The 57671-nt window shown below is 36.1% G+C and carries 54 protein-coding genes and 1 pseudogene (2 of these 55 cut by a window edge); 38 read left to right on the top strand and 17 right to left on the bottom strand.

What is annotated here, in order from left to right:
- The 7 genes in view from MHH85_RS15840 to MHH85_RS15810 are tightly spaced (at most 12 nt apart) and all read left to right on the top strand, a layout consistent with a single transcriptional unit that may run on beyond the window.
- Window positions 1-671, top strand: partial view of an ABC transporter ATP-binding protein gene (locus MHH85_RS15840; protein WP_193738595.1) — the 3' portion only. It extends 259 nt beyond the left edge of the window; only the last 671 of its 930 coding nucleotides appear in the window; the start codon falls outside the window, past its left edge; it ends in the stop codon at window positions 669-671.
- Window positions 668-1516 carry an ABC transporter permease gene (locus MHH85_RS15835; protein ID WP_193738596.1) on the top strand — a complete coding sequence of 283 codons (849 nt, stop codon included), beginning with the start codon at window positions 668-670 and terminating at the stop codon, window positions 1514-1516. The genes MHH85_RS15840 and MHH85_RS15835 overlap by 4 nt, the downstream gene beginning before the upstream one ends.
- A 12-nt stretch (window positions 1517-1528) precedes the next feature.
- Window positions 1529-2989, top strand: coding sequence for a hypothetical protein (locus tag MHH85_RS15830; protein WP_340707694.1), 1461 nt, complete (start codon window positions 1529-1531; stop codon window positions 2987-2989).
- A 12-nt stretch (window positions 2990-3001) separates the two neighbouring features.
- Entirely contained in the window at window positions 3002-3997 is a 996-nt protein-coding gene (locus MHH85_RS15825) for an AAA family ATPase (protein ID WP_340707693.1), read from the top strand.
- Complete coding sequence (locus MHH85_RS15820) at window positions 3994-4872, top strand: DUF58 domain-containing protein (RefSeq protein ID WP_340707692.1); 879 nt, start codon at window positions 3994-3996, stop codon at window positions 4870-4872. Before MHH85_RS15825 ends, MHH85_RS15820 begins: the two co-directional genes overlap by 4 nt.
- A gap of 10 nt (window positions 4873-4882) precedes the next feature.
- A complete protein-coding gene (locus MHH85_RS15815) occupies window positions 4883-6652 on the top strand; it encodes a vWA domain-containing protein (RefSeq protein WP_340707691.1) in 1770 nt (589 codons plus the stop codon).
- The gene (locus MHH85_RS15810) at window positions 6636-9236 is read left to right on the top strand and encodes a VWA domain-containing protein (RefSeq protein WP_340707690.1); all 2601 of its coding nucleotides are present in this window, start codon (window positions 6636-6638) and stop codon (window positions 9234-9236) included. Before MHH85_RS15815 ends, MHH85_RS15810 begins: the two co-directional genes overlap by 17 nt.
- Window positions 9237-9276: 40 nt before the next feature.
- Here MHH85_RS15810 and MHH85_RS15805 read toward each other — a convergent pair whose 3' ends face one another.
- The 7 genes from MHH85_RS15805 to MHH85_RS15775 all read right to left on the bottom strand — a co-directional run bounded on the left by MHH85_RS15805 (window position 9277) and on the right by MHH85_RS15775 (window position 15962).
- Window positions 9277-10446: an MFS transporter gene (locus MHH85_RS15805; RefSeq protein ID WP_193738601.1), complete on the bottom strand. Its 1170-nt coding sequence runs from the start codon at window positions 10444-10446 to the stop codon at window positions 9277-9279.
- Window positions 10447-10575: 129 nt separating this feature from the next.
- The gene (locus MHH85_RS15800; RefSeq protein WP_193738602.1) at window positions 10576-11649 is read right to left on the bottom strand and encodes an ABC transporter substrate-binding protein; all 1074 of its coding nucleotides are present in this window, start codon (window positions 11647-11649) and stop codon (window positions 10576-10578) included.
- Entirely contained in the window at window positions 11646-12449 is an 804-nt protein-coding gene (locus tag MHH85_RS15795) for an ABC transporter permease (protein ID WP_053417609.1), read from the bottom strand. Before MHH85_RS15795 ends, MHH85_RS15800 begins: the two co-directional genes overlap by 4 nt.
- Complete coding sequence (locus tag MHH85_RS15790; RefSeq protein WP_053417608.1) at window positions 12433-13257, bottom strand: ABC transporter permease; 825 nt, start codon at window positions 13255-13257, stop codon at window positions 12433-12435. Before MHH85_RS15790 ends, MHH85_RS15795 begins: the two co-directional genes overlap by 17 nt.
- Entirely contained in the window at window positions 13247-14353 is a 1107-nt protein-coding gene (locus tag MHH85_RS15785; RefSeq protein WP_053417607.1) for an ABC transporter ATP-binding protein, read from the bottom strand. The genes MHH85_RS15790 and MHH85_RS15785 overlap by 11 nt, the downstream gene beginning before the upstream one ends.
- A 15-nt stretch (window positions 14354-14368) precedes the next feature.
- Complete coding sequence (locus MHH85_RS15780) at window positions 14369-14911, bottom strand: helix-turn-helix domain-containing protein (RefSeq protein WP_038183578.1); 543 nt, start codon at window positions 14909-14911, stop codon at window positions 14369-14371.
- Window positions 14912-15290: 379 nt separating this feature from the next.
- The gene (locus tag MHH85_RS15775; RefSeq protein ID WP_340707689.1) at window positions 15291-15962 is read right to left on the bottom strand and encodes a LytTR family DNA-binding domain-containing protein; all 672 of its coding nucleotides are present in this window, start codon (window positions 15960-15962) and stop codon (window positions 15291-15293) included.
- 183 nt (window positions 15963-16145) lie between these two features.
- Here MHH85_RS15775 and aceA point away from each other — a divergent pair, with 183 nt between their 5' ends.
- The 7 genes from aceA to MHH85_RS15740 all read left to right on the top strand — a co-directional run bounded on the left by aceA (window position 16146) and on the right by MHH85_RS15740 (window position 22019).
- Window positions 16146-17429 (top strand): isocitrate lyase, encoded by a 1284-nt coding sequence (gene aceA / locus MHH85_RS15770; protein WP_193738604.1) that lies wholly within the window; start codon window positions 16146-16148, stop codon window positions 17427-17429.
- An 18-nt stretch (window positions 17430-17447) separates the two neighbouring features.
- A complete protein-coding gene (gene aceB / locus MHH85_RS15765) occupies window positions 17448-19052 on the top strand; it encodes a malate synthase A (protein ID WP_340707688.1) in 1605 nt (534 codons plus the stop codon).
- A gap of 20 nt (window positions 19053-19072) precedes the next feature.
- Window positions 19073-19195, top strand: a complete 123-nt coding sequence (locus MHH85_RS15760; RefSeq protein ID WP_340707687.1) for a YhfH family protein — start codon at window positions 19073-19075, stop codon at window positions 19193-19195.
- 283 nt (window positions 19196-19478) lie between these two features.
- Window positions 19479-19757 carry a hypothetical protein gene (locus tag MHH85_RS15755; protein WP_193738607.1) on the top strand — a complete coding sequence of 93 codons (279 nt, stop codon included), beginning with the start codon at window positions 19479-19481 and terminating at the stop codon, window positions 19755-19757.
- Window positions 19758-20109: 352 nt separating this feature from the next.
- A complete protein-coding gene (locus tag MHH85_RS15750) occupies window positions 20110-20658 on the top strand; it encodes a peroxiredoxin (RefSeq protein ID WP_038183596.1) in 549 nt (182 codons plus the stop codon).
- Between the two features lie 98 nt (window positions 20659-20756).
- Complete coding sequence (locus MHH85_RS15745) at window positions 20757-21215, top strand: TlpA family protein disulfide reductase (RefSeq protein WP_340707686.1); 459 nt, start codon at window positions 20757-20759, stop codon at window positions 21213-21215.
- 144 nt (window positions 21216-21359) lie between these two features.
- Window positions 21360-22019, top strand: a complete 660-nt coding sequence (locus MHH85_RS15740; protein ID WP_038183611.1) for a potassium channel family protein — start codon at window positions 21360-21362, stop codon at window positions 22017-22019.
- 150 nt (window positions 22020-22169) lie between these two features.
- Here MHH85_RS15740 and rnjA read toward each other — a convergent pair whose 3' ends face one another.
- The gene (rnjA, locus tag MHH85_RS15735) at window positions 22170-23837 is read right to left on the bottom strand and encodes a ribonuclease J1 (protein ID WP_193738609.1); all 1668 of its coding nucleotides are present in this window, start codon (window positions 23835-23837) and stop codon (window positions 22170-22172) included.
- Window positions 23838-23841: 4 nt separating this feature from the next.
- Window positions 23842-24051 carry a DNA-dependent RNA polymerase subunit epsilon gene (locus tag MHH85_RS15730; protein ID WP_053417599.1) on the bottom strand — a complete coding sequence of 70 codons (210 nt, stop codon included), beginning with the start codon at window positions 24049-24051 and terminating at the stop codon, window positions 23842-23844.
- Between the two features lie 282 nt (window positions 24052-24333).
- Here MHH85_RS15730 and MHH85_RS15725 point away from each other — a divergent pair, with 282 nt between their 5' ends.
- A complete protein-coding gene (locus tag MHH85_RS15725; protein WP_340707685.1) occupies window positions 24334-25107 on the top strand; it encodes a Cof-type HAD-IIB family hydrolase in 774 nt (257 codons plus the stop codon).
- Between the two features lie 55 nt (window positions 25108-25162).
- On the opposite strand, the gene def is transcribed toward MHH85_RS15725, so the two are convergent.
- Window positions 25163-25720, bottom strand: coding sequence for a peptide deformylase (gene def, locus MHH85_RS15720; protein ID WP_340707684.1), 558 nt, complete (start codon window positions 25718-25720; stop codon window positions 25163-25165).
- A 365-nt stretch (window positions 25721-26085) separates the two neighbouring features.
- Here def and pdhA point away from each other — a divergent pair, with 365 nt between their 5' ends.
- The 9 genes from pdhA to qoxD all read left to right on the top strand — a co-directional run bounded on the left by pdhA (window position 26086) and on the right by qoxD (window position 36544).
- On the top strand, window positions 26086-27201 hold the full coding sequence (gene pdhA / locus MHH85_RS15715) for a pyruvate dehydrogenase (acetyl-transferring) E1 component subunit alpha (protein ID WP_340707683.1): 1116 nt from the start codon (window positions 26086-26088) through the stop codon (window positions 27199-27201).
- 3 nt (window positions 27202-27204) lie between these two features.
- A complete protein-coding gene (locus MHH85_RS15710) occupies window positions 27205-28182 on the top strand; it encodes an alpha-ketoacid dehydrogenase subunit beta (protein ID WP_340707682.1) in 978 nt (325 codons plus the stop codon).
- A gap of 30 nt (window positions 28183-28212) precedes the next feature.
- On the top strand, window positions 28213-29535 hold the full coding sequence (locus tag MHH85_RS15705) for a dihydrolipoamide acetyltransferase family protein (RefSeq protein ID WP_340707681.1): 1323 nt from the start codon (window positions 28213-28215) through the stop codon (window positions 29533-29535).
- 4 nt (window positions 29536-29539) lie between these two features.
- Window positions 29540-30955: a dihydrolipoyl dehydrogenase gene (lpdA, locus tag MHH85_RS15700; protein WP_053417593.1), complete on the top strand. Its 1416-nt coding sequence runs from the start codon at window positions 29540-29542 to the stop codon at window positions 30953-30955.
- 335 nt (window positions 30956-31290) lie between these two features.
- Window positions 31291-32073: an SDR family NAD(P)-dependent oxidoreductase gene (locus tag MHH85_RS15695; protein ID WP_340707680.1), complete on the top strand. Its 783-nt coding sequence runs from the start codon at window positions 31291-31293 to the stop codon at window positions 32071-32073.
- A gap of 691 nt (window positions 32074-32764) precedes the next feature.
- Complete coding sequence (gene qoxA, locus MHH85_RS15690; protein WP_340707679.1) at window positions 32765-33682, top strand: cytochrome aa3 quinol oxidase subunit II; 918 nt, start codon at window positions 32765-32767, stop codon at window positions 33680-33682.
- 35 nt (window positions 33683-33717) lie between these two features.
- Entirely contained in the window at window positions 33718-35661 is a 1944-nt protein-coding gene (gene qoxB, locus MHH85_RS15685; RefSeq protein ID WP_340707678.1) for a cytochrome aa3 quinol oxidase subunit I, read from the top strand.
- Window positions 35661-36263: a cytochrome aa3 quinol oxidase subunit III gene (qoxC, locus tag MHH85_RS15680; RefSeq protein ID WP_340707677.1), complete on the top strand. Its 603-nt coding sequence runs from the start codon at window positions 35661-35663 to the stop codon at window positions 36261-36263. Before qoxB ends, qoxC begins: the two co-directional genes overlap by 1 nt.
- Complete coding sequence (gene qoxD, locus MHH85_RS15675; protein ID WP_193741155.1) at window positions 36263-36544, top strand: cytochrome aa3 quinol oxidase subunit IV; 282 nt, start codon at window positions 36263-36265, stop codon at window positions 36542-36544. Before qoxC ends, qoxD begins: the two co-directional genes overlap by 1 nt.
- A gap of 305 nt (window positions 36545-36849) precedes the next feature.
- Here the strand turns inward: qoxD and MHH85_RS15670 are convergent, their stop codons facing one another.
- Both MHH85_RS15670 and MHH85_RS22305 read right to left on the bottom strand, forming a co-directional pair.
- Window positions 36850-37383, bottom strand: a complete 534-nt coding sequence (locus MHH85_RS15670; RefSeq protein ID WP_340707676.1) for a hypothetical protein — start codon at window positions 37381-37383, stop codon at window positions 36850-36852.
- A gap of 165 nt (window positions 37384-37548) precedes the next feature.
- Window positions 37549-37674, bottom strand: a pseudogene (locus tag MHH85_RS22305) (TetR/AcrR family transcriptional regulator); the annotation flags it as partial.
- Window positions 37675-37791: 117 nt separating this feature from the next.
- Between MHH85_RS22305 and MHH85_RS15665 the strand changes: the two are divergent.
- From MHH85_RS15665 to MHH85_RS15645, 5 genes are all read left to right on the top strand, one after another.
- Window positions 37792-40881 (top strand): efflux RND transporter permease subunit, encoded by a 3090-nt coding sequence (locus tag MHH85_RS15665; RefSeq protein ID WP_340707675.1) that lies wholly within the window; start codon window positions 37792-37794, stop codon window positions 40879-40881.
- A 164-nt stretch (window positions 40882-41045) separates the two neighbouring features.
- On the top strand, window positions 41046-41717 hold the full coding sequence (locus MHH85_RS15660) for a CidA/LrgA family protein (RefSeq protein WP_340707674.1): 672 nt from the start codon (window positions 41046-41048) through the stop codon (window positions 41715-41717).
- Window positions 41714-42391, top strand: a complete 678-nt coding sequence (locus tag MHH85_RS15655) for an LrgB family protein (RefSeq protein ID WP_340707673.1) — start codon at window positions 41714-41716, stop codon at window positions 42389-42391. Before MHH85_RS15660 ends, MHH85_RS15655 begins: the two co-directional genes overlap by 4 nt.
- A gap of 134 nt (window positions 42392-42525) precedes the next feature.
- Window positions 42526-43488: an NAD(P)H-dependent flavin oxidoreductase gene (locus MHH85_RS15650; RefSeq protein WP_340707672.1), complete on the top strand. Its 963-nt coding sequence runs from the start codon at window positions 42526-42528 to the stop codon at window positions 43486-43488.
- Between the two features lie 39 nt (window positions 43489-43527).
- Complete coding sequence (locus MHH85_RS15645) at window positions 43528-43815, top strand: UPF0223 family protein (protein ID WP_053417584.1); 288 nt, start codon at window positions 43528-43530, stop codon at window positions 43813-43815.
- Window positions 43816-43839: 24 nt separating this feature from the next.
- Here the strand turns inward: MHH85_RS15645 and MHH85_RS15640 are convergent, their stop codons facing one another.
- Window positions 43840-44472 (bottom strand): YktB family protein, encoded by a 633-nt coding sequence (locus MHH85_RS15640; protein ID WP_340707671.1) that lies wholly within the window; start codon window positions 44470-44472, stop codon window positions 43840-43842.
- Window positions 44473-44629: 157 nt separating this feature from the next.
- Between MHH85_RS15640 and MHH85_RS15635 the strand changes: the two genes are divergently transcribed.
- The gene (locus tag MHH85_RS15635; RefSeq protein WP_038183657.1) at window positions 44630-44827 is read left to right on the top strand and encodes a hypothetical protein; all 198 of its coding nucleotides are present in this window, start codon (window positions 44630-44632) and stop codon (window positions 44825-44827) included.
- A 141-nt stretch (window positions 44828-44968) separates the two neighbouring features.
- Window positions 44969-45760, top strand: a complete 792-nt coding sequence (locus tag MHH85_RS15630; protein ID WP_193738620.1) for an inositol monophosphatase family protein — start codon at window positions 44969-44971, stop codon at window positions 45758-45760.
- A gap of 66 nt (window positions 45761-45826) precedes the next feature.
- On the opposite strand, the gene MHH85_RS15625 is transcribed toward MHH85_RS15630, so the two are convergent.
- On the bottom strand, window positions 45827-46012 hold the full coding sequence (locus MHH85_RS15625; protein WP_053417581.1) for a DUF5325 family protein: 186 nt from the start codon (window positions 46010-46012) through the stop codon (window positions 45827-45829).
- 184 nt (window positions 46013-46196) lie between these two features.
- On the opposite strand from MHH85_RS15625, the gene typA reads away from it, so the two are divergent.
- Window positions 46197-48038: a translational GTPase TypA gene (gene typA, locus MHH85_RS15620; RefSeq protein WP_053417580.1), complete on the top strand. Its 1842-nt coding sequence runs from the start codon at window positions 46197-46199 to the stop codon at window positions 48036-48038.
- A gap of 29 nt (window positions 48039-48067) precedes the next feature.
- Window positions 48068-48457, top strand: coding sequence for a YlaH-like family protein (locus MHH85_RS15615; protein WP_227751998.1), 390 nt, complete (start codon window positions 48068-48070; stop codon window positions 48455-48457).
- Window positions 48458-48559: 102 nt separating this feature from the next.
- Here MHH85_RS15615 and MHH85_RS15610 read toward each other — a convergent pair whose 3' ends face one another.
- Together MHH85_RS15610 and MHH85_RS15605 are read right to left on the bottom strand one after the other, a co-directional pair.
- Window positions 48560-48763, bottom strand: a complete 204-nt coding sequence (locus tag MHH85_RS15610) for a YlaI family protein (protein WP_053417579.1) — start codon at window positions 48761-48763, stop codon at window positions 48560-48562.
- A gap of 14 nt (window positions 48764-48777) precedes the next feature.
- Window positions 48778-49278 carry a peptidyl-prolyl cis-trans isomerase gene (locus tag MHH85_RS15605; RefSeq protein ID WP_340707670.1) on the bottom strand — a complete coding sequence of 167 codons (501 nt, stop codon included), beginning with the start codon at window positions 49276-49278 and terminating at the stop codon, window positions 48778-48780.
- A 178-nt stretch (window positions 49279-49456) separates the two neighbouring features.
- Between MHH85_RS15605 and MHH85_RS15600 the strand changes: the two genes are divergently transcribed.
- The 3 genes from MHH85_RS15600 (at window position 49457) to pyc (ending at window position 54418) form a co-directional block, all read left to right on the top strand.
- Complete coding sequence (locus MHH85_RS15600; protein WP_193738622.1) at window positions 49457-49738, top strand: YlaN family protein; 282 nt, start codon at window positions 49457-49459, stop codon at window positions 49736-49738.
- 66 nt (window positions 49739-49804) lie between these two features.
- The gene (locus MHH85_RS15595; RefSeq protein ID WP_193738623.1) at window positions 49805-50974 is read left to right on the top strand and encodes an FtsW/RodA/SpoVE family cell cycle protein; all 1170 of its coding nucleotides are present in this window, start codon (window positions 49805-49807) and stop codon (window positions 50972-50974) included.
- 12 nt (window positions 50975-50986) lie between these two features.
- Complete coding sequence (gene pyc / locus MHH85_RS15590; protein ID WP_340707669.1) at window positions 50987-54418, top strand: pyruvate carboxylase; 3432 nt, start codon at window positions 50987-50989, stop codon at window positions 54416-54418.
- Window positions 54419-54480: 62 nt separating this feature from the next.
- Here pyc and MHH85_RS15585 read toward each other — a convergent pair whose 3' ends face one another.
- Window positions 54481-55401: a COX15/CtaA family protein gene (locus MHH85_RS15585; RefSeq protein WP_193738625.1), complete on the bottom strand. Its 921-nt coding sequence runs from the start codon at window positions 55399-55401 to the stop codon at window positions 54481-54483.
- Between the two features lie 324 nt (window positions 55402-55725).
- Between MHH85_RS15585 and cyoE the strand changes: the two genes are divergently transcribed.
- Both cyoE and coxB read left to right on the top strand, forming a co-directional pair.
- Window positions 55726-56643, top strand: a complete 918-nt coding sequence (gene cyoE, locus MHH85_RS15580) for a heme o synthase (RefSeq protein ID WP_340707668.1) — start codon at window positions 55726-55728, stop codon at window positions 56641-56643.
- 96 nt (window positions 56644-56739) lie between these two features.
- Window positions 56740-57671: the 5' portion of a cytochrome c oxidase subunit II gene (gene coxB, locus MHH85_RS15575; RefSeq protein WP_038183693.1), read on the top strand. Its footprint extends 154 nt past the window's final position; 932 of the gene's 1086 nt are visible here — the first part of the coding sequence; its start codon is at window positions 56740-56742; its stop codon lies off the right edge, out of view.

Below are 57671 nucleotides of genomic sequence, written 5' to 3'. Positions count from 1 at the left end.
ACCAATTGAAGGCAGATGAATATTTAGATTTCTTTGGTTCAAGTTATGGTATTCCAGCAGCTGAAAGAGAGAAGTTAATTCCACAACTTTTAGAACTAGTCAATTTAACACATAAGCGCTATGAATATGTTGATGTATTATCACGTGGTATGAAGCAGCGTCTTTGTTTAGCTAGAACGCTTATTCATGATCCAAAAGTTCTTATTTTGGATGAACCGGCATCGGGTCTAGACCCCCGTGCTCGAATAGAAATGCGGGATATTTTGAAACAGCTAAAATCAATGGGTAAGACAATATTAATTTCTTCGCATATCCTCCCTGAGCTTGCGGAGATGTGTGATGAAATTGGTGTTATTGATAATGGGAAATTAATAGCTCATGGATCGGTCTCAACTATTCAAACACAATTACAAGGTGAAAAAGTATTGACTGTGAAGCTGCAAGATGGTCTTGAAAAAGCTATAAGTTTCTTTGAAGAAAATCCGTTTATAACAGGAATTGAAACAGGTGAACAGCAATTAAGTTTCCGTTATCGAGGATCAGATGAAGAACAGATGGAACTATTGAAAAAAGCAGTATTAGCAAATATTCCTATATTATCATTTGCAGAAGAAGAAAAAGACTTAGAAGATGTCTTTATGGCTATTACGAAGGGAGTAGATGAAGCATGAGGTCGATGTTTACTAATCCAGTGCTTATAAAAGAACTTAAGCTAAGATTTCGTGCCTTTAAAAGCTTTTCAGGCATCATGTTTTATTTACTAGCACTCAGCATATTTGTCTTTGGTTTCATTTTTGTATCTATGGAGTTTAATTTAAGTGGTTTCATAAATTCACAAGAAAGCGTACTGTTATTTAGTTTGCTGACTTTTGTTCAACTAGCTTTAACATTGTTTATTACACCAGGTATGACAGCCGGTTCAATTAGTTCTGAACGCGAAAAACAAACGTTAAATATTCTCTTAACTACGGCGCAGTCTTCTTTTCAAATCATTTTTGGGAAAATGAGCTCATCTATCGTTTTTTTATTACTATTATTAATTGCAGGTTTGCCAATTTATAGTTTAGTGTTTTTATTTGGTGGTGTTTCACCTACACAATTACTTGTTATCTTTGCATTTTTGATTTTGACAATGCTTGCTATAGGAAGTATCGGAGTCATGTTTTCGACAATACTTAGGAAGACTATTCTTTCTATGATTGTGACGTATGGATCGATGCTATTTTTAACAGGTGTGACGGCGTTTTTCTTTTTGATCTCAGTGCAGATGAATGTATCGAGCACAACAGGTGTGACAAGTAACCCATCAATTTTTGCTTATTTCTGGGGTACCATTAATCCAATTGCTTTAATGATGACACTCATTAGCCCTGAAATGTTGGAGAGTTTCTATGAAGTGACAAAAATTCATTTTCCAATTTGGGCAGGATATTTAATATTCTATTCCATTGTGACCGTTGTCTGCTTGTTTATTGCTATAAAAAGACTACGTGTTAACATGAAAAAAGCGAGATGAGGAGGGTAATCGATGAACGAACAAAGTCGTTTAGCACACGCAGTAAAAAAGGCAAAAACGAGTCTTGTTCTTGAGCATTTATTTACTAAAATTCAGTTGGCACTACTAGTCGCATTGAGTGTTAGTTTTATATTAATGATTGTCTCTCGATTCTTTGTTTTTCCTTACTATTCTCAAATTGCACTCATAGCATTTATCATGACTTTTGTTTCTTGGGTACTTTATATTTTGTGGACGAAGCCATCAAAAGAGCAGTCAATATATGCACTTGATGGCTATTTTCCACATAATCAATTGCGTACTGTTTTTTCGATAGACGATACTTCGACGCCATTGTATCAACATTTACTGAAGCAGACAGATGATCATGCTGAAATAGCGTTGCTCAAGTTTAAAGCAAGAGAGAAGAAAATCGTGCATGTACCCTACATATTAGGTAGTTTTTTTATTGCCATTGCAATTTTCGCTCTTACTTTATTTCCTGCAACAACACAATTAGCTGCAAAAGATGCCGAGCAAGAAAATAAGATCATTACAGACATGAAAAAAGAAGTGAAAAAGCTTGAGAAAAAGGCAAAGTCAGAAGAAGTAAAAAAGGAATTAGCGAAGCTACAGGAAAAGCTAAAAGAAACTAAGACATCTGAAGAAGCGTTACGTGAGTTAGTGAAAAAGCAAAAGGAATTACAATTAAAAGAGCAGCAATTATTAGAGAAAAAGGAACTAGCTAAAAGTGATGAAAAGGGCGAAGGGAAAGGATTATCAAAGGAGGAAGTGAAAGAATTAGCCGATTTGCAAAAAGCGAATGACTTATTGCTGAATAAGGCTAAAGATGCACAAACTGCGATGAGTCAACAGGGAAAGCCACTCTCCCAATCGCTGCAATCCGCGTTACAAAATCAGCAAGCAAATGTTCAAAATCAAAATCAATCGGCTACTTCAAATAGCAATGCTAGTCAGAGTTCCAATCAAAATGGAAGTAGTTCACAAAATAGTAGTACTTCTCAATCAAATACGCATAGTAATCCTAATCCGAACGGAAAGAATCCAAGCCAAGGCCAGGGTCAAGGCCAAGGCCAAGGCCAAGGTCAAGGCCAAGGCCAAGGTCAAGGTCAAGGCCAAGGCCAAGGCCAAGGTCAAGGCCAAGGTCAAGGTCAAGGTCAAGGTAGTGGTTCAGGCTCAGGCACTGGTCAGGGGGCAGGGCTCGGTCAAGGCAATCGCAATTTGCTAGCAATCCCAGAACGTATTGGCAGTAAAGGGGAAACATCAGTAGACTCCGGTAAAATGGGTGATGGTAGTGCTGCAGAAATTCATGAAACAGAAAATGGCCCAGTTCACAAAGGATCAATAAGACCTTATGACGAAGTCGTTGGAAGTTATAAAGATTCGTATTTCCAAACAACAGATCGACTGCAATTACCAAAAGAATTACAGAATATTGTTCAAAATTATTTTTCTACGATTGAAAACAAATAGAGGAGGAAATCCATGTCATACACACCGGAGCAATATTTAGCGATGAGTGAAAAATTACAAGCTGTTCGAGACGAAATTGGTCGCTTTATCGTTGGGCAAGAAGAGGCAATCGATTATACAATGTTTGCTGTTCTTGCTGATGGCCATGCTTTACTAGAAGGGCTTCCAGGGTTAGGGAAAACGATGTTGATCCGAACAATTTCTGAAGTTCTTGACTTATCGTTTTCACGTATTCAATTTACGCCAGACTTAATGCCAACGGATATAACAGGTACGAGTGTTATTGAACGTTCAGCAGATGGAAATCAGCGATTTTCTTTCCAAAAAGGGCCTATATTCAGTCAAATGGTATTAGCCGATGAAATTAATCGTGCAACGCCAAAAACTCAAAGTGCACTATTAGAGGCAATGGGTGAAAAAACAGTAACTGTTCTTGGTGATACAAAGAAAATGGCAAAACCATTCTTTGTATTAGCTACACAAAATCCAATCGAAATGGAAGGAACCTATCCTTTACCAGAAGCGCAAATGGACCGTTTCCTTTGTAAAATACTAGTCCCGACTCCATCAAAAATAGAACTGATGGAAATCATGAAAAGAACGACAGGTACAATTTCAATTGAATTACAAAAAATAATGAACGATACAGAAATTGTTGAATTGCAAGAAATGGTGAAAGGAGTAATGATAGCTGATGATATGCTTTCTTATGCGGTGGATTTAGTTGTCGCTACGCATCCAGATAGTCCTGATACGATTGATGAAGTAAAACAGTTTATCGAGTATGGTAGTGGTCCTCGAGGATTGCAAAGTATAGTAAAACTTGCAAAAGCACGTGCTCTAATTAATGGCCGCTATCATGTGTCTATTGCAGATATAAAAACTGTAGCAAAACCAGCTCTCCGCCATCGATTAATGCTTAATTATGAAGGAGAGGCTGCGGGCTTAAAAGTTGACGATGTACTAAATACTTTACTTGAAAAAATGAAACAAGGGCAAGTTGTATGATGCAATCAAATTTTTTGCTGCCAAATGAATGGGCTAGTAAAATCCGCCGGTTGTCTTTAAATACAGCTACAAAAATACGTGGCCATCATAAAGGAGCGAATCGGTCACAGCGATTTGGAGCTTCACTAGATTTCTCTGATTTTAGAGAATATCATCCAGGTGACGATGTTCGACAATTGGATTGGAATGTCTTTGCGAGAACTGAGAAATTCTTTATTAAACGCTTTTTAGATGAGCAAGAGATGCGTGTTCATATAGTACTTGATACAACGAAATCGATGGGTGAGGAGTCAAAATGGCTATTCGCACGGCAGCTAACTACCGCTTTAGGCCTTATGGTATTAAATAAGGATGATCGATTAACATTTTCATATGTATCAGACAAGCCGACACCACTATTTCGTCGCAAGGGCGCTACTTATCAAAGGGCATTTGAAAAGACGGTATCAGATTTATCGGAACCAATTTTCACCGAATCTTTTGCTGAACATGCTTTACAAACTTTGCCTAAGGATGCAACAATATTGATAATTATTTCAGATGTACTTGAACCACTTGAAAAATGGAGCGCTTTTTTGAGTAAAACGCCGAGATTTGCAAAGGATGTTCGACTTCTCCAAGTACAATCACCTGACGAAAAATTACCAACTTACACTGGGGATGTACGATTAGTTGATGTTGAGACTTCATCGAGTGTAAATGTATCTATGTCACAAAATGTACGTCGATCATATGAAGAAAAACAACAGGAACATCAATTAGAGCTTGAAACAATATGTAGAAAATATGGTGTACAACATTTAACTGTGCAAGTGGTAGATGGGCTCCAACACGTTCTATTTAATCAACTAGTCAAAGCAAAATGGTTACAGTGAGGTGAAGTAAATGGGATTTAATCAACTACCGTTTCTATTAACAGCAATCTTTCCTCTAACGGTATTAATTTATTATTTTTTCCGTAAAAAATATGTGGTGAAACAAATTTCCTCCACGCTTTTTTGGGACGAAGTAATGAAAGAAACGAAAGCTTCACCTTATTTACAACATTTACAACGAAATGCCCTATTTTATTTGCAAATGCTTGGACTTATTTTACTTGTTATCGCTTTATCACAGCCTTATTGGAAAACAAAATCTATTGCTGGAGATCAAATTATTTGGATAGTAGATACGTCAGCTACAATGCTATCGGAAAATGAAGGACAAACGATATTTGAGGCACATCAAAAAGAGATGCTAGATTTAACAAATAAGCTCGGTGGGAAGGCAGTTACAATTATAACAACTGGATCAGAACCACAAGTAGTATTGCGTAATGAAACAAATACTAAGACGATTCAAAATGCCGTAAATTCTTTAGAAGTTACATATGCTAATGAACAGTTTCCAACAATGTTAGATTTTTTACAAACATTCATTAGCAAGAAATCAACAGTTATTTATTTGTTCACGGATGCGATAGAACGTGAACAATTACCATTGGAATTACCAGACGTTAAATGGATTGTTAAAGGGGCACCAGATAACCTACAGAACATTTCATTGCAGCGCTTTGGTGCAACAAAAGTAGAAGGTCAACTGAAGGCGATTGCTCAAGTGAAAAATGATACGAGTAAAGAACAACAAGTAACAATTTTAATTACTAATGATAAAGGTAAAGAGTTAACAGAAAAGAAAATTACTATCCCTGCAAATAAAGAAGAACGTGTTCTCTTCGATAATCTTCCTAATCAAACAGCTTTAACAGCTAAGTTAAAGGTCATGGATGACTACAAAGTAGATAACGAAATGACCATTTTGATACAGCAAAATATATCTAAAATTTTAGTTGATCAAGGATTACAGCAATTAGTACAAAAAGCTTTTCAGGCGATGGATTTCCCAGTAAGCATAGTGCCATCATTACAATTAGGAGATTCGAAGGATGATGCAATTCTCGTTACAAACCAATCGAGGTTGTTAGAGCAACAAAAGCAACCAGTTCTTTTAATTGGGCGTGATGATAAAAAAGCAAAAGAAGTAAAGGGAGAACTGAAAACGAAGGATTCTAACCTCTTTGCTTATGCTCCAATAAAAGATGTATACGTCAATGAGTTGTATCCTGCGTTTACAGATTATAAAACGATTGCAACAATTGGAGATGCGCCATTTATTCAAATTTCACCTGTAGGACATATTGCTGTTTTAGCCGATATACAAATGACAGATTGGCCGCTTCACCCTTCATTCCCTTTATTCTTATGGAGTGCAAAAGAAAGCCTTGCTAGTAGTGGCAGTGATATCGGCACGTTTTCACCGAATGAAAGACGTATTATTTCTTTGGCAGGAACAGATGGTGGAGAAAAAGGGTATGAAATTTATACTCAAGACGGGGAATACATTCGTAGCTTTGAAGATGGTAACAGTTTTATCGCACCTATTAAACCAGGACTCTATATGATGAAATCGAGTAATGAGGAAAAACGCTTCGTAGTTACATTACAGCAGCAAGAGAAAGTAATTGCTAAAGGGACTTCATTTGAATATGGAGAGACTATGGATAAAAAAGCAACTAATTATATACAGCAACCTCTAGTGCCATTATTATTATTGTTGATTATCACATTATTACTAGTTGAATGGGAGGTGCAACGTCGATATGGATTTACGCATTGACCATCCTCTCTATCTTTTGTTATTCATACCAGTTCTAATGTATTTTGGATGGGCATGGCTACAAAGTAGTAAACGTTATAATAAAGAAAATAAAATTATTTTCTACATGCGTGTAGTAGCAATCAGTTTACTTATTTTTGCATTGAGCGCCCCTTATATTTTATTGCCGGTAAAGGAAGAACAAGTAGTCTTTTTAGTAGATCGTTCTGCCTCTATGAAAGGAACTGAAAAAGATATTGCAAGTTGGATTCAAGAAAGTATTGAAAGTAGTAAGTATTACCAATCTAAAGGGGTTTATAGCTTTGCTTCAGGAGTACAAACTGATCTTGGCTTAACCGCTGATAACATCAATTTGCCAGTATGGCCAGCTATAAAAGATAGTGGACAAACTAATTTAGCAAATGCCTTACAGCTAGTATCGAATGTAGTAGATCGTAATAAGGCTACTCGTATTGTATTATTTTCAGATGGAGTAGAAACAGCGGGTTCAACAATGGATCAACTTAGTCGGCTACAAAATAGTAATATTCAAATTGATACAGTAAAAGTAGATAAACCAGTAAAACAAGATGTTGCCATTACATCTTTTGAAACGCCACCAGTGGCATATAAAGGTGAACGGCAACAGTTAACAGTACAAATAGAAGCATCGACAAATACGACAGGTGAGTTACTTTTATCGGCGAATGATAAAGTAATTGAAAAACAAAAAGTCCAGTTAGATAGTGGTTCAAATACAGTTACATTCCGTCATACGGTAAAAGGTGACGGTCTCATTAAATATGATGTGCAACTTAAAATGGCAGAAGATGCCTTACTCGAAAATAATGAATTAACGAGTGTAACCACTGTACAAGGAACACCACATATATTATTAGTGCACGGAGATGATGTGAAATCGAGTAGCCTATCAAATATCATTGACCAGAGTACGATGAAGGTAGATGACATCTCGGCGATAGAATTACCGTCAATGCAGTCATCTTATATTGGCTATGATGCTATTATTTTTGACAATGTCTCAGGGCATTTAGTCGGGGAAAAGAAAATGGCGATGATTGAACAGGCAGTGAAAAACTTTGGAATGGGATTTATGATGATTGGTGGGGAAAATAGTTTTGGTCTCGGTGGTTATTTCAAAACGCCGATTGAAACCATTTTACCTGTTGAAATGGAAGTAAAGGGTAAAGAACAGATTCCTTCTCTTGGTTTAACAATTGTCTTAGACCGTTCAGGTAGTATGAGTGGTAACAAAATTAATTTAGCAAAAGAAGCAGCTGCACGATCAGTTGAATTATTACGTGAGGAGGATACGTTTGGATTTATCGCGTTTGACGATAGGCCATGGGAAATTATCCCTCCAACCCCGGTAGAAGATAAAAAGCAAGTGATTGAGCAAATTTTATCTGTCGCACCAAATGGAGGAACAGAAATTTATACTTCATTAAGCTTAGCTTATGAACGTATGCAAGATATAAAGTTACAGCGCAAGCATATTATATTATTAACAGATGGTCAGGCAGCAACAAATAATTCATATGAGCAGCTAATTGCGGAAGGTAAAAAAGCGAATATTACACTTTCTACAGTTGCGATTGGACAAGATTCTGATCGGGGATTACTTCAATATTTAGCGGAAGCAGGTGCAGGTCGATTCTATGATGTAGTAGATGAAGAAACAATTCCGTCTATACTTTCTCGTGAAACGTCGATGTTGACTCGCACATATATTGAAGACAATCCGTTTTATCCCATCATTGGTGGAGGGACAAAATGGCAAAGTCTCTTTAAAGATGGCGTGCCGAAAATGAATGCTTATATCGCTACTACAGCAAAGCAAACGGCTAATGTCATTGCTGAAAGTGAAAAGGATGATCCTATCTTTGCTGAATGGAAATACGGTCTAGGAAAGACAATGGCCTTTACATCGGATACAACAGGCAAGTGGAGTGGAGATTGGGCTCGCTTTCAAGGATGGTCGGATTTTTGGAACATGACCGTGTCAGAGCTACTCCCAGCATATAAAGAGGTACCCTATAATATCCAACAGCAGAGCGACGGTTCTTTTATTGTTTCAGACCCGACAGCACAATCGGCCTTTATGGACTTAGTTGTTGTAGATGAAAAAGGTGAAGAGTTATCAATCACAGAAGAACCTTTAGCCCCTGGTAAAACACGTGTGAAATTTGAACATGGACCTGGATTAGTATTCTTCAGAGTTTCAAATGATGAAAAAGGTATGTATCAAGCGGGACTGACTATTCCTTATAGTACAGAATATAAAATACAGCCTGACAATACAAAGTTACTAAAAGAGCTTTCAACAAAAACTAATGGTAAGGAACTAACAGATCCAGCAGAAGCCTTTCGTAAGCTTCCCACATCAAGTTCAAACGAGCAGAGTATTACACAATGGTTAGTGTTTACTGCGATGTTATTGTTCTTTATTGATATCACATTAAGACGATTCGGTTTGACTTCATTACTGAATATTCCAAAGGGATTTCGTAGAACAAAAAAAGAAACCAAACATGAAGACCATCTCAATGTTAGTGAACTATTAAAAAATAAAAAACCACGTTAAAAAGGCGGCTCGAGTTTGAGCCGCCTTTAAATATATTTAATTAAGCAAGTGCTGCTTTTTTCTTTGCCCAAACAGCAGTTAAGGAGAAGCAACTAACAAGTATAATTGTCCCGAAAACATATGGACTATTCATATTCCAATCGAATAATATTCCTGCAAGTGCAGGACCAATCATATTACCTAAACTCATGTATGCATTATTCATACCAGCAGCAAAACCTTGTTCATTGCCAGCAGTTTTTGAAATTAGTGTATTAACAGCTGGGCGAATTAAAGTTGTAGCTGTTGAGAATATAGTTGCTACAAGTAACATGATAAAGAATCCACTAACGAATAATATTCCTAGCATACTAATAGATGCAACTGCAAGACCAAATAAAATAATTTTCATTTCGCCGAATTTTTTAAATAACTTATTTAATGCAAAGCCTTGAACAATGACACCAACAAAACCACCAACAGTCATTAATATGGCGATATCAGTTGCAGTGTATGCAAACTTATATGTTAAGAACATCGATAATGTCGCTTGGAAATTTGAAATTCCAAATGAGAAGACAAAGACAACAATAAGTAGTACAAAGTATGAGGCATGGAATGAACGGGTTAATTGCTTGAATATGTTATCACCTTTTACAACATTCTGTATTATAGGCTTTGTCGCTGGTAGTAAGATGAGAGATAGCACCCCTGCGATTATAGAAGCAGACCCTGCAAAATAGAATGGGAAGTGTAGACTAACATTAGACAAAAAGCCACCAATTCCAGGTCCAATCATAAAGCCTAGTGAAATCGCTGCACCAATCAGCCCCATTGCTTTTCCACGTTCATCAATGGTTGTAATATCTGCTACATAGGCCATAATTGGCGGTACAATAAAGGCAGATCCGACTCCCGTTAAGAACCGACAAACGAATAGCATCCAAAGTTCTGTAGATAAGCCAAAAGAAACTTGTGCAATACCGTTTAAAATTAGACCAAAAACTATTAATTTTTTTCTACCTATTTTGTCAGATAGATTACCTGCAATAGGGGAGAACAGAAACTGCGCAAAAGCTATTATAGCTATTAAAAAGCCGAGTACTTGTCCTGCTGCACCAAACAGTTTTAAATATGTGGGCATTATAGGAATAATAAGACCAACAGCACTCATCGTGATAAACATATTAAACATTAATAAAATCAATGCCAATTTATTAGAAGATTTCATATATTACTCTCTTTCTTTAAGAAGTATTTCGTGTTGCTAATTAATGTCGCTGTTAGAATTATACAGCTTGTTCAGATGTTAAGCAACAAAAGAAGCTCAGAAGGTTTACACCTACCGAGCTTCTTTATTTTATCGTATGGACATTTTAAATTTCAAGAAAAACTCATTGTACTCACCGATTTTTTCTTTACCTAAATTTTTATACACATGCAAATTATTTCGAACTTCTTTAGAAGGATAGTAACGTTCGTCGTTGACTACTTCAGGATCCATTAATTTTAATGCAGCTTTATTCGGTGTAGAGTATCCTACATAATCTGCATTTTGAGCAGCCACTTCAGGATCTAACATAAAGTTAATGAATTTATGCGCACCAGTAATGTTTTTAGATGTTTTAGGAATAACCATGTTATCAAACCATAGATTCGAACCTTCTGATGGTACATTGTATGTTAAGTCCTCATTCTCATACATCATATCAGCGGCTTGACCTGACCAAGTTAAAGCAACAGAGGCATCACCATTGACCATTAATTGCGTTACTTCATCTCCGATAATGGCTTTGACATTCGGAGCCATTTTTATTAATTTGTCAGTTGCTGCCTTTAATTCATCAGTATCAGTAGAATTAAGTGATTTTCCCATACTGTTTAAGCTAACACCTAAAACTTCACGAGCACTATCAACTAATATCACTTTTCCTTTTAGAGATGGATCCCAAAGATCATCCCAGCTATTAAAATCTTGACCTTTTAACATTTTTGGATTATAAACAATTCCTACAGTTCCCCAAAAGTAAGGGACTGAGTATTCATTCTTCGGATCAAAGTCCAAATCTAAGAAATCTTCATCGATGTTCTTGATATTAGGAATTTGTTTGTAATCGATAGGAAGTAGTAATTCACGTTCTTTCATTTGCTCGATCGTGTATTCAGATGGCATAGAAATATCATAAGATGTACCACCTTGCTCAATTTTCGTCATCATCGCTTCGTTTGAATCAAATGTTTCGTAAATAACGTGAATACCAGTTTCTTTTTCAAATTGTTTCAGTAAGTCAGGGTCAATATATTCGCCCCAGTTGTAAATGGTTAAAATATCTTTTCCTGATTTCCCGGAAGTTTGGTCCATTACACTTGCAGCATACATCAGTACTGCGCAAACAAGAATTATGCCAACTGTATAGCGTACTAATGACTTCATTTAGGAACCTCCGATCCACGAGCGCCTTTACTACGGTTTGTGATGAAGTAATAACCGAGCACAAGTAACATCGTAACAAAGAATACTAAGCCTGAGATAGCATTAACAGTTAAAGACACACCAGCGCGTGCCATAGAATAGATTTCAACGGATAAAGTACTAAAGCCATTTCCGGTAACGAAAAACGTCACTGCGAAATCATCAAGGGAATAAGTTAAAGCTAAAAAGAATCCAGCGAAAATACCTGGTTTGATATAAGGTAAAATAACACGAGTTAAAATATCGCGACGTGATGCACCTAAATCAAGTGCGGCATCAATTAGAGAAGAATTCATTTCTTGTAACTTAGGTAAAACCATAATGACAACAATTGGGATACTAAAAGCAACGTGAGCTAATAATACAGAACTAAAGCCTAAATTAACTCCAACCATTGTGAATAAGATCAAGAAAGATGCCCCAATAATAACGTCTGGACTTACAATTAAAATATTATTAAGTGAAAGAACAGTGTTACGTAGTTTGTGATTACGTATCGAAACAATTCCAATCGCACCAAGAGTCCCAATCATAGTGGAAATGAGTGCGGACAATAATGCTACTACAACTGTATTAATTAAAATGTTGATCAAACGTGTATCATCAAATACAGCTTTATAATGTTCCAACGTAAATGATTCAAAATTTGTCATCGTTCCGCCACTGTTAAAAGAGTAAAATACTAAAAACAGAATAGGCGCATACAAAACGACAAATACCAAAGCTAAATACAGCTTTGAACCTTTACTTAGCTTTTCCATTTTGTGATGCCCCTTTCTCTTTTTGACCAGTGAGTAGCATGATGATGAACATAAATAGTATTAAGAAAACTGCGATTGTCGAACCCATTCCCCAGTTCTGAGTAACCAAAAACTGTTGTTCAATTGCAGTCCCAAGTGTAATAACTCGGTTACCTGCAATAAGTCGAGTTATCATAAATAGAGATAACGAAGGGATAAATACTGCTTGAATTCCTGATTTAACACCGTTCATTGTCAGTGGTAATATAACTCGACGGAATGTGGTCAGTTTTGAAGCACCTAAATCACGAGAAGCATAAATAAGTGCTGGATTTAATTTATCCAATGCATTGAAAATCGGTAAAATCATAAACGGGATGAAAATATAAACAGCCACAAAGACAAAACTAGCATCAGTAAATAAGATTTGTTGTTCTGGAATGCCAATTGTTTTCAAAACTGCATTAATAGGACCACTCATACCGAAAATCCCGATAAATGCGTACGTTTTTAAAAGTAAGTTAATCCATGATGGAATAATAATTAATATAAGCCAAAGTTGTTTTTGCTTTGTTTTAGTAATTAAATATGCCGTAGGATAAGAAACTAATAAAGAAAATACGGTAATCAGAAATGCGTACCAAAATGAACTTAGTGTCATTTTTAAATAAACGCCTGTAAAGAAGTTCTGATAGTTAGCGAATGTAAAATTACCATTTAAATCAAGAAGTGAGTAATACACAACTAATATAATAGGGGCAATTACAAAGAGAGCAATCCATAAATAATATGGAACGAGTGTAAATGGGCTGTTTTTGTTATTTCTCATCTTCTTCATCTCCATATGATTCTAAACGTTTGTCAAAGTCTTCCTCTGTCTCGTTTAGACGCATAACGTGAATGGCTTCAGGATCAAAATCTAGGCCGATTTTCGTACCAACTGTTGCTTTTTTTAAAGAGTGTACAAGCCATTCATTTCCATCTTTATCATAGGTAGATAATTCATAATGTACACCGCGGAATAATTGTGTATCTACAGTTACTTCTAGCTTACCATTTTCAAGTGACGTAATTTCTAAATCTTCAGGTCGAATTACGATGTCTATTTTTTCATTTGGATTTAAACCTTGGTCAACACATTCGAATGTTTTGCCAGCGAATTTCACGACAAAGTCTTCAATCATCGTACCAGGTACTATATTTGATTCGCCAATGAAATCAGCAACGAATCGGTTAATTGGTTCGTCATAAATATCAACTGGCGTACCACTTTGTTGAATAGTACCCTCGTTTAAAACGAAAATTTCATCCGACATTGCTAATGCTTCTTCTTGATCATGTGTGACAAATACAAATGTTTTACCTAGTCGCTGTTGTAATTCACGAAGTTCATATTGCATCTCTGTACGAAGCTTTAAATCTAATGCTGATAATGGTTCATCTAATAAGATGATTTCAGGATCATTCACGATTGCTCGAGCGATAGCAACGCGTTGGCGTTGACCACCGGACATTTCAGAAATTTCACGATTGCCATAGCCTTCTAAGTTAACGAATTTTAATGCTTCATTTACACGAGTTGTTATTTCAGCATTTTTTAGTTTTTTAATACGCAATCCAAATGCTACATTTTCAAACACATCTAAATGTGGGAATAGGGCATAGTCTTGGAATACAGTATTTACTTGTCTTTCATTTGCAGGAACATTATTGATTTTCTTCCCATTGAAATAAATCGAGCCACTCGTTGGCTCCATGAAACCAGCGATTAGGCGGAGAATTGTTGTTTTACCACAACCAGATGGACCTAGTAGCGTGTAAAACTCACCTCTTTCTAATTCAAAACTGATGTCTTTTAATACGACAGTGCCATCAGAATAAGACTTTGACACGTTTTCAAAGCGGATAATTGAGTTTTCAGTCATGTGGGGCCTCCTAAACTATAAATAAGATTCGGTTGCGACGAGTAAAAGCTCGGTTTTTCCTGCGTGAGCATTAAACAGTTGATGAGTATCTGAAGCATCGAAATAGACCGCATTTCCTGCAGTTGCGATATATTCTTCTTTACCTAATACAAGTCGAACACGCCCAGTTAAAACATAGATAAATGTTTCAGAGAGAGAAGGCTCAAATTGTTTGAATTCACCGTTTTGTTCAAATGTTAAAATGACAGGTTCAATTTCTTTTTCATTAGAAGTTGGAATAAGCCATTGAATACGATATTTTTTATCTTCGTCTGTAAAGATTGTTTGGTCCTCATCTGTGTAGACGACCTTTTGTTCTTCTTGTTCATCATCAAAAAAGTCTTTTGGTGTTGAGCCAAGAACTTCTAGTAATGTGAAGAGAGTTTCAATAGAAGGGGAGTTTAAATCTCTTTCTAATTGTGAGATGTAACCTTTGCTCAAATCTGTTCTTTCACCTAACTCTTCTTGGGTAAGTCCCTTTTTTAGGCGAAGTCGTTTAATCTTTTTGCCGATTTGCATCTACCTTGCTCCTCGATTGTTTACTATTCGTAAACTTAAAGAATCGAAAGTTTACTTTAACGAAACTTTTAGTTTACTCAAACGATATCTATTATACAAAATTGACAGCATTTTTCAACCGTTTTTAGAAAAAAATAATAGCAGTATTGAAAGTTTATGAGAAAATATTTGAAGTTTTAAGATGAAAATGGTTATTCTCTATATTTTCATACCCTAAATGGAAAGAAAGTATTCTATTTATATAGGAGATGATTTCGTCAAATTGTTCTCGTAATAAAAAAATAAGCATATTTAACAGGAAGTTCTCAATTAACCGAAGTTATTAAATATAAAAAACCGAATGCATCTTCGCATTCGGTAGACATTACTAATATTAACCTCAAAACTCCAGAGCTCTCTTCACATCATTAATATAGGTACTACTGACAGGAAGTTCAGTATTATCTTTCAAAACAATCATTAAATTTGACGAGAAATCTCTTGTTATTTTTTGGATAGAATGAATATTCACTATATAAGAACGATGAATTCTTAAAAAACAGTCAGGTAAGCGTCTATGTAACTCTTTTAATGTTAAGTTCGTTTTGTATTGTTCACTTTTAGCATAAAACCAGCTTTTTTTATTTAAGCTTTCAAAATGTGAAACTTTTTCAATTGCGATAGGCGCCCATTCATCTTGTTGTTTACCAGTAATAAAGCGGAAAGGTTCTTTTACAGCTAAATGATGATTGGGTGGTAATATGACTAATAGTGCTGCATGTTGCCCTTGTAAGTCGATCGGATAACCAATGCAGTAATAGGGTGTACCCAATATCGCTTCTTCTACAACAGCTTCGATCTTTCTTCTTTCTTGAATGACTCGTTCAGCAATGCTCCCTTTTTTTATCCCTTGGCCATTGTTTAAATGTGCATCATAATCGCCTGCCACATAATAGATGTAAGAGTCTCCGATAGCAATCGCCAGCGTTGCCTCCTGTGGAACCCAATCCGCTAACAAATTCTTGTATTGATCAACTAAACCTTTTGCAAAACCAACTTTATCCTCAACCATTTGAAGTGCCCCCTCAACTCATCTTGGAAAAACATTCTTTCATCGTAAAAAAATGGGTTTTTGTCAAAAAACAATAACAAAAATTAGAAACTGTTATATATTAATTTATAACAACGTTATCTGTTATGCAACACTTAATTCGAGCAGATTTTAACGTAAATTAATTGGAAGGTGTGGATTGTTATGTTATCAAGACAACAACAAGTGGAGCGATTAGAAAAGAATTGGGCTGAAGAAGGGCGTTGGTTAGGAATTGAACGTCCATATAGTGCAGAAGAGGTAATTAAATTACGTGGTTCTGTAATTATTGAACATACATTAGCAAAAAAAGGTGCAACACGTCTATGGAAATCTTTACATGAAGAAGATTTTATCAATGCTTTAGGTGCATTGACAGGTAATCAAGCTGTACAACAAGTTAAAGCGGGTTTACAAGCAATTTATCTAAGTGGTTGGCAAGTAGCAGCAGATGCAAACCTTTCAGGACAAATGTATCCTGATCAAAGCTTATACCCGGCTAATAGCGTTCCTGCGGTTGTTAAGCGAATTAACCAAGCATTACAAAGAGCAGATCAAATTGATCATGCAGAAGGACGCGAAGATGGCTTTGATTGGTTCGCACCGATTATAGCAGATGCTGAAGCAGGTTTTGGCGGACCTTTAAATGTTTTTGAATTAGTTAAAGGTATGATTGAATCAGGAGCATCAGGAGTTCACTTAGAAGACCAATTAGCTTCGGAGAAGAAATGTGGTCATTTAGGTGGTAAAGTTTTACTTCCAACACAAAATGCAATTCGTAATCTAATCTCTGCAAGGCTAGCAGCTGATGTTTTAGATGTACCTACAATTTTAATTGCACGTACTGATGCAGATGCAGCAGATATGGTTACAAGTGATATCGATCCAAGAGATGCAGAGTTTATAACAGGGGAACGTACTCCTGAAGGATTCTTCCGTACAAAAGCGGGTATTGATCAAGCGATTGCACGTGGCCTAGCTTATGCGCCGTATGCAGACTTAATTTGGTGCGAAACATCAACACCAGACTTAGAAGAGGCAAAGAAATTCGCTGATGCAATTCGTGCAAAATTCCCAAATAAAATGCTTGCGTATAATTGCTCACCATCCTTCAATTGGAAAGCAAACTTAGATGATGAAACAATCGCTAAATATCAAGTTGAACTAGGCAAGATGGGTTACAAATTCCAATTTGTAACGTTAGCTGGATTCCATGCGCTAAACCACAGCATGTTTGAACTAGCGCATGATTATAAAGACAATGGCATGGCTGCATACTCTAAACTTCAAGAAGCTGAATTCTCTAACGAAACAAAAGGATATACAGCTACAAAACATCAACGCGAAGTAGGAACTGGTTACTTTGATGAGGTATCACAAGTGATTTCTGGGGGAACATCATCTACAACTGCGATGAAGGGTTCTACAGAAACAGCACAATTCATTTAATCATAAGGGGGATGGGCTATGAGTACTAAACAAGTAACTTCTCAAGAAATAAAAATTTTAGGGGAACAATTGGCAGCGAGCAAAGAAATTTTAACAATTGAAGCCTTGCAATTTATAGCTTCGTTACACCGGCAGTTTGATCAAAGAAGAAAAGAATTATTAGAAGAACGTCAAAATAGACAACAGCGCATCGATGCTGGTGAGAAACTAGATTTTCTTCCAGAGACAAAAGAAATCCGTGATGGAGAGTGGACTATTGCTCCACTTCCTGCAGATCTACAAGATCGTCGAGTAGAAATTACGGGTCCTGTAAATCGTAAAATGGTCATTAACGCACTGAATTCTGGGGCAAAAATGTTCATGGCATGTTTTGAAGACGCAACATCACCAACTTGGGACAATATGATTGAAGGGCAAGTGAATATGCGTGATGCAGTTCGAAAAACAATTTTCTTTACACAATCATCAAATGGTAAAACATATCAATTAAATGACAATCCAGCTGTCTTACTTGTTCGCCCACGAGGGTTACACTTACTAGAGAAGAATATAGAAATTGCTGGTGAACAAATCGCTGGAGGTCTGTTTGATTTCGGTTTATATGTCTTCCACAATGCGAAGGAGTTAGTGGCCCGAGGATCAGGTCCTTATTTCTACTTACCAAAACTTGAAAGCCACTTAGAAGCACGACTATGGAATGATGTATTTATCTATGCCCAAGAGCAACTTGGTCTTCCTCAAGGAACAATTAAGGCAACTGTCTTAATCGAAACGATAACAGCTGCATTTGAAATGGATGAAATTTTATATGAATTGCGTGAGCATTCCGCAGGTCTAAATTGTGGACGATGGGATTACATTTTCAGCTATTTGAAACGATTACGCAATCAGACAGAAGTTATTTTACCTGATCGTGGTCAAGTGACAATGACATCGCCATTCATGCGTGCGTACACTTTGAAATGTGTGCAAACTTGTCATAAACGGAATGCACCAGCTATTGGGGGAATGGCTGCGCAAATTCCAATTAAAGATAATCCTGAGGCAAATGAAATCGCTTTTGGTAAAGTGAGAGAAGATAAGCGTCGTGAAGCATCAGATGGTCATGATGGAACGTGGGTTGCCCATCCTGGGTTAGTATCAGTAGCTATGGAGCAATTTGATGAACATATGAAAACACCAAACCAGATTAATCGTAAAAGGGAAGATGTGCATGTTACAGCAGAAGATTTGTTAGAAGTGCCTGTAGGAACGATTACGGAGGCAGGCTTACGACTCAATTGCAGTGTAGGGGTTCAATATATCGCTTCATGGCTACGAGGTAATGGAGCTGCGCCAATCAATCATATGATGGAAGATGTGGCTACAGCAGAAATTTCACGCTCACAAACTTGGCAATGGATTCGTCATCCGCGAGGGGTACTTGATGATGGTCGTAACATTAATGAGCAACTATTTATAGAAATATTACAACAAGAACTCGTAGAAATTGAGCAACAAGTTGGCCAAGAAAACTTCCAGAATGGTCGTTATGAGGAAGCGGCAGACATTTTCAAATTCTTGACGTTAAAACCGTCGTTTGAGGAATTTTTAACTTTACCAAGCTATAGTCATATTCAATAACAGAAACGGAGGAGATTACAATGAAAACAACGAAACAAGAAGTAGCAAAAAAACATTGTCGTGAATGCGGATGCGTAATTGTTGAGCGTGTTGAATCAACTCTTTATGAGTGTGAGCGCTGCATCGGCATAAACGAAGATTAAAACACATAGTAAAAGTTAAACTCATCAGTCAACAATAGGCTGATGAGTTTTTTTGTTGATATTTTAAAGCATAATCCATAATGTATTTGGATTGTAGATGTCCTGACTTTTTAAAACCGCATTCTACATTCCTCAAACTATGTTTAAATAGTACTAGTCAGCCATGAAAGTAATTTATGAACATATGCAATAGTTCACCAAAATGTTCTTGAAAAATAAAAAGTATTATAGAGAAAAATGACTATGATTTATGCTAAACTAGGTGTCTAAGGAGGCGGAAATATTGGGAAAGAAATTGTTTTTTTATCTAGATCCTAAAGAAAGACAGGGTGCGGTGAAAGTCCCAAATGATCCCGTTTTTGAAGGTACATTCCTAATGGCGAATAATCGTTTAATCGATGCGGTTGCTTTAGAAGATTATTGTCCTGAATGTTTAGGGTTATTACGTTATTCAGATGATTATGATGCACTATTTTGTGCAAATTGCAATGAATGGAGAGAAGAGGCATGTGAGGATCCCTCCTGTGAAAATTGTAAAGGCCGGCCTAATCGACCTTTGTAATTGTTTTTGTAAAATTAACAGTAATTAATCTGTGGATTACTTTTCCATATATAATACGGTTACATTGACAAAAAAGCCTATAATTTCAATCGAATTAAAACTCCATTTATGGGGTTTTTTCTTTTGGTATCATTTTTTTAATATAATTAATAAATTCTTATAAAGGATAAGTTCTTAATTTCCTTGATGCATAAAATGTCGATTATTTGTCACAAAAGGAGTTAGATTAGAATAATTATTAAGTGTAAATGATTGATTTCACAATGTTGATTTGCTATTGTAGGAATTGGATTATTGTGAAAATTTTATTTTTTCTCAATAGCATACATAACAATATTTGGAGGGATTCAAAATGGCAGAACGTTTAGTAGCAAATCAAGCACCTCGATTTGAAATGCAAGCAGTATTAGCTAATAAAGAATTCGGTAAAGTTAATTTAGAAGAAAACATGAAAAACGACAAGTGGACTGTTTTATTCTTCTATCCAATGGACTTCACATTTGTATGCCCAACAGAAATCACTGCAATGTCAGATCGTTACGATGAATTTGAAGATCTTGATGCAGAAGTAATTGGTGTATCAACTGATACTATCCACACTCACTTAGCATGGATCAACACTGATCGTACTGAAAATGGTCTTGGTCAATTAAAATTCCCATTAGCAGCTGACCACAATCAACGTGTATCTCGTGATTATGGCGTGTTAATTGAAGAAGAAGGCGTAGCACTTCGCGGATTATTCATCATTAATCCAGAAGGCGAACTTCAATATCAAGTTGTTAATCACAATAACATCGGTCGCGATGTAGATGAAACTCTTCGCGTTCTACAAGCACTACAAACTGGCGGTCTTTGCCCAGCTAACTGGCGCCCAGGTCAAAAAACTCTTGAAGTTTAATTTAGATTTCTAACATCAAAAAGGCCTAACAAACGTTAGGTCTTTTTTTGAAAGATGAGAATATACTATATACGAATTCCATTATGAGGTGATTAAACATGAAACTACGTGCTCAGATGCCTGAATTAGTAGGCGAAACAGCTTGGTTAAACGGTAAAGTATCAAAAGCAAACTTAATCGGTAACAAACCAACTCTAATCCATTTCTGGTCTGTAAGCTGTCATTTATGTAAAGAAGCTATGCCAGATGTCAATAAATTCCGTGATGAATACAGTAAAGAATTAAATGTTGTTGCAGTTCATATGCCACGTTCTGAAAGTGATTTAGATTTAGACGTTATTAAAGCAACTGCAGCTGAGCATGATATTACACAACCAATCTTTGTTGACGGTGATATGAAGTTAACTGACGCCTTCGATAACCAATATGTACCTGCATATTATGTTTTTGATAAAGAAGGTCAACTTCGTCATTTCCAAGCAGGTGGAAGCGGTATGAAAATGCTTGAAAAACGCGTTAACCGTGTATTAGACGAAGTTCGTAACGCTGAAGCGTAAGTTATTTCGAATGTCATAAGAATTGTCCTGTTTTTATAAGGATAATTCTTTTTTTATTGGAAAAAATAGTGATAGTTGTGTTTGTATGCTTAAATGTATTGTGTTACACTATGTCCATTCTTTACAGTATCGGGGGAAATTTTCATGAAAAAAGAATTTGTTGTCATTGGATTAGGTCGTTTTGGCGGCAGTATCGTTTCAGAGCTGATACAACAAGGTGCTGATGTAATGGCAATAGATAAACAACCAGAAAGGGTGGACGAGTTTGCTCCTATCGCTACGCAGGCAGTTGTAGCAGATACGACGGATGAATCTGTTTTGAAGTCACTTGGAATCCGAAACTTTGAACATGTAATCATAGCAATCGGTGACGACATCCAATCGAGTATTTTGACCACATTAATGTTAAAAGAAATTGGAGTGCAGAAAATTACTGTAAAAGCTCAAAATGATTACCATGAAAAAGTATTAAGAAAAATTGGTGCAGATCATGTTGTCCATCCAGAACGTGATATGGGGATTCGTATTGCGAATAATATGATGTCAAATAATGTACTCGATTACTTGGAATTATCTGATGAACATTCAATTATGGAGATTAAGGCAAATCATTTATTAGAAGGACATACAATCATTAACTTAGATATCAGGGTAAGATATGGTATTAATATTGTAGCGATTAAAAGAGGGCATGAAATCATCGTTTCACCGCAAGCAGATGAGGTCATTCATGAAGGTGATATTTTAATTGTTATCGGAGCAGATGTTGATATTAGCCGTTTTGAGAAGAAAATGATGAATTAAGAGTAAAATTTTTTAAGGATTATTCATTTTGAGAACTCGAGATGAATTATCCTTTGGGAAATTAATATGAACAACATATTTCGTTTTTTTATATTTTCACAATAAAATTATAAAAAGGGTAGAGATTAAAAAATCTCTACCCTTTTGTGATCAAACTTCCATGATGATCGGCAAAATCATTGGACGACGTTTTGTTTTTTCAAACAAGTAAGGTCCTAATGCATCAGTGATATCATTTTTTAATTCTGACCACTGAGGTGTTTTGTCTTGTAATGTACGTTGTAAGTGACGGTTCAACATTTGTTGAGCTTCATTAATCATCATACCTGATTCACGCATATATACGAAACCACGAGAGATAATATCTGGACCAGAAACAATTTTCTGAGTCTCCATGTTCACGCTAACCACAACGATGACTAGACCTTCTTCGGAAAGGATACGACGATCGCGTAATACGATATTACCGATATCACCAATTCCATTACCATCAATGTAAACATCACCAGAAGGAATTCGGCCTGATACAGTAGCCGTATTAGGGCTAAGTGCAAGGACGTCACCATTCTCCATGATGAAAGTATTGTCTGGTTCTACGTCACAATCAATAGCTAAATCAGCATGCATACGAAGCATGCGGTACTCACCATGAATTGGCATAAAGAATTTTGGTTTAATCAGACGAAGCATTAGTTTTTGTTCTTCTTGAGAACCGTGACCAGAAGTATGAATATTATTCAATGAGCCATGAATAACTTCTGCACCTGCACGGAATAATGAGTTAATTGTTTTATTAACGCTAATAGTATTCCCTGGGATTGGTGAAGATGAAAATACAACAGTATCTCCAGGTTGAATTTGGATTTGTCGGTGAGTCCCATTGGCAATACGAGAAAGTGCTGCCATTGGTTCACCTTGGCTTCCTGTACAAAGAATCAATACTTCGTTAGCAGGCAAACGATTTAACGTTTGTGAATCAACAAAAGTTTCTTTTGGTGCAGTGATGTAGCCCAATTCACGGCCTATTGTAATGGCGTTATCCATACTTCTACCAAATACAGCGATTTTACGTCCGTGTCTAGCAGCTGCATCTGTAACTTGTTGTAAACGGTGAATATTTGAAGCGAATGTTGCAAAAATAAGACGACCTTCTACTTTGCGTAGAATTTCATCAATACTTTCTCCAACTTTGCGTTCAGACATTGTGAAATTAGGAACTTCGGCATTTGTACTATCAGATAGTAGACATAACACGCCATCGCGTCCTATTTCAGCCATTTTTGTTAAGTTTGCTGGTTCACCAACAGGAGTGAAGTCAAATTTGAAATCTCCTGTATGAACGATATTACCAGGAGGAGTTTTAACGACAATACCGTATGCATCCGGAATACTGTGGGTTGTTCTGAAGAAGCTCACAGAAGTTTTACGGAATTTAATAATGTCCTCTTCTTGGATTTCAATCATTTTTGTTTGGCGAAGTAAACCATGCTCGTCCAATTTATTACGTAACAGACCTAGTGCAAGCTTGCCACCGTAAACAGGAATGTTAATTTGACGTAGCAAATAAGGAATACCACCAATATGATCTTCATGACCATGTGTAATAAAAAGACCTTTAATCTTGTCTACATTTCTTACTAAATAAGTGTAGTCTGGTATAACATAGTCAATACCTAATAGATCATCCTCAGGGAATTTAATTCCTGCGTCAATCAAGATAATTTCATCTTGGAATTGTACGGCATACGTATTTTTACCGATTTCGCCCAGTCCGCCGAGTGCGAAAACCGCTGTTTGGTCGTTTTTGACAAACTTCATACGTTTAGAGTTTCTCCACGTGGAAATGTTCGCTTGCTTGTTCGTACTCTAAGTAGTTTCCTTCAAGCAACTGAACAAATTCGATATTATAGTTACGGTCTTTAAGTTTTTGACGAACTTCACGCTCATCTGCCGCTTCTAAGTATAAGCTTTTAGTATTTTCGCGAACTGGTACTTCAAGCGCATTTTCTTGATAATAAACTTTGTAAATCATAATATGCTCTCCTTTAACACGTTCAAAATAATTGCATTTCCTTTATATTATCACGCTAGTAACTTAAAATAAAGAAAAGCCCTCCAAAATTATGAAGGGCAAATAAACTTAAGCGATTGTTTTTTTTCCGAGCAAGCCATTAAGCCGTTTCAACAATTGTTTTTTAAGGCGTTTAAACATGGCATATCACTCCTCGTGGACATTATACAATATTAAGTTATTACTGTAAAGTTATTTTACTTAACAAACGGAAATACAAGAAAAGAGAGGAAGTAATTTAGTATGCAGAAAAGAATATTATTTTTTGATATTGACGGAACACTTTATAATTCGAAAAAAGAAATTCCACAGACAACAATTGATGCGGTAAAAAAAGCAAAAGATAATGGTCATGAAGTGGTTATTGCTACGGGTAGAGCTCCGTTTATGATTCAGGAAGTTCTTGAAACGCTAAAATTAGACTCTTATGTTTGTTTCAATGGCCAATACGTTGTGTATAAGGGGCAGCCCGTCTCATTGAAGCCAGTGCCTCTCGATCAACTGAAGGCTCTTGTTAACTATGTGGAGAAACATGACAAACCATTAGTTTTTTTAGATAATCATGAGATGGTTACTTCTGTTCCAGAGCATCATCAGATAAAGGAAAGCTTGACTTCTTTACTCTATCCTATGCCAAGACTGGATAAAGATTTCTACTTAAATCATCCTATTTATCAAGTACTATTATACGTAAGTGTCGATGAGGAAGAAGAGTATGCAAAGGCTTTTCCTGAATTGGAGTTAGTTCGATGGCATACTTATTGTTGTGATGTATTAAATAAAGGTGTTTCTAAAGCGTATGGGATTGAACGATTACTTGAATATACAAATTTTGAAATGCAAGATGCGATTGCTTTCGGTGATGGCTTAAATGACGTTGAAATGCTAACGGCAGTTGGGACAGGTGTAGCTATGGGAAATGGTCATGTGAAAGCGAAAACTGTTGCGAGTTTTGTGACTGATCATGTAGATGAAGATGGATTAGTAAAAGCAATGGAAAAATTACAATTGGTATAAAAAACAATAAAAAAGCCTTACTATGATTTTACGATTCATAGTAAGGCTTTTTGTGTTAATTATTTTCAATTGGTTGAGAATTAGGTACATCAGCGAATGGGTTAGATTCATTAATGTGATCATAGAACATTACACCATTTAAATGGTCTAATTCATGTTGAAACGCGATTGCGGGTATTCCTTTTAAGCGCATTTTTTTTTCTTCACCATCTAGTGTATGGAATTTAACTGTAATTCGTGCATGACGTGGTACGTAACCAGCTACATTCCGATCAACTGATAAACAACCTTCACCATTTGTTAAATAAGTATTTTCTACTGAATGACTAACGATTTTCGGGTTTACAGCTACGAAACTTATTTGATTGTCATTGTCATCAGGTAGATGAAGTGCAAACATTCTTTTTGATTCATTTATTTGCGGAGCGGCAATACCTATTCCGGAACGCAAGCTATATTTTTCACTTAACACAGGGTCTTGACTATTAATAAGGAATTCAAGTAAGTCTTGACCTAACTTTTTATCCTCAGGTGATAGAGGGAAAGTTAGTTCTTTCGCGCGGGTACGTAAAGTTGGATGGCCTTCGCGAATTACATTATCCATTAAAATCATTTTTCGTTTCTTCCTTTCGATACAAAATCTATATCCATAGTATAACGAACAACGACAATCGTTCAATGGAAAAGAGAGTTCTTAAAAGATTATTTGTTTAAGTTTATGACATCTGGGAATATTTAATACGAGGTAAAAGACTGTTCTAGTAAAGGGTGAAAAAAACAATCTGTTGTATAATACAGTTGTCTAAACGTATATGGTACAGGTTTTTCTGAATAATAAGAATAAAATAATGTAAGCATTATCATAACAATGATTGACCTATTTATTTTAATTCAGTATACTGAAAACGAAGAAACGTTGTATTACTAAAAAGAAAAAAATTTATAATACAGACACAGACACAGAGGAGATGTGGTAACATGGCTTCACAAAAATCAAAGCAATTCGATCCAGTTGCAAACTTGCATGAGATTGAAGAAAAATTTGAAATGTTTCAGATTTTGAATGAGGAAGGCGAAATTGTTAACGCAGATGCAGATCCGAAACTATCGGATGCTGAATTAGTTGAATTAATGAACAGAATGGTTTTCACTCGTATTTTAGACCAACGTTCGATTTCATTGAACCGTCAAGGACGCTTAGGATTCTATGCACCAACAGCGGGTCAAGAAGCTTCTCAAATTGCTTCTCACTATGCACTTGAAAAAGAAGATTATATTTTACCGGGATATCGTGATGTGCCTCAAATTGTTTGGCACGGACTACCTCTTTATAAAGCATTCTTATTCTCACGTGGACATTTCATAGGAAATCAAATTCCTGAGGATGTTAATGTATTACCACCACAAATTATTATCGGTGCTCAGTATATTCAAACTGCTGGAGTTGCACTTGGTATGCAAAAGCGAGGTAAGAAATCTGTTGCTGTAACTTATACGGGTGATGGTGGTTCGTCTCAAGGGGACTTCTACGAAGGTATTAACTTTGCAGGAGCGTTTCGTTCACCAGCGATCTTCATCGTTCAAAATAACCAATTTGCTATTTCAACACCACGTGAATTGCAAACAGCAGCGAAAACAATCGCTCAAAAAGGTATTGCAGCAGGTATTCCTAGTATCTTAGTAGATGGAATGGATCCTCTTGCAGTTTTCGTAGCAACTCGCGATGCGCGCCAACGTGCAGTAAATGGTGAAGGTCCTTCGTTAATTGAAACAATGTGTTACCGTTATGGTCCACATACTATGGCTGGAGATGATCCAACTCGTTACCGTACTTCTGATACAGATTCACAATGGGAAAAGAAAGATCCAATTGTACGATTCCGTAAATACTTAGAAGCAAAAGGTTTGTGGAGCGAAGAAAAAGAATCAGAAGTAATTGAAAAAGCTAAAGAAGAGATTAAAGCAGCTGTCAAAGAAGCGGATGCAGCACCAAAACAAAAAGTAACAGAACTGATCCGTAATATGAATGATGGCGATTTACCATATAATTTACAAGAACAATACGAAATCTTCAAAGAGAAGGAGTCGAAGTAACCGATGGCACAACTGACGATGATTCAAGCAATTACAGACGCACTACGCTGCGAATTAAAAGACGACGAAAACGTTCTAGTGTTCGGTGAAGACGTTGGTGTCAACGGAGGAGTTTTCCGTGCAACTGAAGGTCTTCAAAAAGAATTTGGGGAAGATCGCGTTTTCGATACGCCACTAGCAGAATCAGGAATTGGTGGATTAACAATCGGTCTTGCGCTACAAGGTTTCCGTCCGGTTCCAGAAATACAATTCTTTGGTTTCATATATGAAGTAATGGACTCTGTAAGTGGTCAATTAGCGCGTATGCGTTACCGTACAGGTGGAGCACTTGGTGCACCTGTTACAATCCGTTCTCCTTTCGGCGGTGGTGTACATACACCAGAAATGCACTCGGACAGCTTAGAAGGATTAATGGCATCTCAACCAGGATTAAAGGTAGTTGTACCTTCAACACCTTATGATGCGAAAGGGTTACTAATCGCATCAATTCGCGATAATGACCCAGTAGTTTTCCTTGAGCATTTAAAATTATATCGCTCGTTCCGTGAAGAGGTTCCTGAAGAGTCTTATACTATTCCATTAGGAAAAGCTGATGTGAAGCGTGAAGGAACAGACTTGTCAATATTTGCATACGGTGCAATGGTACACGAATCACTAAAAGCTGCTGAATTATTAGAAAAAGAAGAGTACTCAGTTGAAGTTGTGGATTTACGAACTATTCAACCGTTAGATATTGAAACAATTATTGCTTCTGTTGAAAAAACAGGTCGAGCAGTTGTTGTTCAAGAAGCACAAAAACAAGCAGGTATTGCTGCTAATGTAGTAGCTGAAATCACAGAGCGTGCTATTCTTAGTCTTGAAGCACCGGTACTTCGTGTAGCAGCGCCGGATACAATCTACCCGTTCCCACAAGCAGAAGCAGTTTGGTTGCCGAATGCAAAAGATATTGTTGAAACAGCGAAAAAAGTATTAACATTCTAATTCGTTTTCGAAACAGAAAGGGTGAAACATATGGCATTTGAATTTCGATTACCAGATATTGGTGAAGGAATACATGAGGGTGAAATTGTAAAATGGTTCGTAAAAGCAGGTGACAAAATTCAAGAAGATGACGTGCTTTGTGAAGTGCAAAATGATAAAGCGGTCGTTGAAATCCCTTCTCCGGTAGAAGGTACAGTTGAAGAAGTCCTTGTTGAAGAAGGTGTTCTTACAACAGTTGGTACAGTTTTACTACGAGTAGACGCACCAGGATACGAAGATATCCAACTAAAAGGTCATCATGATGAAGAAGAAACTGCAAAAGAAGAACCGACAAAAGCTGCAGGTGAAGAAGCTCCGAAAGCAGAAACAACAACAGTAGCATCACAACCATCTGTGGAAACTGACCCGAATAAACGTGTTATTGCAATGCCATCAGTCCGTAAGTTTGCACGTGATAATGACATTGATATTAAACAACTATCGGGTTCAGGTAAAAATGGGCGTATTGTCAAAGAAGATGTGGAATCATTTATGAATGGTGGCTCAGCTCAAGCTGCAACACAGGCAGTTGAAGCACCAGTTGCAGAAGAGACTCAAGTTTCTGAAAAAACTAATGAAAAAGCTTCTGTACAACCAGTATTAGAAGGCGACTTCCCTGAAACACGTGAGAAAATGTCAGGTATCCGTCGTGCAATTGCAAAAGCAATGGTTCATTCAAAACAAACAGCTCCACACGTAACATTAATGGACGAAGTGGATGTAACAGAACTTGTAGCACATCGCAAAAAATTCAAAGAAATCGCTCTTGAAAAAGGTATCAAACTTACTTATTTACCGTATGTAGTAAAAGCTTTAGTTAGCGCATTACGTGAATTCCCTGAATTTAATCGATCACTTGATGATGCAACACAAGAAATTGTTCAAAAACACTATTATAATATCGGTATAGCTGCCGATACAGATAAAGGCTTATTAGTTCCTGTTATTAAACATGCAGATCGCAAATCGGTATTTGCAGTTTCTGACGAGATTAATGAGCTTGCTACAAAAGCTCGTGACGGTAAGTTAGCACCAAATGAAATGAAAGGTGCATCTTGTTCGATTACAAACATAGGTTCTGCAGGTGGCCAATGGTTTACTCCAGTAATTAACCATCCTGAAGTAGCTATATTAGGAATTGGTCGAATTGCAGAGAAACCTGTAATAAAAAATGGTGAAATTGTAGCGGCACCTGTGTTAGCATTATCATTGAGCTTTGATCATCGAATGATCGACGGTGCTACAGCGCAACATGCGTTAAATCATATTAAGCGTTTGTTAAGCGAGCCCGAATTATTATTAATGGAGGCGTAAGAAAATGGTAGTAGGAGATTTCCCAATCGAAACAGATACACTTGTAATTGGCGCAGGCCCTGGTGGATATGTTGCAGCAATTCGTGCAGCGCAAACTGGACAAAAAGTAACAGTTGTTGAAAAAGAACACGTAGGTGGCGTATGCTTAAACGTTGGTTGTATTCCTTCAAAAGCATTAATCTCAGTTGGTCACCGTTTAGAACATGCTAAAAACTCAGCAGACATGGGTATTGTGGCTCCTGAAGTTAGCATCGATTTTAAAAAAGCGCAAGAATTTAAAGACGGCGTAGTTAAAAAATTAACTGGCGGCGTATCAAGCTTATTAAAAGGCAACAACGTTGACGTTGTAAGTGGAGAAGCTTACTTTGTAGATGCAAACACAATCCGTGTTATTAACGAAGACTCTGCACAAACGTATACTTTCAAAAATGCGATTTTAGCAACTGGTTCACGCCCTGTTGAAATCCCAACTTTCAAATTTTCTAAACGCGTAATAAACTCTACAGGCGCACTTTCATTACAAGAAGTGCCTGGAAAACTTGTTGTTATTGGTGGAGGTTACATCGGTACTGAGCTTGGTTCAGCATTTGCTAACCTTGGTTCTGAAGTAACAATTCTAGAAGGTGGCAAAGATATTCTAGCTGGCTTCGAAAAGCAAATGACAACGATTGTTAAAAAAGGTCTTAAGAAAAAAGGCGTTACAATCGAAACAGACGCACTTGCTCAAGGCGTTGAAGAAACAGAAACAGGTGTTACTGTAAAATACGAAGTAAAAGGCGAAGCAAAATCTGTTGAAGCTGATTACGTATTAGTAACTGTTGGACGTCGTCCTAACACTGATGAAATTGGCTTAGAAGAACTAGGTCTTGAATTTGGTGAGCGTGGACTATTAAAAGTTGACAAACAATGCCGTACAAATATTCCAAACATCTATGCAATCGGTGATATCGTTGCTGGACCACAACTTGCTCACAAAGCTTCTTACGAAGGTAAAGTAGCTGCTGAAGCAATTGCTGGTGAAAAATCAGTAGTAGATTACTTAGCAATTCCTGCTGTTTGCTTCACAGATCCAGAAATGGCAACTGTAGGTCTTTCAGAAGACCAAGCAAAAGCAGAAGGTTATGAAGTAGTAGCTGGTAAATTCCCATTCGGAGCAAATGGTCGTGCATTAGCTCTAAATGAAACAGAAGGCTTCGTGAAACTTGTTTCTCGTAAAGCTGATGGCTTATTACTAGGTGGTCAAATCGTTGGTGCTGGTGCTTCTGATATGATCGCTGAAATTGGTTTAGCAATCGAAGCAGGTATGACTGTAGAAGATATTGCCATGACTATCCATGCACACCCAACATTAGGTGAAATCACTATGGAAACTGCTGAAGTATTACTTGGAAACCCAATTCACATCGTAGCTAAAAAATAATATGGCTTTGCCAATTAGTAAACCTCTTGAAGTTTTTGGACTTCAAGAGGTTTTTTAATGCAAAAATTTCTAAAGTAATACAATTGAATGGTCATTATAATTGGTTGGATCAAATAGAATATAAATAGTGAGAGAATTTAAGTTAGTTGATTTCGAAAAATTTCCTTCTATATTAATGTGCAGATTTAATAGGTATGTAATATTAATAATTAATTTACAAAGTAGCTATATGTAAATATGGTATAATAATCCTGCGTTTATATATAGTGAGTGATAAGGTACTTTTTTATCCGAATTGAATTTATTTATTCAGAACAACAAAGGAGTGCTGAAAAATGGATTTAGGTTTACTAGGAAAAGTAGCGATTGTAACAGGGAGCAGTAAAGGAATTGGTCTTGCAACAGCTTTACAGCTAGCTAATGAGGGTGCCAATGTTACAATTTGTGCACGTAATGAAGAAAATTTAATACATGCAGCGAAAGTGATATTCTTGGAAACAGGACAGAAAGTACATACAGTATGTGCAGATGTATCGATAAAAGAAGATTGCGAAAGAATTATTAATGAAACAATTGAACATTATGGACAACTAAATATTTTAGTGAATAATGCCGGTACAAGTTCTGCTAACACTTTTGAAAGCGTAGAAAATGAGCTTTGGCAAGATGATCTGGATTTAAAACTATACGGTGCTGTGAATTGTTCTAAATTTGCAATTCCTCATATGAGGGCAGTAGGTGGAGGAGCAATTGTAAATGTTACTGCTATAAAAGGAAAAGCACCTTCGGAATCCTCTTTACCAACATCTGTAAGTCGTGCAGCTGGGTTAGCGTTAACGAAAGCTATGAGTAAAGATTTAGGGGAAGATCAGATTCGAGTAAATTCTGTTTGTATCGGATTAATTCGTAGCTCACAAATCGAGCAGAAATGGCGAACGAACGCCCCGGGTCTTAGTTGGAATGCATTTTCTGAAGAAATGGGAAAAAATATTCCTCTTGGTCGGATTGGTGAAACTGAAGAAGCAGCAAATGTTATTACTTTCTTAGTGTCCGATGCAGCTTCTTATGTTAGTGGTACTGCAGTTAATATCGATGGTGGCTCAGCTCCAGTTCTTTAAATATGAAAAATATGATTTTATGAAATAAATAATGAAAAAAATAAATTTAGTAATTCACAATGAAAAACTTATGAAATAAAAAGTAACTACACCACTTGGATGTTTTGTTTAGGCAAAATTCCTGGTGGTGTTTTTATTTTGCGTAGTGATTAAGTGTGATAGTACATTCTTCCTTTAATTAAAGTTATAGTAAATATGTAATAATCCTTATTAAGGAAGAGTTGTTAAATATGAATTAAATAGACCAATGTAATTATTGCCAGTACACATTTTGTACAAAAAACGTACATAGAACGTTCATAATGATGTGAAATTCTTATGTTAGTGGAGAGGTTTTGATTTTCTTATTAAGAATAAGGAGTTATAATTTCATTTGAATCAAGCAAGAGGTTTGAAAGTTCCTCTGAAGAGTCTTAGGCGCGAAAACCTGGGTGCCTAATTTCTCCTATTGGAAACGTGAGAATGTATTTAATGCTTTAACTCAATCAAGTAGGCTATTAAAACATTGAGACTACTATGAATTGTCTCATCGTTGTTCCAAACAAAAGGAGTAACCTTCAATAATCTAGCAAATTCAAAATGTGTTTTTTGTTTTGGAATACTAATATTTTTTAGGAGGACAATTTTTTTAAGAACCGTTTAATATTCTAAAACATATTACAAGTAAGTTGTTTTTTGAAGGGAGTACAACATGAAGAAAAAAATGCTAATCTTGCCGGCGTTGATGTCAATCATGGCTTTATTCTTATCTGGCTGTGAACCATTAATGATTTTTGATCCAAAAGGTCCAAACGCGAAGACTTTATCAAATACAATCATTTTATCCATTATCGTGATGGCATTTATATTGTTAGTTGTTTATTTATTATTAGCGAATATGCTTTTGAAATATCGAGCATCTAAATTACCTAGTGATTATGAACCACCGCATGAAGAAGGTAGTACAAAACTCGAAATTATTTGGACAGTTATTCCGATTCTTATCGTAACTGCTCTATCAATAGTTACGATTAGCACAACATCAAAAGTTGAAAGTCAACAAACAGGTTATGACAATACAAAACCTCTTGTAATATACGCAGCATCTTCTAACTGGAAATGGCATTTTAGCTATCCAGAAGAAGGCGTTGAGACGGTAAACTATGTTAACATTCCAACAGATCGTCCAGTTGAATTTAGACTGTATTCATTTGGTCCAATTACAAGTTTCTGGATTCCTCAATTAGCTGGTCAAAAATATGCAATGAGTGATATGGTCAATAAACTTCATATGGCAGCAGATGTAGAAGGATCATTCTTTGGTAGAAACTCAAACTTTAATGGTAAAGGTTTTGCACAAATGGAGTTTGAAGCACAAACAATGTCTCAACAGAAATTTGACGAATGGGTATCTGACGTAAAAGCGAAAGAGCCTGAGTTAACAGAGAAAACATTCAATGAATTATTAGATACGGACTTCGTAGGACGTAAAAGTTTCTCTTCTACACATTTAACATTCAGTCCTGCTCCAGAAATGCATCATGGAAAATCATCAGATATGTCTGATGATGCTGAAGAAATGGATGGAATGGATATGTCTGATGGAGAAATGGACCATTCTAATCACTAGATAGCTAGATTAGATGATTGAAAGGAGTTACAAAAATGAGCATGGAAGAATTATTTGAGCCGATGAAAGAACCAATGATCATGGGTGCGGCCGTTAGTATTGTTGTAGGTGCCATTGCAATTGTTGCTGGTTTGACTTACTTCAAGAAATGGGGCTATTTCTATAAAAATTGGTTAACTACAGTTGACCATAAAAAAATCGGTGTTATGTATATCATTGTTGCATTAGTCATGCTATTTAGAGGTGGTATTGACGCATTATTAATGCGTGCACAAACTGCTGTTCCTGAAAATAACTTATTAAATGCACAACACTATAATGAAATCTTTACAACTCACGGTTTAGTCATGATTCTCTTCATGGCAATGCCGTTTATTATCGGGCTAATGAACGTTGTAGTACCATTACAAATTGGTGCACGTGACGTTGCGTTTCCGCGATTAAATGCACTTAGCTTCTGGCTATTTGCTGCAGGTGCAGGATTATTAAATATTTCCTTCATCATTGGTGGATCACCAGATGCTGGTTGGACTGCATACTTCCCACTAGCTGGTATTGAATTCAGTCCAAATGTTGGGAATAACTATTACGCATGGGCTTTACAATTATCAGGTTTAGGTACGTTAATGACAGGTATTAACTTCATTACTACAATCATGAAAATGCGTGCACCAGGTCTGAAATTAATGAAAATGCCTATGTTTACTTGGTCAGCATTAATTACAAATGTCATCATTACATTTGCTTTCCCTGTTTTAACAGTGGCACTTGCACTTATGACATTAGACCGTCAATTCGGTACTAAATTCTTTGCAATGTCTGACGGTGGTATGGATATGCTATGGGCTAACCTTTTCTGGGTTTGGGGTCACCCTGAAGTATATATCGTTATTTTACCAGCGTTTGGTATTTTCAGTGAAGTAATCTCAACATTCTCACGTAAAAACTTATTTGGTTACAAATCAATGGTTATGAGTATGATCGTAATTTCTTTACTATCATTTATGGTATGGGCTCACCATTTCTATACAATGGGCCATGGCGTTATGGTAAACAGTATTTTCTCAGTCTCTACAATGTTAATTGCTGTACCGACCGGGGTTAAAATCTTTAACTGGTTGCTTACAATGAGGCATGGTAAGATTCAGTTTACAACTCCAATGCTTTATGCGCTTGCATTTATTCCAATCTTCACTATTGGTGGGGTAACTGGGGTAATGCTAGCGATGGCAAGTGCTGACTATCAATATCACAATACGATGTTCTTAGTTGCCCACTTCCACTATGTATTAATTCCGGGTACCGTATTCGGTGTATTAGCAGGGTACCATTTCTGGTGGCCGAAAATATTTGGCTTCCGCTTAAATGAAAAATTAGGAAAAGCTGCTTTCTGGTGCATTGCAATTGGATTCAATGTTGCATTCTTCCCGTTATTCATTCTTGGTTTAGACGGTTATGCACGTCGTATGTTCACTTATTCTGCAAGTACTGGTTACGGTACATTAAATATGATTTCCTTCCTAGGGGCTCTAGGAATGGCAGCCGGATTTGCGCTTATTTGTTATAACATTTACTACAGCTTCCGTCACAGCCCACGCGACGAAAACGGCGACCCTTGGGATGCGCGTTCTCTTGAATGGGCAACACATAGTCCAGTACCTGAATATAACTTTGCGGTTGTACCAGAAGTTAATCAATTGGACGAATATTGGTATGCGAAAAAAGAAGGTCGCGATATTACGGCAGGCGAATATGAACGTATTCATATGCCTAATAATAGTGGTGCTCCAATGTGGATGGCCGGAGTACTATTCCTATTCGCATTCTTCTTTGTATTTAGTGTATGGACAGCTGTTATCGTATTTGGTATAGCTACTCTTGGATTTATGGCATTCCGTTCATTTGAAAAAGATCACGGTCACTATATTGAAGTGGCTGAAATTGAAGCAACTGAACGTCAATTGAGAGGTGACAAATAATGTCTAAAGAAAACACATCACTTCCATTAGAATATCGTACAGAGGAAAATAGATTAAAGGTTTTCGGTTTTTGGATTTTCCTAGGTGCTGAGATTATGTTATTTGCAACTCTATTTTCTGTGTACTTTGTATTAACGGATCGCACAGGTTCAGGTCCTGCTGGTATTGACATCTTCGAAATGCCACCAGTTTTATTAGAAACTTTCTTATTATTAACAAGTAGTTTCTTGATTGGACTTGGTGTACATGCGATGAGAATTGGTCGTGTCAAAGCAATGATAGTGTTCTATATCTTGACATTGCTACTTGGCGCAGGCTTCTTGGCTGTTGAGGTTATAGAGTTCGTAACATATGTTAATGAAGGTGCGACAATTACAACAAGCGCATTCTTGTCATCATTAATGACTCTATTAGGTACGCACGGTGCTCACGTAACTTTCGGTTTACTATGGGGTATCGCGATTATCGTACAGGTAGTTAAACGTGGATTAAATGCTCAAACTGCAAACAAAGCATTTATCTTCTCGTTATACTGGCATTTCTTAGATGTCGTATGGATCTTCATCTTCAGCTTCGTTTATCTGAAAGGAGTGTTGGGATGATGAAAGAATTATTTCCAAAAGAACATGTTGTAGGTTTTGTTGGCTCCCTTATTTTAACGCTCGCTGCTCTAAGTGTAATTACATTTGATATGTCTAAAGGTATTGCAATGACTATCTTAAGTGTAACTGCACTAGCGCAAGCTGTTGTGCAACTTGTGTTATTCATGCATATCGGAGAAACAGAAGATAAAAAATCCCTATATACAAGTGTCATTTACGCTGTAGTAGTTGGTCTTGTAACAGTCTTTGGTTCATTGTTAACAATGATTTGGGGATATTAAGATAATAATAGAAAAAGCAGTTCAAAGTTTAAACACTTTGGACTGCTTTTTATTTATGGAAAGAATTATTTAACTACTGTTACTCATGGTCTACCAGTGTACTTAACAGAAGATAACATAAATATTTAAATAGAAAGTTATTAAAGTGAATTTAAGAGTGCAGATGGAAGTATAGTTTTTAATAATGACCATCTAGTCATAAATCCTTTGGAAGTCGAGTATAGTGTTTGGCAGAAGTATTAATTTTGATTTTCAGATAAATAAAAAGAGATAGTCGTGCATTGTTACGACTATCTCTTTTGTGTTTATGAAAGATGTACTATATATTGTTTTAGTAATAAGACTAGCCATTGTAAGTTATCATGTTGTTTAAGATTCGTCATCATCCCATTTATTAAAGCGGGGCGAGGACTGGAAAGTTGTAGTTCAGCCTCTATTAAAGATAATGTGTCTTCAATGATAGGGTGTCCTTTATAAGTTTCTTGCCAACGATTTATTTCTTCTTGTACTTCGAATGCAGTCACAGAATACTCCTGCATACAATGTGGTTTTGAATTCCATAATTGTTCAGTAAGGAAAGTGTTTTTTGAATGCTCTACAAGAATATCTACTTTTTCAATAAGAGTAGAACTTAATTGAACGAAATCATATGGTTGTCTATGGAAAAGGATAAATTCTGAATATCCATGCATGATTCCTTTTAAAGAAATGAGAATGTCATATTGGAAAGGACCAATACGCTTTCCATATACTTCTGTTAATAATGCTAGAGTAGTTTTATCACTAAGATCTCTATAATAATTTAATCTTTGAAGAATTTGTTCATTAATTGGATGCATTTGTTCCTTCATAAACATAGATATTAATGGTAATTTTTCTTCAAATAGTTGAAAATGTAAAAGAAAATAGTTTTTAATCTTTTCTTTTGGAGGCATGTCACTTTCTAATAAATCATTATATTGACCAATAATTTCTCGTAAAAAATGTTCGAATATAGCAATGAATAACTCATCTTTTGATTTGAAAGATAAATAAAAGGCACCTTTAGAAATACCGCATGCATCTGTTATATCTTGAATAGAGGTCGATGCTATACTATTTTGCGCAAATAATTCTACTGCCTTTTCAATAATTAATTGTTGCTTAGATATAATAACTCACTCCCTATCCGTAGTATTTGACAACTGACTAATCAGTCATTATTATATAGAATAGTGACCAAATAGTCAAAAAAAGGCGGTGCAAAGGTGCATTCTACAATTAAATTTATGCTAAAAAACAAGCTAGCGGTATGGTTATTAACAATTATCGTAGCAGTGGCGGGGGTTTATGCAGGCTTGAAAATGAAGCTTGAATCAATTCCTGATATTTCAATTCCAATAGTTACAGTAACAACAGTTTATCCTGGTGCTACACCAGAGCAAGTAACAGATGATATTTCAATTCCCTTTGAGAAGGCAGTTAATAATTTAAAATCAGTAAAATCTGTTTACTCAAATTCATATCAAAACGCCTCAAGTCTTCAAATTGAATTTAAATATGGTGCAGATATGAAAGAAGCAGTTGACAATGTAAAGGAAGCAATTGAAAAAATTAATCTTCCTGAAACTGCGCAAGTACCAACCATTGATCGAGTTAATATTAACGCCTTCCCGGTAGTAGCGTTAAGTGTTTCTGACAAAGAAGAAACAATCGATGAGTTAACAAAAACAGTAGAAGATTACTTCGTTCCTAAAATGGAAGCAATCGACGGTGTTGCTTCAGTATCGGTAACTGGTCAACAAGTTGAAAAAGTTCAATTAACATATGACCAAAAGAAATTAGCACAATATGGTCTAGATGAAGCAAAGATTAAGCAATACATTCAAGCAATGGATATAAAAGTCCCACTTGGCATGTTTCAATTTAAGGATGCGGAGCAATCGGTCGTAGTTGACGGTAAATTAACAACTTTAAAAGAGCTGAAAAACTTAGATATTCCAGTTCAACCTCAAGCAGGAGCTGGATTAACTCAGCAACAACCTCCAGCTGAACCGTTTGTGAAATTAGGTAAACTCGCTAAAATCGAACTAATCGGTGACGTAGAATCGGTTTCTCGTACAAATGGTGAATCGGCAATTGCGGTTCAAATAGTAAAATCGCAAGAAGCCAATACGGTTGAGGTTGTAAATGCAGTAAAAGACGCTTCGAAACAATTTGAAAAAGATAATAAAGGTATGAAAATTGATATCACGATGGACCAAGGTGAACCTATTGAGAAGTCTGTATCAACAATGTTAAATAAAGCATTATTCGGTGCTATTTTTGCCGTTATTATTATTATGCTATTTTTACGTAATATTCGTTCAACAATTATATCGATTATATCAATTCCATTATCACTATTAATCTCTGTATTAATTTTGAAACAAATTGATATTACATTAAATATGATGACTCTTGCTGCAATGACAGTCGCGATTGGTCGTGTAATTGATGACTCGATTGTAGTAGTTGAAAATATTTATAGAAGAATATATTTAGAAGGTGAGAAATTACATGGTCGTGCTTTAATTCGTGAAGCAACGATTGAAATGTTCAAACCAATTCTATCTTCAACACTAGTTACAGTAGCTGTATTCTTACCGCTAGCACTAGTAGGAGGAATGGTTGGCGAATTGTTTATGCCGTTTGCTTTAACAATGGCATTTGCTCTAGGTGCATCGTTAATCGTCGCTATTACGGTTGTACCAGTATTAGCTCATTCTCTCTTTAAAAAAGAGCTGTATGGGCAAAAACAAACGAAAAAAGAAGAACATGGCAAGTTATCACAAAGCTATAAGAAATTACTTAGTTGGGTACTTGACCATAAACTAGTAACTTCAATTGGTACAATTGTTATTTTAGTAGCAAGTCTATTCTTGACTCCGTTTGTAGGATTTAGTTTCATGCCAGAAGATGAGCAAAAAATGGTCTACTTAACGTATACTCCAGAACCAGGAGAAACACGTGACAGCGTTATTAAAGACGTTGAAGAAATAGAGAAGATGGTAATGGACAAAAAAGATGTTCAAACAGTTCAAGTATCAATCGGTGGAGCTAATCCTATGATGCCAGGTGCTTCGAATGGTGCTTTAATGTACATTATCTATGATCCAGATACTAAAGATTTTAGTAATATAAAAACTAAATTAGTAGAAGAAGTCGTTGCAGTTAATCAAACAGGAACTTGGAAAAACCAAGATTTCTCTATGTCAGGTTCAAGCAGTGAGTTAAATTACTCAGTTTATGGTAATACGATGGAAGACATCAAACCAGTTGTCAAAAACATCGAAAAAATCATGAATAAACGCGATGATTTAAAAGATGTAAAAGCATCTCTTTCTGAAGTTTATGATGAACATACATTAGTAATCGACCAAGATAAAGTAAAAAAACTAGGTTTAACTACAGGACAAATTGCTATGGCGATTAATCCAAACGTCCAATCAGAAGTATTAACTTCAATTGATAAGGACGGCAAAAAAATAGAAGTTTCTGTTCATAAAGAAACAGCATCACCTAATGATTTTGATGATGTATTGAAACAAAAAATAAAATCACCACTTGGTATGGAAGTTAAACTTTCAGAAGTTGTTGATGTCAAAGAGGGTACAACTTTATCTCAAATTAATCGTAGTAAAGGAAAACTTTACGCGAGTGTAACAGCAACAGTCACTTCTAAAGACATTACAAAAGCGTCTAGTGCAGTACAAAAAGACATTGATAAACTAGATTTACCAAACAATGTTGAAGTGAACAGTGGTGGTGTAGCTGAAGATATGTCTGAAGCATTCACTCAATTAGGTTTAGCTATGGTAGCAGCAATTGCGATTGTTTACTTCATCCTTGTAGTTACTTTTGGTGAAGGTTTAGCACCATTCTCAATCCTGTTCTCTCTACCATTTACAGTAATCGGTGCTTTAGTAGCGCTATGGATAACTGGCGAAACAATCAGTGTATCTTCAATGATTGGTCTCTTAATGTTAATAGGTATCGTAGTGACAAATGCGATCGTTTTAATCGACCGAGTAATTCATATGGAACATGAAGGCATGACAATGCGAGAAGCGATTTTAGAAGCCGGTGCAACACGTCTTCGACCAATTCTAATGACAGCACTAGCTACAGTTGGCGCTTTAATTCCATTAGCGATTGGTGCAGAAGGAAGCGGCTTGATTTCAAAAGGCTTAGGTGTAACAGTAATCGGTGGTTTAATCAGTTCTACTGTTTTAACATTAATCATCGTGCCACTTGTTTATGAACTATTGTCTAAGATGTTGAAGAAGAATCGTGCAACAGAAAACTTTGACGATTAATTTTAATTAATGAAAATAGGAAAGAAGCTACCTATCATTACATAGATAATGAAGGGTAGCTTCTTTTTTATTACAGTTAGATTCATAGACATCTAGGAAAGATAGGCGTACAATATTTCGTGTTACTTCATAAACAAGGTATGTGTTAAAAGGAGAGTCTCGAAATGCAATCTAAACTAGGCAATTACAAGTTGGTCAAACACAAAACAAGCAACTATAAGATAGTTATTAAAGAGTCTGAAGAAAAAGCGGAAGTAAAAGAGCGAGAAATCAATGAAATAGCGGTAAATGAGTTGGAAATAACAGAACCAGAAGTAAAAGAATTTGAAATAAGTGAAATTGCAGAACAGAAAATAGAAGTGAAAAATTTATCAACAACACAATTGGGTTCAACGAAATTGAAGCAGAAAAACTCAGTGAATATTAATTTTATAAAACAGAAATCAATTAAATGGGTGCGAATAGTTCTTCAAATGGTAATACTATACATTTTTTCTTTTGTTGGTACGACTATTGTGAATTTATTAGGTGTTAAATTTCCAGGTAGTATCGTCGGTTTACTCATATTATTAGCTCTATTACTTAGTAAAATAATGCCAGTGTCATTGATTGAAGAAGGAGCAGGATTTATGTTAGCAATTTTACCGTTGTTTTTCGTTCCTGCAACTGTAGGTGTTATTAAGTATCCTGAATTATTATCCTTGCATGGTATTTTGCTATTACTCACAGTTATTGCCAGTACGATTTGTACAATTATTGTTTCAGGGAGAATTTGTATAATTATAGAAAAGAAAGAAAAGGTAGAAACTAAAGAACTGAAGGAGGTCGTAAAATGAAAGCTGTAGCCATTATTCTTATAACTATTTGTATCTTTTATCTAATGTCAAAATTATATGCTCGTTTTTCGACTCCATTTTTGCTACCAATTTTAACAACGACAATAATTGGTGTATTTATTTTAGCACTGGGTAATATTCCTTATGAAACATATATGACTGGTGGTAAATGGATTGATGTAATGCTAGGGCCTGCAGTTGTAAGTTTAGCATATCCATTGTATACACAAAGGCATATGATTATAACTTATAAATTATCTATAATTTCTGGTGTAATTGTAGCTATGATTTCAGGTCTTATTAGTGTTTTTGCTTTGGCAAAGTTAATGCGTTTGGACGATGAAATGGTGAGATCATTACTGCCGAAATCAATTACTACTCCGGTTGCAATGCAAGTAAGTGATTCATTGGGTGGAATTCCGCCAATGACTGCTGTATTTGTTATGGTGGCAGGATTTACTGGCGCTATTTTAGGGCCATTTATATTCCGAGTTTGTAAAATTGATACTGCGGTGAGCAGAGGAGTTTCGATGGGAGGAGGAGCTCATGGATTCGGTGTTTCAAAGCTTACTGAATACGGAGAAAAAACCTTATCTATGGGCTCTGTATCAATGACACTAAGTGCTGTTATTGGTGCATTTATTTGTCCCTTATTTGCAATGCTTATCTTCTAAAAACAGCATGTGGAAATTCTTTTTGAATTTTTCACATGTTGTTTTTATTTCTTGGGAAATAAAAATGAAAAAAGGGTTTCTTTAATATTCGGCGAACCAGTTTAATATAGGAAAACAAAGGGGAGTTGTAACATATGAAATGGAAAACAAGAGTGACAGAATTATTAGGTATAGAGTATCCGATCATTCAAGGTGGACTTGCTTATTTAGCATATGCAGATTTAGCTGCAGCTGTGTCGAATGCTGGAGGACTAGGGCAAATTACAGCTATGAGCTTAGAAAACCCAGAAGCACTACGTAAAGAAATTCAAAAAGTACGCCGCTTAACAGATCGACCATTCGGTGTTAATTATGCTATTGGCCAACATGGTCGCTCATTTGAGCATATGTTAGCGGTAGCGATTGAGGAGAAAGTACCGGTTGTATCAATGACAGGTGGTAATCCTGCGCCGATTTTTAAGCAATTAGAAGGGACAGATATTAAGAAATTGGTATTAGTTGCTGCACGTAGGCAAGCGCAAAAAGCAGAAGAATTAGGTGCTGATGCCATTATGGTGGTAGGACAAGAAGGTGGTGGCCATTTAGGTCGGGATGATATCGGAACAATGGTACTAGTACCTCAAGTTGTAGATGCTGTTAATATTCCCGTGATTGCATCAGGAGGTATAGGCGATGGACGTGGGTGGATGGCAGCACTTGCGTTAGGTGCAGAAGGTATTGAGATGGGCACGCGTTTTATCGCGACGAAAGAATGCATTGATGCATCTGTTGTGTATAAAAATGCTTTAATTAATAGCACGGAAGCAGACACGACTGTGATTAAAAAATCTATCGGTGCACCAGCACGCGCTATTAGAAATAGTTGGACGGATCAAATTCATGATATTGAAAAAGTAACTCCAACATATGAAGCTTTAAAAAATTTCATAAGTGGTCAAGCGAATAAAAAATATATATATGAAGGTAAGGAAAATGAAGGGTTTGGTTGGGCTGGACAAGTAACAGGTTTAATCCAAGATGAACCGACTGTGGAGGAACTAATACAGCGAATGGTTGCGCAGGCAACGGAAATACGCTTAAAATGGGGAGAACAATAAAAAGGCTATATTAGCCTGAATCAAAAGGTAGGTAAGAATATGGAATACTCTTATCCGTTCTCAACGGACTGGTCTACAGAAGAAATTGTAGATGTAATTGCGTTCTTCCAAGCAATAGAAAAAGCATATGAAACAGGTGTTCAACGCGAAGATCTAATGTCAAAATATAGACGATTTAAAGAAATCGTGCCAGCGATGGCTGAAGAAAAAACCATTTTCCGCGAATTTGAAGAAGTTAGTGGCTATGTGAGCTATTCAATTATTAAGCAAATGAAAGATGCTCCAGCTGGTTCGAAAATTAAAGGTGAATCAAGAAAAAGAAAGTAAAAGAACAGGCTTATGCCTGTTCTTTTACTTTTTGTTGACCATAGTATTATAAATAGGGAGTAATGCATCGAATGTTTCTTCTGTTAATTTCTCAAATTCCTCAGCAGTTAATTGTACCGCATTTTCTTTTGGAATTTGTAGACCAACTATAAATTCACCTTTTTTTACATCCCGTAAACGTTCAAGTAAACCGACTAGCTGACCATCTTTCAAAGCATCTTTGATATTAATGCCTTCTGGTGAAAAATGATCACCTGAGACATGAAAATTTTTGGGTAGCTTGTTAAATAAATTCTGTTTTTTTAGTAAACGATCAGCAATTTCAACTTTACTTGGTGCTTCATAAATAACGCAAAGAATTATGAATAGATGAGTACCAAATAAGCCAAGCTGAAAGTGAGGAATTGATTTATAGCCGCGTTTGTAAGGAGCAAATGCGACCCAGCTATCTTTTGGGGGATTTACTTTACGACGTGCATGCTTTGCTACATGTGGATGAAATTCATCTGCAGTTTTTGCGGAGAAATATGTAGAAAATGTCGTACCTAATTCTTCAAATTTTGGTCTTACGGTATTGATAAGTGCTTCCATTCGTGGTTCTAAGCCATCGATGGAGAAAACGTCGAAATCCTTTTGTGTCCATTTTGTTTTTGGCATAATAATTTAACTCCTTTTGAAAGTTTATGTTTATTTTATTAGAAATTTGGGAAAAAATCTTGTAGAAGGACTTATCATTTTTCACATCATGCATATAATGTAGTAAGACACTTTAAGTCCTAGCTTGCACAAACAAAATAAAAAGGAGCTGGTTAGTATGAAACAGGTAGTACACATTATTCGCAAAGTTGATTATGAAAAGCAATATGTGAAGGGACTGCAATTAGAAATGGATTATGAACTAGCAACATTATTTGATGCTCTGCAAGATGAGGATGTAAAACAAATTGAATTAAGCAAAATTCGCCTTTCTGAACTTCATTTGGAATTGGAGGCATTTCATGCTTTTGCCTAAAGAGAGAATCAATATTCGCCGGTGAACATCTGCTAATCAAATGAGAAGCAGATGTTTTTTTGCTATAATAGAGATAGGCAAAAAACATTAAATTGTACTTATAGAAATGATGTTTTTTTTGCTTCGAAAGGTGGGGCTATGTTGGAGATTACAGCAATACATGAATTTACAGTTAAAATTATTCATGAAGCAGGCGAACGAATTCGTCAATCACTTTCTGAAAAGTTAGAAATCGAGACAAAGGCAAATGCGAATGATCTTGTAACGAATATTGATCGTGAAACAGAATTATTTTTTATTGAACAAATTCATTCTTATGATCCCGCATTTAAAATTCTCGGTGAGGAAGGGATGGGGGAACCCCTTGAATCATTGGATGGTGTCGTATGGATAATTGATCCGATTGATGGGACGATGAATTTCATACGACAGCATCGTAATTTTGCAATTTCTATTGGCATTTATGTTGATGGCATTGGAAAACTAGGGTACATATACGATGTAATGCGCAATGATTTATATTATGCTATCGAGGGACAAGGAGCATATATGAATGATCGTCAGTTAGAACGGCTGCAACCATTACCGCTACACGAAGCTATTATTGGGATAAACGCTACTTGGGTTACACCAAATCGCTACATCGAACACAATAAGATGATTGACCTTGTTCATCATGTTAGAGGGACAAGATCGTATGGCTCTGCTACTTTAGAGATTGCTTCAGTAGTATGTGGACGGATGGATGCTTATATGTCTATGCGATTATCACCTTGGGATATTGCTGGTGGTGCAGTGATTGCAAATGAAGTCGGTGCGATTGTGTCAAACTTAGGAAATGAAGCGATTAATTTGGAAGAACAAGATACATTTATTATTGCAAATCCTAAAATTCATAAGACAATCATTGAACAATACGTTGATTTGAAATAGAATATAGATATAAATAAAAAGAATGAACTCGCAAATTGCCAGTTCATTCTTTTTATTTGAGTAGAGTTACAGCAAACCTTTATCACGGAATTGTCGTTTAGTTTTGAAGCCATAGCCCATAATGGCACAAACCAAAATAATGGCACCAAAGATACCAATTACGCTTTTAAAGGCAACTGCAATTCCTATTGAACACATAGCTAGCACTGCAGCTAATGCAAAAAAAGCCATAACGACTTTAGCATTTTTCATTTTAAATCCTCCAGTTGATGAATTTGTTTGACTTATAAGTGATTATCACTTAATGTCGAACTAATAATTATACTGTGAAATAATAAAAAAATTTGAAATACTAGTTGTTAAGAAAAGACAAAAAACATCTCTTGTGTTATAATAACACAGTTATGGACTCGAAAATAGAATGTGGAGTGGAATAATGACAAATTTACGTCAAGACATTAGAAATATTGCAATTATAGCTCACGTTGACCATGGTAAAACGACATTGGTTGACCAATTATTACAACAATCTGGTACTTTTCGTTCTAACGAAAATGTCGCAGAAAGAGCAATGGACTCGAACGACATCGAACGTGAACGTGGTATTACAATTTTAGCGAAGAATACAGCAGTAAACTACGAAGGTACTCGTATCAATATCCTAGACACACCAGGACATGCCGATTTCGGTGGAGAAGTTGAACGTATCCTGAAAATGGTTGACGGTGTACTATTAGTTGTAGATGCATATGAAGGTTGTATGCCTCAAACTCGTTTTGTGTTGAAAAAAGCATTAGAGCAAAAATTAACACCAATCGTAGTAGTAAACAAAGTCGATAAAGATTCAGCTCGTCCTACAGAAGTAGTGGATGAAGTAATTGATTTATTAATCGAATTAGGTGCTGATGAAGATCAATTAGAATTCCCAGTCGTATTTGCTTCTGGTGTAAATGGTACTGCATCACTTGATTCAGACCCAGCTAAACAAGAAGAAAATATGAAATGCTTATTTGAAGAAATTATTAGTCACATTCCAGCACCAGCTGATACTAGTGATGAACCTTTACAATTCCAAGTAGCATTACTTGATTATAATGACTATGTTGGCCGTATTGGTATCGGTCGTGTATTCCGCGGTAAAATCCATGTTGGACAACAAGTTGCACTTATGAAACTTGATGGCACTGTGAAAAATTTCCGTGTAACTAAAATCTTTGGTTTCTTCGGATTAAAACGTGAAGAAGTTGAAGAAGCATACTCAGGTGATTTAATTGCTGTTTCAGGTATGGAAGACATTAACGTAGGTGAAACTGTTTGTCCAACTGAACACCAAGAAGCTTTAACACCTTTACGTATCGATGAACCAACATTACAAATGACTTTCTTAGTAAACAACTCACCTTTTGCAGGTCGCGAAGGTAAATGGGTAACATCACGTAAAATTGAAGAACGTTTACGCGCTCAATTACAAACAGATGTAAGTTTACGTGTAGAAAATACTAATTCTCCAGATGCTTGGACTGTTTCGGGTCGTGGTGAACTTCACCTATCGATTTTGATTGAAAACATGCGTCGTGAAGGTTATGAATTACAAGTATCTAAACCAAAAGTTATCGTTAAAGAAATTGATGGTGTAAAATGTGAACCATTTGAACGTGTACAAATTGATGTACCTGAAGATTCTGTAGGTTCAATTATTGAATCATTAGGTTTACGTAAAGGTGAAATGTTAGATATGGTGAACAATGGTAGTGGCCAAGTTCGTTTAATCTTCATGGTACCTGCTCGTGGATTAATTGGTTATACAACTGAATTTATGTCTTTAACAAAAGGTTTCGGTATTCTCAACCATACATTCGATAGCTATCAACCATTATTAACAGGTAAAATCGGTGGACGTCGTCAAGGTGTACTAGTTTCTATGGAAACAGGTAAATCAACTACTTATGGTATGATGCAAATTGAAGACCGTGGTACACTATTTGTTGAACCAGGTACTGATATTTATGAAGGTATGATTGTTGGTGAAAATACACGTGATGCAGATATTACTGTTAATATCATCAAAATGAAACAAAAAACAAACATCCGTTCAGCTAACAAAGACCAAACGAATGTTATCAAAAAACCACGTATTTTAACTCTTGAAGAAGCATTAGAATACTTGGCTGAAGATGAGTACTGTGAAGTAACACCAGAATCTATTCGCCTTCGTAAACAAATTTTAAATAAAAACGAACGCGAAAAAGAAGCTAAGAAATCACGTAGCGCTGAGTAATCATTCGCTAAACGAAAGGAAGGAAAGTCTTGGATATTAAATCCGGTTTTTTAAGTGAACTGAATTTTATTCAACTTGCCGCACCTGATGTATCAAATAATGATGCATTTGTATTTGATAAAATGTATCCGGTAGCCAAGTATGTTTATCAAACTGCATCTGATTTTAGTGTTGCTAGTAATATTTTGTTAGTGCTTATTTTTGCATTGTCGATTGTTGTTTACAATCTAGGATTCGCGAAAAAACTTAAGTTTTGGCAAAATATCGTTATTTATTTCTTCTTGTTTGTTGGCTGTATCTTTTTGACATTCTTTGCAACTTATTTACCTGTAGTAGAAGGATTATTGATTATCGCACTTGTGCTAATCATGTATAAAATTGGTCTGCGTAGAGATAAAAAAGCACAAACAGTGCAATAATGGTCTAGTAAATCACATGAAAAAGAGCAATTGAGAACAAGCTAGTAGCTGAATCTCAATTGCTCTTTTTATATTTTATTTAACCTATATTACAATGAATAACTAGAATTCATCTTCGACAAGTGAGTGTTTTTTTCTAAAGATAAATCGACCAGTTGCTAAACGGGCATTTGTTCTTTCTGAAATGCGATCATGACATATAGGGCACATATACGTATGGATAGGGCGATTTCGCAATTTTTTTGCTTCTGGTGAATAATCGGGTAATTCATTAATAGAATCGCAAATGACACACTTAACTCGCATCGTTTAAGTCCCTCCTATTCTACTCGAATTGCTACAAGACCTTTAATTGGGTTCTCTACATTTGAACCGTCACCGTTGAGTACATAAACAGGACCGTTATCAGTCAGCATTTTACCGTCTTGGCTATATTTTAAGATAAGGGACTCAGCATCTTCTATGGAGAAGTTATATTCAGAGCCATCTCGGCATTCTAGAATAACTGTAGTCGCACCATCTTTAATTTCTGCATTGTTTAGGAAGGGTCTTAATATGATACCGAATGTGCCGGTCATCATGTGTTTTTTCTCGAATTTTCGTTCGGATTTTAAAGTTGGTGGAAATGTTGCACCCTCCATAATTTCACGTGACCAGTGCTTACCTGCTTTTTCCATGTACTCTTCGTCAGCGTTTACAATTACTCGTTCTTCAGTAAAATATGTGTCTAGATCTAATTTACGATCATCAAAAATCCAAACAGTTGGATCTAATGTGATAGCAAAATTCACGGCACCTTTAATTTGAATGATAGATTCCATGTTAATTCCTCCTTGAATAGTACATTCCATATCTAAGTATACCGCTAATTTATGTAGTTAATAAAGAAATAAAATTGGTTACACGGTTTAAATAGTTATATACTTGCAATTTTACTGCGCAAAAGATAAACTTTATTAAGATAGAATAGAAGAAATATCAGGTAATGGGGGCGTCCTCATGGATACAAAATCGCAAAGTTCATATCAGGAGAAGGCATTGGAACTCCTTATTGCTGACGCAGATAAAATTGCTAAGCTTATTAGAGTACAGATGGAGCATTTAACAATGCCACAATGCCCACTATACGAAGAAGTTTTAGATACACAAATGTTTGGCTTATCACGCGAAATTGATTTTGCAGTTAAGTTAGGCTTGCTTGAACGTGAAAAGGGAAGAGGGATTCTTGATTCACTTGAAAAAGAATTATCTGTGTTGCATGATGCATTTACAGAGAAATAAGTAAAAAACTCAAACACGCTGTTGTTTGGGTTTTTTTGCTACAAGATGAGTAAAAGAGGTATTCGCATGAAAACATACTTAAAAAATTATTCAAGGAATTTCGATTATCCACTGTTTTTTACATATTTATTACTTTGTCTCTTTGGACTTGTTATGATTTATAGCGCAAGTATGGTATGGGCAGTGAATAAATTAGGATATAGCGCTGACTATTTTTATAAAAAGCAGATTATTAACCTATGTATTGGTGCTATTGCTTTTGCAGTTGGTGCTTTTATTCCATACAAAATTTATAAAGAAAATAAAGTACTTGTAGTGATGTTGAGTTTTATGTTCATTTCGCTCTTATCTGTTTACTTTTTTGGCTTTAGTCCAGGAAACTCTGGAGCAAAAAGTTGGATTAATCTGGGTTTTGCAAATATACAGCCATCTGAGTTTGTGAAGATTATTGTCATTTTGTATTTTTCTGCAGTATTTACGAAGAAATACGAAAAGGGAAAAATAGATAATATTAATGAATCTATCATTCCGCCTATTTTCGTTCTCTTTGCAGCGGCATTTATGGTCTTTCTTGAACCGGATTTAGGGGGTCTGATGATTATATTCTTTATCGCTATTTCAGTTATTGCAGCGAGTGGAATTAAATTTAAAACCTTTGGTAAAATTCTTGGTGTTTTAGGTGTTTGTATGGCAATTGCGCTAATTGGTATTTTCTTCATAAGAGATAGTTTTTTTACTGAAAAAAGAATGGGGCGGATTAACGCTTTCTTTAATCCTTTTGAGGACGAGCAGTTTTTTGGATATCAAATCGTGAACGGTTATTTAGCGATTGGTGCTGGAGGCATTAAAGGATTAGGTATAGGTCAATCTGTACAAAAAATGGGTTATTTACCAGAGCCACAAACAGACTTTATTTTAGCGATTATCGCAGAAGAATTGGGCACATTAGGGGTCGCAATTGTTTTAGGTGGTTTAGGCTTTATAGTTATTCGAGCATTGCTTATTGCCTTACGAACAAAGGATCCAATGGCAAGAATGATAGCAGCTGGTATTGCTAGTATGATAGGGTTCCAAACGTTTATAAATGTCGGCGGATTAACAGGGATTATACCGTTAACTGGTGTTCCGCTACCCTTTATTAGTTATGGCGGAACTTCGATAATTTTGTTATCTTTAGCTATGGGGATTCTCATAAATGTCTCCATGTTTGTTAAAAGGGAAAGGAATAAAGTCTAGGGGGTAAGGGAAATGGCAATTAAAAAAATTCTAGTGGCAAACCGTGGTGAAATAGCAATTCGCGTGTTTCGAGCGTGTACAGAGTTAAATATTACAACAGTAGCAATCTATTCGAGAGAGGATAGTGGCTCGTATCACCGTTACAAAGCTGATGAAGCGTATCTTGTTGGTGATGGTAAGAAGCCTATAGATGCATACTTAGATATAGAAGGAATCTTAGCGATAGCAAAAGATGCAGGAGTGGACGCAATCCACCCCGGTTATGGTTTTTTATCTGAAAACTTAGATTTTGCTAAACGTTGTGAAGAAGAGGGAGTTACTTTCATCGGTCCAACTTCTAATCATTTAGATATGTTTGGTGACAAAGTAAAAGCTCGTGAACAAGCTGTCGCAGCTAATATTCCAGTAATTCCTGGAACAGATGGACCTGTTGCATCTATTGATGAGGTGCTAGCGTTTGGTGAGCAGCATGGCTACCCGTTAATGATAAAAGCTGCCCTTGGTGGTGGAGGACGCGGTATGCGCGTTGTACACTCTGCTGATGATGCTTTAGAAGCTTATGATAGAGCCAAGTCAGAAGCAAAAGCTGCATTTGGATCTGATGAAGTGTATGTAGAGAAATTTGTAGACAAGCCAAAGCATATTGAAGTACAAATTTTAGGAGACAAAGAAGGCAATATTGTTCATCTATATGAACGTGATTGTTCTATTCAACGTCGTCATCAAAAGGTTGTTGAAATTGCACCTTCGAACTCAATTTCTCCTGAATTACGTGAAGAAATTTGCCAGGCTGCAATAAAATTAATGAAAAATGTGTCCTACATAAATGCAGGGACTGTAGAATTTTTAGTAGCGGGTAACCAATTTTATTTCATCGAAGTAAATCCTCGTATCCAAGTTGAGCATACGATTACAGAGATGGTAACTGGGATTGATATTGTACATGCACAAATTAAAATTGCAGAAGGTTTATCTTTACATAGTGAAGAAATTGGCATTCCTGAGCAATCACAAATCCCACTTTTCGGATTTGCTATTCAATCGCGTGTAACGACTGAAGATCCGTTAAATAATTTCATGCCTGACACTGGAAAATTGATGGTTTATCGTTCAGGTGGAGGTTTTGGAGTACGCTTAGATGCTGGTAACGGCTTCCAAGGTGCAGTTATTTCACCATATTATGATTCATTACTTGTTAAAGTTTCAACTTGGGGAATGACATTTAAAGAAGCAGCAGCTAAGATGGATCGAAATCTACAAGAATTCCGTATTCGTGGTATTAAAACGAATATTCCGTTTTTAGAAAATGTTGTTCGTCATCCGAATTTTATAGATGGTAATTTTAATACAAGTTTCATAGATACAACGCAAGAACTATTTTTATTCTCTCCACGTAAAGACCGTGGTACAAAACTATTAAGTTATATCGGGAATGTTACGGTTAATGGTTTCCCTGGAATTGAGTATCAACAGAAGCCAATTTTCTCGAAACCCCATAAACCAGATATTAAAATTGTACAATCAATTCCAGCTGGTACGAAACAAATCTTAGATGAACGTGGCCCTGAAGGTCTTGTTCAATGGATTAAAGAGCAAGATGATGTATTGTTAACAGATACGACTATGCGTGATGCACATCAATCATTGTTGGCGACTCGTGTACGCTCACGTGATATGTTCAATATTGCAGATGAAACAGCACAAATTATGCATAATTTCTTCTCACTAGAGATGTGGGGTGGTGCAACCTTTGACGTTGCATATCGTTTCTTAAAAGAGGACCCATGGGATCGATTAATTAAATTACGTGAAAAAATGCCAAACGTGCTATTCCAAATGCTATTGCGTGGTGCGAACGCAGTAGGTTATAAAAACTATTCAGATAACATTATTAGAGAGTTTATCTCAAAATCTTCAGATGCGGGAATTGATGTTTTCCGTATTTTCGACAGTTTGAACTGGATTAAAGGAATGGAAGTAGCCATTGATGCAACAAGACAGTCGGGTAAGATTGCAGAAGCAGCTATTTGTTACACAGGAGATATCCTAGATGACTCTAGAGCAAAATATACAGTGCAATACTATAAAGACATGGCGAAAGAATTAGAGGCTGCTGGGGCCCATATTTTAGCTATTAAAGATATGGCAGGCTTATTAAAGCCAGAAGCAGCTTATCGTTTAATTTCTGAATTAAAAGCATCGACAGATTTACCAATTCATTTGCATACACATGATACAAGTGGCAATGGTATCTATTTATATGCTAAAGCAATTGAAGCAGGTGTTGATATTATTGATACAGCGCTAGGCTCAATGGCAGGTCTAACATCGCAACCAAGTGCTAATTCACTTTACTATGCGATGAAGGGTAGCAAACGACAAGTAAGAGCGGACATTGACGGTCTAGAAAAACTTTCATATTACTGGGAAGATATTCGAAAATATTATAGCGACTTTGAAAGTGGCATGAATAGCCCACATTCTGAAATATACGTTCATGAGATGCCAGGAGGTCAATATAGTAACTTACAGCAGCAAGCTAAAGGTGTCGGGCTAGGCGACCGTTGGGAAGAAGTGAAAAGTATGTATTCCCGCGTAAACTTGCTATTTGGAGATGTTGTTAAAGTAACACCTTCTTCAAAAGTAGTAGGTGATATGGCTTTGTTCATGGTTCAAAATGATTTAGATGAAGAAACAGTCATTGAACGTGGTAAAACAATCGATTTCCCAGACTCAGTAATTGAATTCTTCCAAGGTTATTTAGGACAACCATATGGTGGATTCCCAGAGGAATTACAAAAAGTTATTTTAAAAGATCGTGAAGCGATCACTGTAAGACCGGGAGAATTATTAGAGCCAATAGATTTAAAAGAACTTCGCGATGAATTATTTAAAAAATATAGTCGTCCAATAACAAGTCATGAAGTACTTGCGACAGCTTTATATCCAAAAGTCTTCGAAGATTACATGAAGACAGTAGATATGTTTGGAGATGTATCGGTATTAGATACGCCAACATTCTTATATGGTTTAAGACTGGGTGAAGAGATTGAAGTTGAGATAGAAAAAGGTAAAACACTTATCATTAAGCTAGTATCCATTGGAGAAGCTCAATATGATGGTACACGTGTCCTTTACTTTGAATTAAACGGTCAACCTCGTGAAATTATTATTCAAGATATGACAGTTGAGGTAGATGGAGATCGTAAAGCGAAAGCAGACCCTGCAAATCCAGATCAAATTGGTGCAACAATGCCAGGTACAGTATTGAAAGTAGCTATTTCTAAAGGTAGCCCAGTAAAACGTGGTGAGCATTTGCTGATTACAGAAGCTATGAAAATGGAAACGACTGTTCAAGCACCGAAGGACGGCGTTATTAAAGAAATTTATGTAGCTGCTGGAGACGCAATTTCAACAGGTGATTTACTAATTGAAATGGAATAACTAGCAAAAAAACACGCCTTTGCATTTGCAAAGGCGTGTTTTATATTGTTTATTTAAAATTCTTAGTTACTTTTTTGATTTTGTCGACTTCTAGATAATAATAGAATCATATAGCACAATAAACCAAATAAAAGTGTGATTAATAGTGAATGTAGTAATGCTAATAAGATATTTAAGCGAGAAAGTACTACAGCCATACCCGCTAATACTTGAAGAGAAACTATTATTAGTGCAATAATCCAACCCCAATAGAGGACACGTTGTTCTTTATAATGTTTAATAGCATGAATTGCAATGAATAAAATCCAAACGAAGATTAATCCAGCTGCAAAACGATGGCCCATTTGAACCCACTCATAGAAATTAGCAGGTAATCCAATGTCTTTGTTATTACATAATGGCCAATCTGGACAAATTAAGCTCGCATTTGTATGACGTACTAAGGCACCTGTATATACTACGAGATAAGAATAGATTGTAACACCTATTGTATGTCTCTTTAGTGTATTGCCAATAATGACCTTGTCCGCATCAAATTTTTGGTCAACTTCGAAAATAATTAATGTGAGTAAGAGTACTGCTGCAAATGAAATAAGTGATATACCAAAATGAAGCGCTAATATAAAATCGCCTTGTCCCCATAAAACTTGAGCAGCACCGATTAAAGCTTGCGCAATCAAGAAGAATAATGCCATGAAAGATAAGAATTTCACTTCACGAATATGTCCTAATACTCTCCAAGCCCAAACTGTCAAAATCAAAATAAGAAATGACACGGCTCCAGTAACGACACGATGGGAAAATTCGATCAACACTTCTGTAGTTATTTCTTTTGGTATTAGAGAACCGTTACAATCAGGCCAGTTTCTACCACAGCCCATACCACTATCAGTTTTTGTGACGAGTGCTCCGCCCAGTAAAATGAGCAACATTCCAATTGTTGCAGCAACTGCAAACCATTTCATGTATTTACTATATTGCATAATTGCCACCTACTTTATATATAGTAATCACCTTTTGAAAGGTGGTACCTGCCTTTCTGATGATAGCGAAAATAGGACCAAAAAACAACTTGTATAGAATATTGTCAATCTAAAGAGAAAACGATTTCACAAATTGTTCATAATTTCGTACAAGAACCTTCACAATTAAAACAAGAAAATGATTTACTATAGATATGTTGTGTCAGAGAAACTGGTTCCATCAACCCTTCGACATGAAATTTCACTTTCTGTCTAGAAATCAACGCTATTTTTCGTTATAGTAGGGTTAACGGAATATGCTTATCAATCGAAAGGAGGGGTAATATGTCAAATGGTCGTATATTGTCTGCTAATGGAAACTCGGAACCTGAAACAAGTTCGCTAGTAAAAGATTTTTTTGCACTTATCAAAATTGGTATTGTTAATTCCAATTTAGTTACTACTTTTACAGGACTTTGGTTGGCCTTTCAATTCGCTGATAAACATTTTTTACATGAATTGAATATCATGTTCTTTACTTTAGTAGGTGCGGCATTCATTATTGCAGGATCTGGAGCGATGAATAATTATATTGATCTAGATATTGATCCAATAATGAAACGGACAAAGTCAAGACCGACAGTTACTGGTAGATTTAAACCGAGCCTTGTACTGACAATCGCTCTCTCTCTTTTAATTGTAGGTGAATTTTTGTTATTTATGGCATCTTTTGCTGCCGGTGTGTGGGGACTTGCAGGCATATTATGTTATGTAGTCTTGTACTCCATGTGGTCAAAGAGAAGGCATGTAAGTAATACCGTTGTAGGAAGTATCTCAGGAGCTATTCCACCACTAATCGGCTGGGCTTCTGTTGAACCATCACTTGGTTCTGGTGCGTTGGCACTATTTTTGATAATGTTTGTATGGCAACCACCGCATTTTTATGCACTTGCTATGAAACGTACTGAAGAATATAGAGCAGCCAATATTCCAATGCTTCCAGTTGTTAAAGGCTTTGCAAGAACTAAACGTTCAATGTTAGTATGGGTATTATTGTTATTCCCACTACCATTCTTACTTATGAAGCTCGGAATAGGATTTATTATTCTCGCAACAGTATTGAACCTTGGGTGGTTTGCACTTGCTTTAACAGGTTTTAAAGCGACAGATGATATAAAATGGGCGAATAAGATGTTTATTTATTCATTAAATTATATGACTATTTTATTTGTTTCAATGATTATTTTCTCTGTCTTTGCCTAACTTTGGGATTCTTTCTTTAAAGGAATTCATATAGAATGAACCACAGTCCTAGTTACACATGTAAATACAACAAAGAAAGAGGGGTTTAATTAAGCTATGATGAAAGGGCTTAAAAAATGGCGTCTATTCGGATTGTTAGCAGCACTAACGATTTTCCTTTCAGGTTGTGGCGAAGAGTATTTATCAACGTTAACTCCAGCGGGTCAAGTTGGTAAAGATCAATACAATCTACTGCTATTATCTACTGCAATTATGACGTTTGTTATTATCGTAGTGGTTATCATCTACGTGCTTGCTATTGTTAAGTTCCGACGTAAAAAAGTTGGAGAAAATACAATTCCAAAACAAGTAGAAGGTAGTCATACACTAGAAATTATTTGGACAGCAATTCCAATCGTTTTATTATTAATCTTAGCTGTACCTACTGTAAGTTTAACTTACAAATTCGCTGATACTAAAGCGATGGAAGCGAAAGACGCTGACGGTAACGCGAAAGCGGTTACTGTAAACGTTACTGCTAAATTATATTGGTGGGAATTCGAATACCCTGAACAAGGTATCGTAACTTCTCAAGAATTAGTAGTACCAACAGGTCAGAAAGTGTACTTCAATTTAAAAGCTGCTGATGTAAAACACTCATTCTGGATTCCAGCTATCGGTGGTAAAATGGATACAAACGTTGATAACATCAACAAATTCTATTTGACATTTGATAAAGAATCAGACGGTTTGAAAGACGGAGTATTCTATGGTAAATGTGCTGAACTTTGTGGTCCTTCTCATGCTTTAATGGATTTCAAAGTTAAAACATTAAGCCAAGATAACTTCGACAATTGGGTTGATAACATGCAAGCTACTAAAGGGAAAACAGCTGATAAAAAATCAACTGATTTAGGTGAACAAGTATTCGCTAATAGTTGTATTTCATGTCACGCAGTTTCTGGTGAAGGTACTGGAGGCGGAGTTGCACCTAACTTAGCTGCATTTGGAGATCGTAACCGTGTTGCAGGTTTCCTTGAACACTCAGA

Origin of the sequence: Viridibacillus sp. FSL E2-0187, assembly GCF_038006425.1 — a bacterium.
In the GTDB taxonomy this organism is placed as follows: domain Bacteria; phylum Bacillota; class Bacilli; order Bacillales_A; family Planococcaceae; genus Viridibacillus; species Viridibacillus arvi.
This window is presented reverse-complemented; position numbering and strand designations above follow the sequence as displayed.

Bases quoted from the DNA above. Each gene is read 5' to 3' on its own strand.
- MHH85_RS15835 (WP_193738596.1), top strand. From the start codon at position 668: ATGAGGTCGATGTTTACTAATCCAGTGCTTATAAAAGAACTTAAGCTA.
- MHH85_RS15830 (WP_340707694.1), top strand. From the start codon at position 1,529: ATGAACGAACAAAGTCGTTTAGCACACGCAGTAAAAAAGGCAAAAACG.
- MHH85_RS15825 (WP_340707693.1), top strand. From the start codon at position 3,002: ATGTCATACACACCGGAGCAATATTTAGCGATGAGTGAAAAATTACAA.
- MHH85_RS15820 (WP_340707692.1), top strand. From the start codon at position 3,994: ATGATGCAATCAAATTTTTTGCTGCCAAATGAATGGGCTAGTAAAATC.
- MHH85_RS15815 (WP_340707691.1), top strand. From the start codon at position 4,883: ATGGGATTTAATCAACTACCGTTTCTATTAACAGCAATCTTTCCTCTA.
- MHH85_RS15810 (WP_340707690.1), top strand. From the start codon at position 6,636: ATGGATTTACGCATTGACCATCCTCTCTATCTTTTGTTATTCATACCA.
- MHH85_RS15805 (WP_193738601.1), bottom strand. From the start codon at position 10,446: ATGAAATCTTCTAATAAATTGGCATTGATTTTATTAATGTTTAATATG.
- MHH85_RS15800 (WP_193738602.1), bottom strand. From the start codon at position 11,649: ATGAAGTCATTAGTACGCTATACAGTTGGCATAATTCTTGTTTGCGCA.
- MHH85_RS15795 (WP_053417609.1), bottom strand. From the start codon at position 12,449: ATGGAAAAGCTAAGTAAAGGTTCAAAGCTGTATTTAGCTTTGGTATTT.
- MHH85_RS15790 (WP_053417608.1), bottom strand. From the start codon at position 13,257: ATGAGAAATAACAAAAACAGCCCATTTACACTCGTTCCATATTATTTA.
- MHH85_RS15785 (WP_053417607.1), bottom strand. From the start codon at position 14,353: ATGACTGAAAACTCAATTATCCGCTTTGAAAACGTGTCAAAGTCTTAT.
- MHH85_RS15780 (WP_038183578.1), bottom strand. From the start codon at position 14,911: ATGCAAATCGGCAAAAAGATTAAACGACTTCGCCTAAAAAAGGGACTT.
- MHH85_RS15775 (WP_340707689.1), bottom strand. From the start codon at position 15,962: ATGGTTGAGGATAAAGTTGGTTTTGCAAAAGGTTTAGTTGATCAATAC.
- aceA (WP_193738604.1), top strand. From the start codon at position 16,146: ATGTTATCAAGACAACAACAAGTGGAGCGATTAGAAAAGAATTGGGCT.
- aceB (WP_340707688.1), top strand. From the start codon at position 17,448: ATGAGTACTAAACAAGTAACTTCTCAAGAAATAAAAATTTTAGGGGAA.
- MHH85_RS15760 (WP_340707687.1), top strand. From the start codon at position 19,073: ATGAAAACAACGAAACAAGAAGTAGCAAAAAAACATTGTCGTGAATGC.
- MHH85_RS15750 (WP_038183596.1), top strand. From the start codon at position 20,110: ATGGCAGAACGTTTAGTAGCAAATCAAGCACCTCGATTTGAAATGCAA.
- MHH85_RS15745 (WP_340707686.1), top strand. From the start codon at position 20,757: ATGAAACTACGTGCTCAGATGCCTGAATTAGTAGGCGAAACAGCTTGG.
- MHH85_RS15740 (WP_038183611.1), top strand. From the start codon at position 21,360: ATGAAAAAAGAATTTGTTGTCATTGGATTAGGTCGTTTTGGCGGCAGT.
- rnjA (WP_193738609.1), bottom strand. From the start codon at position 23,837: ATGAAGTTTGTCAAAAACGACCAAACAGCGGTTTTCGCACTCGGCGGA.
- MHH85_RS15730 (WP_053417599.1), bottom strand. From the start codon at position 24,051: ATGATTTACAAAGTTTATTATCAAGAAAATGCGCTTGAAGTACCAGTT.
- MHH85_RS15725 (WP_340707685.1), top strand. From the start codon at position 24,334: ATGCAGAAAAGAATATTATTTTTTGATATTGACGGAACACTTTATAAT.
- def (WP_340707684.1), bottom strand. From the start codon at position 25,720: ATGATTTTAATGGATAATGTAATTCGCGAAGGCCATCCAACTTTACGT.
- pdhA (WP_340707683.1), top strand. From the start codon at position 26,086: ATGGCTTCACAAAAATCAAAGCAATTCGATCCAGTTGCAAACTTGCAT.
- MHH85_RS15710 (WP_340707682.1), top strand. From the start codon at position 27,205: ATGGCACAACTGACGATGATTCAAGCAATTACAGACGCACTACGCTGC.
- MHH85_RS15705 (WP_340707681.1), top strand. From the start codon at position 28,213: ATGGCATTTGAATTTCGATTACCAGATATTGGTGAAGGAATACATGAG.
- lpdA (WP_053417593.1), top strand. From the start codon at position 29,540: ATGGTAGTAGGAGATTTCCCAATCGAAACAGATACACTTGTAATTGGC.
- MHH85_RS15695 (WP_340707680.1), top strand. From the start codon at position 31,291: ATGGATTTAGGTTTACTAGGAAAAGTAGCGATTGTAACAGGGAGCAGT.
- qoxA (WP_340707679.1), top strand. From the start codon at position 32,765: ATGAAGAAAAAAATGCTAATCTTGCCGGCGTTGATGTCAATCATGGCT.
- qoxB (WP_340707678.1), top strand. From the start codon at position 33,718: ATGAGCATGGAAGAATTATTTGAGCCGATGAAAGAACCAATGATCATG.
- qoxC (WP_340707677.1), top strand. From the start codon at position 35,661: ATGTCTAAAGAAAACACATCACTTCCATTAGAATATCGTACAGAGGAA.
- qoxD (WP_193741155.1), top strand. From the start codon at position 36,263: ATGAAAGAATTATTTCCAAAAGAACATGTTGTAGGTTTTGTTGGCTCC.
- MHH85_RS15670 (WP_340707676.1), bottom strand. From the start codon at position 37,383: ATGCATCCAATTAATGAACAAATTCTTCAAAGATTAAATTATTATAGA.
- MHH85_RS15660 (WP_340707674.1), top strand. From the start codon at position 41,046: ATGCAATCTAAACTAGGCAATTACAAGTTGGTCAAACACAAAACAAGC.
- MHH85_RS15655 (WP_340707673.1), top strand. From the start codon at position 41,714: ATGAAAGCTGTAGCCATTATTCTTATAACTATTTGTATCTTTTATCTA.
- MHH85_RS15650 (WP_340707672.1), top strand. From the start codon at position 42,526: ATGAAATGGAAAACAAGAGTGACAGAATTATTAGGTATAGAGTATCCG.
- MHH85_RS15645 (WP_053417584.1), top strand. From the start codon at position 43,528: ATGGAATACTCTTATCCGTTCTCAACGGACTGGTCTACAGAAGAAATT.
- MHH85_RS15640 (WP_340707671.1), bottom strand. From the start codon at position 44,472: ATGCCAAAAACAAAATGGACACAAAAGGATTTCGACGTTTTCTCCATC.
- MHH85_RS15635 (WP_038183657.1), top strand. From the start codon at position 44,630: ATGAAACAGGTAGTACACATTATTCGCAAAGTTGATTATGAAAAGCAA.
- MHH85_RS15625 (WP_053417581.1), bottom strand. From the start codon at position 46,012: ATGAAAAATGCTAAAGTCGTTATGGCTTTTTTTGCATTAGCTGCAGTG.
- typA (WP_053417580.1), top strand. From the start codon at position 46,197: ATGACAAATTTACGTCAAGACATTAGAAATATTGCAATTATAGCTCAC.
- MHH85_RS15610 (WP_053417579.1), bottom strand. From the start codon at position 48,763: ATGCGAGTTAAGTGTGTCATTTGCGATTCTATTAATGAATTACCCGAT.
- MHH85_RS15605 (WP_340707670.1), bottom strand. From the start codon at position 49,278: ATGGAATCTATCATTCAAATTAAAGGTGCCGTGAATTTTGCTATCACA.
- MHH85_RS15600 (WP_193738622.1), top strand. From the start codon at position 49,457: ATGGATACAAAATCGCAAAGTTCATATCAGGAGAAGGCATTGGAACTC.
- MHH85_RS15595 (WP_193738623.1), top strand. From the start codon at position 49,805: ATGAAAACATACTTAAAAAATTATTCAAGGAATTTCGATTATCCACTG.
- pyc (WP_340707669.1), top strand. From the start codon at position 50,987: ATGGCAATTAAAAAAATTCTAGTGGCAAACCGTGGTGAAATAGCAATT.
- MHH85_RS15585 (WP_193738625.1), bottom strand. From the start codon at position 55,401: ATGCAATATAGTAAATACATGAAATGGTTTGCAGTTGCTGCAACAATT.
- cyoE (WP_340707668.1), top strand. From the start codon at position 55,726: ATGTCAAATGGTCGTATATTGTCTGCTAATGGAAACTCGGAACCTGAA.